This is a genomic window from Streptomyces sp. NPDC017890, assembly GCF_044328675.1.
In the GTDB taxonomy this organism is placed as follows: domain Bacteria; phylum Actinomycetota; class Actinomycetes; order Streptomycetales; family Streptomycetaceae; genus Streptomyces.
In genome coordinates this window covers 168,738-217,829 of the sequence record NZ_JBIRHU010000014.1, presented here as the reverse complement: position 1 = coordinate 217,829, position 49,092 = coordinate 168,738, and the positions used below count along the sequence as shown (strand labels likewise).

Below are 49,092 nucleotides of genomic sequence, written 5' to 3'. Positions count from 1 at the left end.
AGCACCGGCGTCAGCCCTTGCTGGGCCAGCGCGCCGCCGATGACCTCGGCGAACGCGGGGAAGATCGGGTTCTGCAGCTCGGGCAGCACCAGCCCCACCAGCCGTGCGCGCTCACCCCGCAGCTGCGTCGGCCGCTCGTAGCCCAGCACGTCCAACGCGCTCAGCACGGACTGCCGGGTCGCCTCGGAAACACCGGGCTTGCCATTGAGTACCCGGCTGACCGTGGCCTCGCTGACCCCAACCTTCTTCGCCACCTGAGCAAGTCGTCGCGTCACACACGAAAGGCTAACGCAAGCCCCGCAAGCGGCTTGCTGCCCGACCTTATTGAGGTGGTTGCGTCAGGCTGTGCAGCGTATGTCTCCTTCAGTCCATCCTGATCCGGGCGGCCACTGGAAGATGGTCGCTTCCGGTGGCGGGCAGGGTACGGATGTGGCCGACGCTCGCGTCGCGGGCCATGACCTGGTCGATCCGGGCCAGCGGGAAGGCGGCGGGGAAGCTGAGGGCGACGCCCCGCTCGGCCACGTTCAGCCGTTCGGTCAGCGGATCCAGCGCGCGGTCGTCGACCGTGCCGTTGAGATCGCCCAGCAGGATCACCCTGCTCACTTCCTCGGCCGCGACGGCGTCGCCCAGCAGGCCGGCGCTCTCGTCACGCCAGGACGACGCGAAGCCGCCCGCCCCCAGGCGGACGGAGGGCAGGTGTGCGACGTACACGGCGATCACACCGTGCCGCGTACGCACCGAGGTCCGTAGTCCGCGGTTCCACTCCTCCGTGATTCCCCGGGGTTTGATGTCGAGGGGCCGGGCATCGCTGAGCGGATGCTTCGACCAGAGTCCCACGGTGCCCCGGACCGCCCGGTACGGGTAGTCCGGCGCGAGTGCCTTCTCGTACACACCGAGCGCCGGGGGTACCAGCTCCTGGAGCGCGATGAGGTCGGGCCCGGCATCGGCCAGGGCACGTGCCGTGCCCGCGGGGTCGCTGTTCTCGTCGCTGACGTTGTGCTGCACCACGACCAGGTCGTCGGCTCCGGGCTCCGGCGCGGGCAGGAGCAGACCGCCGAAGAGGTACGCCCAGGCCGCCACCGGCAGGAGCAGGGCCACCAGCGCGAGGGCAGAACGGCGCAGCAGCGCCAGGACGAGCAGCACCACGACCACCACGCCGAGCCACGGCAGGAACGACTCCAGCAGACTGCCCAGCCCGCCCACCCCGCCCGGAACAGCCCCGTGGAACACCAGCAGGACCGCCGTCAGCACGGCGAGCACCGCGACCGCCCGCCCCCGGGACCAGGACGAGGACGGGGAGCCGTCCCGAGGAGAGCGGTACAGACGGGTGAACTTCACCGGCGACACCGTACTACCCCACCCATCGACGAGGCGCTGCCCGTGATCGTCGGCTTCCCGGCCTGTGCCTGGCACCCGGAGCGCGCGAGCTCCGTCGCGGACAAGGTGGCCGAGGGAGCCGACACCGTCCGCGCGTCGTCCTCAGTAGCTGCGGCCGGTGGGCCGACCGGCGGCCACACCGGTGTACTGGCGGACGCGGTGGCGCGAGTGACGCAGCAAAGGTCCGGGCGGACCGGTGGGGACCAGCGCCGTGGCCACGGGTCGGCCCCTAACCGGCCGGGTGCACCCGCATCACGCGGACGCCACGGCGCTGGAGCTTCGCGACGGTGTAGTGGCGTTGGCGCCACGTGCGGAGGGACCCGCCGGCCAGCTCCTCGGCTTCCTCGCGACGCAGGTGTCTGTGCCTGTTGGTGACGAGTTGCGGCTCGTAACCGGGCACCACGTCGAAACTGTGTACTTCGGTGAACGACTCGCCGAACGTGGTGGCGGGAAAGTAGGTGACCCAGCGAGCGTGGTCCTCCAGCCGGCTGGGGTGAACCCCGGGCCGGCCGAGCACCAGGTCCGCCACGATGGCCGTGACCTCCGGGCACTTGTTGCTGATCGAGGCGATGGGGTCGTTGGCCAGGTCGCCCATGATGACGATCGGCTTTCGTGCGCTCCCGGGTCGGAAGACCCGGACGTGGTAGTTCGCGTGGCCGTACCAGTCCGGTGACCGGTAGGGCAGCGCGTGCTGGTCGATCACCAGGACCGCCTCGTCGACCAGCGTGGACTCGGATGTACGACGGAACAAGCTCATGTCTGCTTCCTCAGCGCTGTCGTGATCTCAGCACCCACGTCCTCGGTGAGCGTCCCTTCGCAGGCGATGCCGAGGCTTTCCGCGAGCTGTCGGCCCTGCAGGTCGACGGCCGACTCGGAGAGTTCCGCGAACGCCACGCCCGCGATCCGCGCCCGGCGCCACGCGGTGGCGGCCGCGACGGCACCGGCAACCGCGGACGGCCACCACACGGCGCCCACCGCGAGATATCCGACGGCCCACGCCATCAGCCTGGCCGCGGCGGCGAGCCTCGCGCGGGACGCGACGATCTCGGCGCGGACGTCCTCGGCCAGAATGAGCCAGATACGAGGCCACGCAGAGCTGATGTCGAGCCGGTAGGCCCTCCAGACGCGTGTGTCGACGGCGGCGATACGGTCACCGAGCCAGAACGGGTGGTCCGGCGACGTGAGACCGATCCGGTTGCGCCGGGCGTTGAGTTCACGGGCCCGTGCCGCGGCCGCCGCCGCTCCGGAAGTGCCCTCGGCCCTGGCGGCCTCCAGCAAGGCGTGGTTGAACGCCGCGTGCGCGTCGTCCCAGCGCTGTCGGCGCCGGTCGGCGAGCCAACGGGGCCGGGTCGCGAGCCACAGCCGTTCCACGGTCACGCCCAGCCCGGTGGCGGCCAGTCCCAGACCCGCCGAAGCGGCCAGCAGGCCGGCCAGGAGGAGGACGAGCGTTCCGGTGTTGCCCAACGCGGGCTCGGCCGACAACTCGTTGAGCCGGGTGAGCAGCAGGCCGATGTCGTTCCAACGCCGGTGCCCGAGCGTCACGCCGACGGCGGCCGCACTCATCAACAGCACACTGGGCCCCAGCATCAGGGCGATCCAGCGCTCAGCCAGTTTCCCGCCCAGTGCCTCGAGGAACTTGGTCACGACCGCAGCCTCGTGACCCTCATCGACTGACGGAGCGCCACGCAGAGCACGGGCTCCGCGCCCGGCGCCTCGATCCGCGCGCAGACACCGGCGGGGCACGCGAGCACCTCGAGCACGCGGTGCCCGTCGCCCGCGCCGGGAAACCGTTCGTACGAACGGACCGGACTCAGCCCCGCCGCGTGCCCTGCCCTCAGCAGCAGTGTCTCCAACTCGTCGAAGTCGTCCGCGAGTTCCTCGAGCGCCGTGCCGTCGCGCACCCGGCCGAGGATGGACTCGGCGAGTGCCCCGACCTCTGGCGAGGTCCGTACCGCGTCGGTATCGTCGGCCAGACGTCGACACAACACGGCCAGTTGGTCAGCGGTCATCCCAGTGAGGATACTTGCGGAGTGACGAACCCGACATCCTTCGACAGTATGATCGAAAGGAACAGGCGCCAGGCGGCGCAGGGTTCGGTGAACGCGATGAACGACCTGGCCATGGGGTTGCGCGACCGCTACCGGCTTCTGGGTGATCCAGCCGACCTGCTGGACGGGATCGCGCAGTTGAGAACCGCCATCGGGTACGTGCCGGATCACCCGATCAGGCACCCCTTGCAGGTTGGTCTGAGCTCATTGCTGCACGACCACTTCCTGCACTTCGGCGACCTGTCCGCGTTGCACGAGTCCCTGGCCGGGTGCGAAGCGTCGATCCCGCTGCTGGACGGGGAGGACCGGCTGGTGGCGGCGATGGTGCGGGGAGAGACGCTGATCCTGCTGGCCGAGCACACCCGCGACCCCGCGTACGTGACGGAGGCGGTCGAGTCGGCGTCACGGCTCCCGCGTGTACCGGCCGCCCAGTACGTACTGGGCAAGGCCCTGTACATCCGCTACGAGCTGACCCACGACCCCTCCGTTCTCGTCGACGCGGCCCGCGTGCTGGAGGAGAGCGTCCTCGCGACGCCCGTGGACGACCCGCACTACGCGCTGCGGCTCAACCAGTTGGGCGACGTACTGCAGCGATCCGCGGAACACACCGGCGACGAGTCCGTGCGGGAGACCGCCGTCCGGCACTTGAGGGACGCGATGGCGCGCACGCCGACCGCCTCGCCCGCACTGCTGTACTACAAGGTCGACCTCGCCGCCGCGTTGCGGGACCGCGGCAGGAAGACCGGGGACGTCGCCGCGTTACGGGAGGGCGTGGCCCTGCTGCGCGAGGTGCTCGACGCCACCCCGCCGGACGAGCATGTGTGGGAGAACCGCTGCGAGAACTACCTGATCGCCGTGCAGGACCTCGTCGCACAGACCGGCGAGATCGACGTGCTCGACCAGGCCGTGGAGATGGGCCGGTCCACGCGTGGCGGGGGCGGCGGGCTGGGCATGATCCCTCTGCTGCTCGGGCTGCTGCACAACGAACGGTTCCTGCACACAGGACTGGAACGTGACCTGGGTCAGGCGATCGCCGCGTACACCGAGGTCGTCGAGACGGTGCCGTACGGCGAACGGACCCACGCGGTGGCGCTGGGCAATCTGGGCCGGGTCTGGTTCTCCGAGTACGAATTCAGGGGCAGCCCGGAGGCGTTGCGCCGGTCCGTCACGGCGCTGGGCAGCGCTGCCCGGGCGAGTGCTCCCGACACGACGGAACGCGGCGAGACCCAGCTCAACCACGGCGGCGTCCTGTACGCCCAGTACGAACTCGCCCGGGACCCCGGAATTCTGGCCTCCGCCGGCCGCGCCTTCCGCGAGGCGGCGGAGACCGAAGCGCTGCAGCCCATGGCGCGGGCCAAGGCCGCACGCGCATGGGCACACACCGAGGCCGAGGCGGGACGGTGGGGCCGGGCCCGGGACGCCTACGCGTTCGCGGTCGGCCTGCTGCCGCTCGTGACGCCACGGCGTCTTGCCCGCGTGGACCAGCAGCGGTTACTGGCGGAACTCGACGGCCTCGCCGCCGACGCGGCCGCGAGCGCTGTGCAGGCGAACGATCCGGAGACGGCGGTGCGTTTGCTCGAACTCGGCCGCGGCGTGCTCGGCGGACAGGTGCTGCAGAGCCGCAGCGATCTGTCCCGCCTGCACGCGGTGGCGCCCGAGCTGGCGGAACGACTGGGCGCCACGTTCGACCGGTTGCCCCCGGCCGGGCATCTCATGGGTGCCGCGGCGGACGAACGGCACGACCTGGACGTCCGGTTGCGGCATCTCCTCGAGGAAGCACGGGCGCTGCCGGGGTTCGCGGGCTTCCTCGCCCCACCGGACCTCGATGAGCTGCTGGAATCCGCCGCGGACGGGCCCGTGGTGCTGATCAACGTGAGCAGGTACCGCAGTGACGCGTTGATCATCCGCCCGTCCGGGGTCACCGTGGTCGAGTTGCCGGGAGTGACGCCGCACTCCGTAGCGGGCCAGGCAGCCGCCTTCGGCACCGCGTTGGCCGAGTCGGCCCGACCGGGTGCGGGCGAGACCGATGCCCAGGCCACCGCCGCGGGAGTACTCGGGTGGCTGTGGGACTTCGTCACCGAACCCGTGCTGAAGCGACTCGGGTACACCACCCCGCCGACGGATGCCTGGCCGCGGGTCTGGTGGTCGCCGGTGGGGCGGCTGGCGCTGCTCCCGATCCACGCGGCCGGCCGCTTCCCGGACGACACGTCTGTCCTCGACCGGGTGGTTTCGTCGTACACGCCGACGTTGCGGGCGTTGCGGCATGCCAGGGCACGGCACACGCGAGCGGACGACGACCTGGTGGTCGTGGCGGTGGAAGACGCGAAGGGAGCGCGGCCACTGCGCGGTGCGGGGCGGGAGGCGAGCAGGATCGCGGCACTGACCCGGGCCACGCGGCTGGACGGCGCTCAGGCGACGGCCGACTCGGTCCGCGCCGCACTGACGTCCCACACGTCGGCGCACTTCGCCTGTCACGCGGCGAGCGATCCGGATGACCCGTCGGCCGGTCATCTGCTGCTGCACGACGGACCGCTCTCGGTGCTGGACGTGTCCGCGCTCGACCTGTCCGGTGTCCGGCTCGCGGTGCTGTCGGCGTGCGAGACGTCGCTCGGCGCCCACCGGGTCCCGGACGAGAGCCTGCACCTGGTGTCGGCGTTCCAGCTCGCCGGCTACCCGCTGGTCGTCGGCACGCTGTGGCAGGTCAACGACCTCGTCGCCCGGATGGTCGCCGTGGACCTGCACGAGTGCGTCTCGGCGGGCGAGGACGTCGCGACGGCGCTGCACCACGCGGTACACCGCTGCCGCGAGCGTTTCGACAAGACCCCGACACTGTGGGCCGCGTACCTCCATTCCGGTCGGTGACCGGCGACGTACCCGCGGCCGGGACGCGACCGAGACAGGGAGAGACATGCCGTTCTGGAGGAAGAAGCCGAAGACCACCGACCATTACATCGGGGACTTCGGCAGCGCCGAGATCGACGTGACCGAGCGGCGAGGTGAGCTGCCCTCGATCGAGATCAGACTGTCGGTGACGGCGGAGTACGCCCACGGGCTCGACTTCGAGCGCAAACGCGAGGAACTCGGCCCGAACCACCCGGAGACACTGCACGCCCTGCACGTGTACGCGGTCACGCTGGGCAAGCAACCCGGTAGACAGGACGAGGCCATCGCACTGCTGGAGTGGCTGGCCGCCGCCCGCGCGGACGACCAGGAGAACAAGCTGCTGACGTTGAACGACATGACCAGACTTCTGCAGGACGGCGGCAATCCCGGACGCGCCGAGGAGTGGTTGCGCGAGGCCCTGTCGGGCTGGGAGCGACTGCGCGGCCAGGACGACGCGCAGACGTTGCAGATCGCGTCGAACCTGGCGAGAACCCTGATCGACCTCGGTCGCAGGGAGGAGGCGGAAGGGCTGGTGCGGGACACGGTCTTCCGCCGTACCCGCACGCTCGGCGCCGCCCACCCGGACACCTTGAGCAGCAGGAACACCCTGGCGGGAACGTTGCGCGGCTCCCCCGCCCGGCTCGCCGAGGCGGAAGGCATGTACCGGGAGATGCTGGCCGACATCGACGGCACGACCGACCTGAGCATGACGGTGCAGCACAACCTCGCCGCCGTACTCACCCACCAGGGCAAGCACGCCGAGGCATTGGAGATGTACGGTCACTTGGTCGACGCCCGTTCGAGGCGGCAGGGCCACGACCACGAGAGCACCTGGAGGGCCAGGCGCAACTACGCGACCGTGCTCAACGCGCTCGGCCGTGTCACCGAGGCCGAGGAACGGCTCACCGAAGCGCTCGAGGGATGCCGACGGGTCTTCGGGCCACGGCACTCCACGACCCTCGGCGTGCAGGTCGACCTGGCGGCGACGAAGGCCAACCAGGGCCGCACGCAGGAGGCGGTCCCCCTGCTGCGCGACGCGATCGACGGCTATCGGAGCACGCACGGACCGGATCACCCGCGCGTTCGCGAACTCACGGACATCTTGGCGCAGTTGGATGGCTGACCGCGCCCTCACCGCGCACGAGTGCCGACCCGTTCACCCGCCGCGCGAAGCCGTACGAGCCGTACGAGCCGTACGGCGGCCGTACCGCGCGCCGCACCGGGCCGGCAGCGAGCGCTGTCGGCCCCGTGGTCGGAGGCTTTCGCGGACTACTTCAGGTAGGGGCCGTCCGCTCCGACCCTGCCTGGGCCGTTCAGGACGTACACCCGCAGATTGCCCTTGCCGGGCGCGGCCACGGTGAGCCTGCCGTCGGTGACGGCCTGGGTGTCGCCGGTGACGGCGTCGGTGTAGGTGCCGTTGGGGATGCCGGTGTAGGTGGCTCCGCCCGAGACGGTGACGAGGGCGAAGCTGTCCGTGCCGCCCGCGGTGTAGCGCCGTTTGAAGGCCATGTCGCCGGTGATGCCGTCCGTGGAGTACTGGCCCATCTGCAGGGCGGGGATCGCCCGGCGGATCTGGTTCAGCCGCTGCACGTGCTTGACCAGTGGCTGTTCCAGCGTCGCCGCGACGGCGCCGGTGGCCGAGTCGACCTCGGAGAAGCCGGAGGTCCTCACGTCGCCGGCGACGTGGCCGCCGTAGTAGGCGCGACCCGTCGTTGCGAGGGGGCAGGTGGGACCGCAGTCGATCTTCCTGCCCTTCTGGAACTCGATCTCCGAGCCGTAGTAGAGGGTGGGGATACCGCGGAACGTCCACATCAGGGACATGTTCTCCGCCCAGGCGTCGGTGCCGCCCGAGTAACGCTCGCTGCTCTTGTTGGGGCCGTAGTCGTGGCTGTCGACGTAGACGACGTTGTACGTGGCGTCGTTGTAGCTGTCGTCGGAGTCCTTGCCGTTGTGGAAGGCGTTGCGCGCGTCACCGAAGTTCATGTGCATGCGCATGTCGATGACGTTCATGCCGGAGAACCGGCTGTGGTCGGGGGCGTGGTAGGTGTTGCCTTCGAGGAAGGCGTTGGTGGAGGTGGGCTGGTCCGACGTGCCCCGCTGCTGCTCGTGGCCGTACATCTCCAGGGCCGCCTTCTCGTCGTCGGCGCTGTACTCCTCGCGCTCCTTCCAGGTGAAGAACTGGGCGGAGTGGTTGACCGAGCCCCGGTTCCACTTGTCGTTGACGAAGGCGGCGACCTCGCCGAAGACGAAGAAGTTCTTCGCGGCCTCGGCGCCGTGCCGCTGGGTGACGCGCTCCTGGATGGCGGGCAGGAAACGGCGGTTCCACGTGGTGCGCGGGATGTGGACGGCGGTGTCGACGCGGAAGCCGTCGACACCCATGTCGATGTACTTGTTGTAGGCGCCGATCAGGTAGTTCTGCACCTGCGCGTTCTCGGAGTTGAAGTCGGCGAGGTCGTCGTGCAGCCAGCAGGAACGGGAGTCCTCGCCCTCCCAGTTGCCGATCCAGCAGTTGTGGTAGAGCGCCTTGGGGAACATGCCGGAGGTCGGGCTCGGCCACTGGCAGTTGTGGATGGTGTAGCCCTCGGGGCTCTTGGCGCCGGTGGGCTTGCCCCAGTTGACGCAGGTGTTGCCGGTCGGCTCGGCCGTGGACCAGAGGTCACCGTTGTAGTACGACTTGCCGCTCTTCGGTTCGACGGTGAGGCCGTCGTACTCGAAGCCGGGCTGCTTCTCGTCGTAGTACCAGCTCCACTGGGAGTCGCGCGCGCCGTAGACGGTCGGTGTGAACAGACCTTTGGCGCCCCAGCGGGAGGAGTGGTTGTAGACGACGTCCTGGTAGATCTTCATGCCCTTGGCGTGTGCCGCGTTGATGAGGTCCTGGTAGGAGGCGCCTGCGGACTCCAGGCGCGGGTCGACCTTGTAGAAGTCCCAGCCGTGGTAGCCGTGGTAGTCGTAGTCCGAGCGGTTGAGGACCACCGGAGTGATCCACACGGCCGAGAAGCCGAGCCCCTTGATGTAGTCGAGCTTGTTGACCAGGCCCTTGAAGTCGCCCCGGAACATGGGGTCGTCGTTCGCAGCGTTGCCGGACTTCTCGTGCTGGCTGCCTCCGCGGTTGTTGGAGGCGTCGCCGTCGTTGAAACGGGCGGTGAGGACGAAGTAGATCGGGTCCTTGCGAGGGTCGGTGCCCAGCGGCCTGCCGGCCGCGGGTGAGGGAGGCTTCGTCCCGGTGGTCGCCGTGGCGGCGGCCGAGGCCGCGGAGACGTTGCCGGCGGCGTCGACGGCCTTGACGGTGTAGCTGTAGGTGGTCTTCTCCTCCAGGCCGGTGTCGGAGAAGACGGTGGAACCGACGTCGGCCACGACGTCGCCCTTCGTACCGCCGGTGCGGGTGACCTGGTATCCGGCGACTCCTGTGTCGTCGGTGGACGACTCCCAGGCCAGGACGACGGACACGCCGTCGGCGCGAGCGGTGACCTTGGACGGCACCGTCGGGGCCGTCGTGTCGGGCACCTGCTCGGCGCACGGGTCGTCGGCGGCCTCGGTGACGGTGTTGTCCGTGACGGTGCTGACGCCGGCGGGCAGGGTGTAGTCGGCGCCCTTGTTGTTGTCCCACACACCGTTGCCGTTGTTGAACGCGGCCTTCATCGAGGTGGCCGTGCCGAGGCCGATGTCCTTCCTCCACCAGCCGGCACAGGCCGCCTGCATGCCGAGTCCCGGCACGGTGGTCCAGGAGCCTCCCGCGGGCCGGTAGTGGATGTTGGCGGTCGTCCAGCCGAGGGTCCGCGTGGAGTAGTAGACGGTGGCCTTGTTGCCGTCGCCCGGCGTCGGGTCCGGCTCTTCGCCTCCGGCGCAGGGGTCGGAGTGGGCGATCACACCGTCCTTGACCGTGATGCTGCCGGTGCCGAGGTCGTAGTTCTTGCCGGCGTTGTTGTCCCAGGTGCCCGAGCCGTTGTTGAAGGTGGCCCGCAGACCCTCCGCGGCGCCCAGGCTGACGGTCTTCTTCACCCAGTCGGTGCAGGCGGTCTCCATCGGCACGCCGGGAACCGAGGTCCAGGAGCCGCCGTCGGGCGCGTAGTGCAGGTTGTGGACGGCCCAGTTCTTCGTCTTCGTGTAGTAGAAGACGGTCGCGGTGTTGTCGGCGGCGGCGGTGGGGACGGTCCTCGGTGACGGGTCGGCCGGTGCGACGGACACCAGCCCAAGGAGGCCGCCGGCGGCCAGTGCGGCGGCCAACGGCCGTCTGAGCAGCCGTGTGGGGGTGCGTTCCATGCGTCTCTCCAGAGATGGCGGGCGGCGTGGCCGAGGCCGGCGCGAGCGCCCCGGCGCTGAAAGAGTGAACGGAAAATTGCAGAAAGCTCTTACGGAAGCGGGAAGTTACCCGTGCATGACAGTGGCGTAAAGGGGTCGCGCTTCAACTTCCCGCACCGCTGTCGCGCAACGTGCCTGGTCGTTCCGGTAGCTGACGAGCCGTTGGGCGACGGGACGGCTCGTCCGAGGTGTTGACCGATGCGGAGCCGTGCCCTTACGGTCACGACCGCAACACCTTGCAGTCATCTTTCAGTAATGACTTTCAAGGGTGTGCCGACTCCCCAGACAACCGTCGGCCGGTACCCGGGACACTCGCCCGCATCCTCACACGGGAGACTCCATGCACAGGAGCACCAGCAGAGCGCGCAGAACGACCGCCGCAGCACTCGTACTCACCGCCGGCGTGGCCGGCAGCCTCCTCGCCACCGCGGCACCGGCGCAGGCTTCCCCGCCCGGAGACAAGGACGTCACCGCGGTGATGTTCGAGTGGAAGTTCAGCTCGGTCGCCAAGGCCTGTACCGACACTCTCGGCCCGGCCGGCTACGGCTTCGTCCAGGTCTCCCCGCCGCAGGAGCACATCCAGGGCGGACAGTGGTGGACCTCCTACCAGCCGGTGAGCTATAGGATCGCGGGCCGCCTCGGCGACCGCGGGCAGTTCAAGAGCATGGTCGACACGTGTCACGCGGCGGGTGTGAAGGTCATCGCCGACTCGGTCATCAACCACATGTCGTCCGGGAACGGCACCGGAACCGGCGGCTCGTCGTACACCAAGTACAACTACCCGGGCATCTACTCGGCGCCCGATCTCGACAACTGCACGTCGGAGATCAACGACTACCGCAACCGCTTCAACGTCCAGGAGTGCGAACTGGTCGGGCTCGCGGACCTCGACACCGGCGAGGACTACGTACGGGGCAAGATCGCCGACTACCTCAACGACCTGCTGTCCCTCGGCGTCGACGGCTTCCGGATCGACGCGGCCAAGCACATGGCCGCCGGGGACCTGGCCGCCATCAAGTCCCGGCTCAGCAACCCGAACGTGTACTGGAAGCACGAGGCGATCCACGGCGCCGGCGAGGCGGTCTCCCCGGCCGAGTACCTGGGCAGCGGCGACGTCCAGGAGTTCCGCTACGGCCGCGACCTCAAGCGCGTCTTCAACGGCGAGAACCTCGCGTACCTGAAGAACTTCGGCGAAGCCTGGGGCTACATGTCCTCGGGCAAGTCCAACGTCTTCGTCGCCAACCACGACACCGAGCGCAACGGCGAGACCCTCAGCTACAAGGACGGCGCCAACTACACCCTGGCCAACGTCTTCATGCTGGCCTGGCCGTACGGCAACCCCGACGTCCATTCCGGCTACGAGTTCACCGACCGCGACGCGGGCCCGCCGAGCGGCGGCCAGGTGAACGCCTGCTACAGCGACGGCTGGAAGTGCCAGCACGCCTGGCGCGAGATCTCCTCCATGGTCGGCTTCCGCAACACCGCCCGCGGCCAGGCGGTGACCGACTGGTGGGACAACGGCGGCGACCAGATCGCCTTCGGACGCGGTTCCAAGGCGTACGTCGCCATCAACCACGAGGGCTCCTCGCTGACCCGTACCTTCCAGACGTCGCTGCCCGCCGGCGACTACTGCGACGTCCAGTCCGGCAAGGGCGTCACCGTCGACGGGTCCGGCCGCTTCACCGCCACCCTCGGTGCCCACACGGCCGTGGCCCTCCACGTCAACGCCCGTACCTGCGACGGCGGATCCGACCCCGACCCGGTGACCTCCGGCGTGTCCTTCGCCGTCAACGCCACCACCAGCCTGGGCCAGAACATCTACGTGACCGGCAACAGGCCGGAACTCGGCAACTGGAACCCGGGCAGCGCCCTCAAGCTAGACCCGGCCACCTACCCGGTGTGGAAACTGGACGTCGACGTCCCCGCGGGTACGTCCTTCGAGTACAAGTACATCCGCAAGGACCAGGCAGGGAACGTGACCTGGGAGAGCGGCGCCAACCGCACCGCCACCACCACGTCCACCAAGATCAGCCTCAACGACACCTGGCGCGGCTGACCCCGCCGTCACGCCGGTGGCCGTCCCCGCGCCCTTCCGCGGTGACGGCCACGACGGCCGGCCCGGTCACCCGCACCGCCCGGCGCCGGCCGCACCGAGCCGGACATCCCCTGGTGCCCAGCCGCCGAACAGCACGATCCGAGGGTATGAGAACCGACGGCCCCGACGCCGGTACGCCGGGACCTGTCGGCTGCCTCGTCACCGAGCGGACCAGCGGCTCAAGCGGTGTGGATCTCCAAGGCGGTACGCACGGCGGACTCCAGCGCTCCCTCGATCCACGCCGGCTTGACGGACGTGTGGTCACCGGCGAAGTGCAGGGGCCCCTCGGCCACCGGGATGGACGGCAGCAGCTCCGTGTGCTGTCCGGGCAGAAGCACGGACGCCTCCCCGTAGGCGTAGGGGTCGCGCAGCCAGCTCTGCGTACGGCCCGCGCCGGTGTAGAAGACCTCGATGCGCTGGCCGTAGACCTGCTGGAGGCCGCACAGGGCGTGCGGGTACCGTGCCTCGTCGTCCAGGGAGTCCCAGCGCAGCGCGTCGTCCGCCCAGCTGTAGGAGGCCAGGACCACACCCCCCGCGCTGCCCGCGACCGGATGGGAGGGGTTGAACATGAACCGGTTGGCGTTGTCCGACACCGAGCCGCCCCCCACGACGTCGGCGGCCTCCGGCTGATCCCGCGCGACCGCGCGGTTGGCGGCGTAGTGGGTGCGCTGACCCGCTGTGATGTGCCCGTCGGGTACGGAGGGATGCGCCCCGAGCAGGCTGCCGTCCGCGGCGGCGCGGCCGGTGCGGTAGGCGTCGTACAGACCCGGGTCGATGGCGCGCAACTCCCGCTTCCAGTCGGCCTCGTCGAACTCCCACCAGCGGCGGCTGAACTCCAGCAGCACCTTGGTCGCGCAGTCGTAGTGCAGTTCGCAGACCGCCCGGCGCTTGCCGTACGACATGGGCGGGTCGACCTGTACGTGGCGCAGTCCGGAGAACGGCACCGTGACCACGGCGACGTCCGCGGTGAACTGCTCGCGTACGACGGGGCCGTCGCGTCCCTCCGACACGGTGTCCACCCACACGTGCGGACCCTTGCTCCGGACGTGCTCGGCGTCCGGGGCGGGGCGGTCGGGATGGTGGTACTGGATACGCGTGACCCGGCGGTCGAACCGCACCTCCTTGCGTACGCGTTCCAGCAGGGCGTCCGGCAGTACGGCCGTACCGCCCTCCAGCTCGTAGAAGGGCGTGTCGGGGCTGATGAGGGAGGAACCGATGAAGCTGTGGATGAAGGACAGCGGGAGGCGTGAGGTGAGGTTCTCCAGAGTGCCGATCAGGTCGATGGTCCGTTCGTCGAGGTCGGCGTGCTCGGTGAGGAAGCGGAACATCGACCAGTCACCGAACCGCTCCACCACGCGCGCCCAGCCCTTCAGCCGCTCCGGGAGCGGCTTGTCGACCCGCTTGCCGTCGCGGTCGACGTAACTGAACTCGTCGCGCACCGGGTCCAGCGCGGAGCGCAGGATGGCGGCGGCAGGAGTGTCCCAGTGGGCCTTGGGAACGCCGAACGACCGGTTCACGCGCCGGGGCGCGCGGGCGTAATCGGCGCGCCGCACACGGATGCCGTTGACGTGGATCCAGGTGCGGTTGGCGGGACGTCCCTCAGCGTCGACGTCGACGTAGTGGAAGCGCCGCTTCTTCAGGCCGAACTGGTCGATCAGCTCCATCACCAGGGGGTGGCTGCCCGGGATGCGCATCGCACCCGCTTCGGCGTACTGGCGGGGGTCGGCGAAGGGCTGCTCGGCCCGCTCGTGGCCACCGCTGCGGAAGGTCTTGATGCGTCCGCCCGCCCGGTTGCCGTTGGCCTCCAGCACGGTCACCCGGTGACCTGCCCTCTTCAGCAGCCAGGCGGCCACAAGACCGGCCGGGCCGGCACCGATGACCAGGACGTTCTTGGGCAGAGTCCGTCGCTGAACCGGCAGCCCCTTCTCGAGGACGCTCCGGTAACGCGGGACGAGGGGGCGGTCGTCGGAGTCCAGTACAAGGAGTGCGCGAGCGACGGCGAGGCTCCGGCCGGAGCCGGTCTCACGGCTGTCGTTCGGGGCGGCCGGCGCGGGCGCAGCCGTGGCGACACCGCCGGTCAGGGCTGTGGCCGCCGTGGCCACCGCGGCCGTGCCGACCGCTGCCGCCGCCGCGAAGCTCCTCCGGGAGAAACCGTCATCTGCACGCACCACCGCGTGATCTTCATTCATGGCGGCCTTTGTACCGGCGGCAGTGCCCGGGCGCCCGCCCTTCGCTCCGCCGTTGACTCGAAGGAGCTAAGCGGCGGCGAACCCTGACGTCACAGCAGGTCCGCCGACGCGAACGGTTGCGGGACCCCGAAGGGATGAACGCGGCGCGAACTCCGTCCGCCGCGGTGATCGATCGCCCACACTGCGACATGCGTATCCACTCCCTGCTCGGCGGTGGGCCCGCGCGGCGCATCGCCGTACGCGGCGCCGGCACGGCCGTGCGGGAGTGCGAGGCGATGGAGGGGGGAAGGATGGCGCAGCGGCGCACTCCGTTCGGTGACAGGATCCGTTACTGGTTCGACAGCACACTGGCCCGCGGTGCCGCCGTCCTCGTCGGCTGGATGGCGCTGCTGTGCCTGGCCGTCGTCGTCCCGGCCAGTGCGGTAATGGTGTGGACCGACCCCGACGCGCCGTCGTCCCCGGCGGACCGGCTGGCGCAGGTGTGGCACCTCACCGGGGAGACACTGAGGCTGGGCGGTGCGACGGGTACGCCGCTGCGGGTGCTGCTGTCGGTGCTGCTCGCACTGGTCACTCTGCTGTACGTCTCGGCCCTCGTCGGCCTGATCACGACGGCACTCACGGAGCGGCTCACCGCATTGCGGCGGGGCCGCTCCACCGTGCTCGAACAGGGGCACGCCGTAGTGCTGGGATGGTCCGAGCAGGTCTTCACGGTGGTGAGCGAGCTGGTGGCCGCCAACGCCAACCAGCGGCGCGCCGCGGTGGCGGTGCTGGCCGACCGGGACAAGACCCTCATGGAGGAGGCCCTGAGCACAAAGGTGGGCCCTGCCGGCCGTACGCGGCTGATCTGCCGCAGCGGCCCCATCACCGACCCGGCCGTGCTCCCTCTGGCCAGCCCTGCCACGGCCGGTGTCGTGCTGATCCTGCCCCACGACGAGCCCGACGCCGACGCCGAGGTGGTCAAGACCCTGCTGGCGCTCAGGGCGGCCCTGGCCGGGGAGAAGAACCGTCCGCCCGTCGTCGCCGCCGTCCGGGACGACCGGTACCGCCTGGCCGCCTGCCTCGCCGCCGGACCGGGCGGCGTCGTCCTGGAGAGCGACACCATCACCGCCCGGCTGATCGTCCAGGCCGCCCGCCGCCCCGGGCTCTCCCTCGTCCACCAGGAACTCCTCGACTTCGCGGGCGACGAGTTCTACCTGATCACCGAGCCCGCTCTGACCGGCCGCCCGTTCGGCGAGGCGCTGCTGTCCTACCGGACGTCGAGCGTCGTCGGGATCATGCGAGGAGACACCCCCCTGCTCAACCCGCCGCCCCAGACGCCCATCGCCCCGGACGACCTGCTCGTCGTCATCTCCCGTGACGACGACACGACCTGGCTGGACGACTGCGCGCAACTGGTCGAGGAACCGGCGATGGCATCCGGCCCCACGACGCCCGCGCGGGCGGAGCGGGTCCTCCTGCTGGGCTGGAACCGCCGAGCGCCGCTCATAGTCGACCAGCTGCGCCGCCGCGCCAGGCCCGGATCAGTCGTCGACGTGGTGACGGACCATGGCGAAACGACAGTCCGGCAGGTGAACGAGGCCGACACGGACAGCGGCACCGACCTGAGCGTGACACTGCACCACGGGGACGTCACCCGCCCCGAGACCCTGCGCCGCCTGGACGTGCACTCCTACGACAGCGTGATCGTGCTCGGCCGGGACCCCGCTCCCGGCCGGCCACCGGACGACCCCGACAACCGCACGCTCGTCACCCTCCTGCTTCTGCGTCAACTGGAGGAGGCCACCGGGCGCGAACTGCCGGTTGTCACCGAACTGATCGACGACCGAAACCGTGCGCTGGCTCCCATCAGCCCCGGAGCCGACGTGATCATCAGTGGCAAGCTCATCGGCCTGCTCCTGGCACAGATCTCCCAGAACCGGCACCTGGCAGCGGTGTTCGAGGAACTGTTCTCCGCCGACGGCACCGGAGTCCGCCTGCGGCCGGCCACCGACTACGTCCTGCCGGGGACTGAGACGCCCTTCGCCACAGTCGTCGCCGCGGCACGCCGTCGAGGCGAATGCGCCATCGGCTACCGAAGCCACGACGACTCGACCACGAGCCCCGGCTACGGCATGCGGATCAACCCGCCCAAGGACGAGCGGCGCCGCTGGACGGCCGAGGACGACGTGGTCGTCATCGGCGGGGACTGAGGGGATGGCTTCGCATGGCGGGGAGCACCAGCGACAGATCAATGCCAGGTCAGTGACAGACCGGTGTGAGGCATGAGACACGAGACACGAGACACGTGACGACAGCTGACGGACGTGTGAATGACCGGCCGCTGCGGTCAGCAAAGGGTCAGTGAAACGCGGCGGTGCCTGGTCACCGCGTTCCTCGCGGTGAACGCGGAACGCCGCTCCCCTCTCCCGGGAACCAAGGAACGCGACCCCGCCGACGGCAGCCTGACCGTCAACGGCTACGTCTTCACTCATCGGGACCGGCGCCGAGCGGTGAGCACTCCGCCGAGATATACGCCACCCACCGAGGGCAAGCGGACCGAGACCGACAGGCTGGTGCCCGACTCCCAGGAGAGGCTGGTAAGCCCCGCGGAACGACCCTGGACCTCGGCACCCCGGACGATCGGCCCGACGGCCGGTGCGTCATCGCGCGGGCGTCGGACTCCCGTCGCACGGCCGCCCTTCGAGTCCGGCTCCCGCTGTTCCACCCGCGCCGGTCGGCCATCGCCCACGACGTGAGCGTCACCGATTGCGCCGCCCAGAACACGGCCGACCGGGGGTGAGGGCGATGCCCGTGTGCGCCCAGGGACCGGCCCGTCCAGCAGCCACCAGAGCTGGTGCCCGAGGGAACCCCGTGGGGCACGGGGCGGGGACAGGGCCGTGCGGCGGCGTCGGGACTCGGATCAGGCGCCGAGCCGGACGGTGCGACGGGCCCGGACCAACGCGGGTGAACGTCTGCCCGTGCCGCCCCAGGAGGCCGAGGCCTGCGCCGACGGCGAGTCCGGGCGCGGCCTGCTTCTCGCCGCCTCACTCGCCGACGCCTGGGGTGTGAGTCGTACCCGCCGCGCGGCAGGACGGTGTGGGCGGAGTGCGCCCGGCGGGCACCGCTCAGGACGAGTCCCGGCTCTCCCAGCGGTCCCGGAACCACGTCAGCGTCTCGAAGAGCAGCTCCCGGTTGCGCTCCTTCTCCAGCAGGGACAGCCGGATGTTGGGGCGCAGCTCCAGCTTGCCCTCCGGGATGTCGACGCCGTCCAGGGCGTTGAGGCGGGTCAGGAGTCCGGCGCGCAGCGCGCGGTCGGTGAACGGCTCCCGTGCGGCCATGTACTGGAACACCACCTCCGCCGTACCCCCGCGCCCGGCACCGGGGTAGACCGTCATCGGCCAGATGCCGCGCCCGGGGCCGCCCGCCTCGCCGAGCATGAGGTACGCGCTCGTGGTGACGTGCCCGGCGCCGTGGCCGATCCAGCCGCCCAGTGACTCCCAGCGGGCGAAGAGCGCGTGGACCGCTTCGACCGTCTCGGGGGAGTCGTCGGCGGCGAGCTGGCGGAAGAACCGTTCGGCGCGGGTCTCCTCACCCGGCGCTCCCGCGGTTCCGTCCTGAGCGGTGTCCTCGCCGTCCACCCGGTCGTCGTCGTCCGTGCCGGCGAGCAGAGCGGAGAGGTCGTCGGCGGTGAGCCGCTGGGCCGGGTCGGCGGCACCGGTGGCCGTGAAGCGGACGCCGTCGGCGGTCAGCCGAGCGCGTACGTCGTCGCTTCCCGCCTCCTGGGGCGTCGCCCACCGGAAGCCGTCGGAGACCTTGCCCTCGGAAGTGAGGACACGGTACGCGTTGATCACTCCGGGGGTGTTGGCCAGGTGGTTGCCCACGGCCTGGGCGCCGGAGCCGAGGAACGCGGCGAGGTCGCCGTACGAGGTCCAGGTGCCGTGGGGGAGTGCGGCGAGGACCTGGTGGGCGAGCTGCCAGTCGCGGTTGCGCTCCGCGCGGCCGACTCCGCGCAGCGGGGCCGGCCACAACGCGATGGCACGATCGGCGAGTTCGTCGGCGCGAGCCAGGATCTCGCGCACGCCCCAGCGCTCGGTGGCGGCGACGCGGCGGTTCATCTCCAAGTGGCTGCCCCGCAGCAGGTCCTGCTTGCGCTCGAAGGGATGGTTGGACAACTCCGCGTTGACCGCGGTGAGCGTCAGGTTGCCGAGGGTGTGCTGGAACCGGGCGTGCAGTTCCTCCGCGGTCTCTCCCTCGTCGGCCTCCTCGCCCAGGGCGCGCAGCCACTCGTCGCCGGGCGACTGCGGCATGACGTGCTCGACGGTGAGCTGCGCCGCGGCGAAGTCGACCGGTTCGGGATGCCCGTAGCTCTCCTCCAGCCGTTGCAGCACCTGCTTGCGCTGCTGCCACCGGCCGTACTGGTAGAACGGCGCGGTCCGGATCTTCTCGCGCAGTTCGCCGTCGTCGGGCCAGAAACGGTTCTCGGAGGAGAGGAGCCGGTGCAGCCCCTCGGTGACGGGCACGTCGAGCGGGAGTTGTCCGGGCACGGCCTGGAAGATCCGGTTGAGGTTGTTGGTCGGGACCCGGCAGATCATCCGGCGGACGAGGAAGCTCTCGATGTACGCCAGAGCACGGGCGGTCCCGGCGGAGTCCAGCTCTCCGCGCTCGCGCCGGTCGAACAGCAGCATCAGGGCGGGGTAGGTGACGGCAGCCTGCCACGCGTCCAGGCGGCGGAGCGCGTCCCCGACCGCGGGGTCGGGCTCCTCCTCGGGGTGCAGCAGCCGGCGGAAGTGGGCGCTGCGACGGTGCAGTTCCTTGATGTACGCCTCGATCTCCGCGTCGCCGGCTTTCGTGTTCTCGAAACGCCTCTGCTGGGCGGCATAGAGGTCTTGGCGGCGGACCCGGTCATCTCCGTCGAGTACGAGTTGCAGCCACATGAGCTGTTCCAGCTCGTCGTTGCTCAGGCTCTTCTGCAGGGGGAGCCAGTAGGTCTCGTAGACGTGCTCGCCGCGCGTTCGGAGCTTCATGAAGAGGTAGTTGCGCAGCAGGTCGGCCTGGCTCAGCTTGAGGCCGGTGTTGTTGAGGGACTCGAAGATGCGGTGGACGTTGTCACCGCGCTCGGCGGTCACCGCCACCAGCGCGAGCCGGGAGGTGATCGCCTGCTCGATGCGGAACACGTCCTGCGGGGCCGCCGGATCGTCCGCCTCGACCAGCTTCTTGCGGAAGAAGGCGTAGGCGGTGGCGACGCCGCTGCTGGTGTCCTGATCGGTGAGGGGGCCGCGGATGTGGGCGGTGAACTGCGTCCGGTCCGCCTGCGTCGGCAGCAGACGGAGGTGGTCGTCGCCGCTCTTCCACTTGTTGATCAGGTACTGCTCGTCGATGCGCTGGGCCTCGACCGGCGCGGTGTCCGCGACGTGATCGCGGATTGCAGCCAGGGCCAGGGACAGTGTGGTCAGCCGTTGCTGACCGTCGACGACGAGCCAGCGGGGGAACGTCGCGTCGTTCTGCGGTGACGGTGCGAGCACCACCGAACCGAGGAAGTGCGTGCTCCCCTTCTCTTCGGACGAATCGATCAGCCCGGCCTGTTCCAGGACGTCGCTCCAGAGCTGCTTGAGGTGCTTTTCGGTCCAGGAGTACGTCCGCTGGTAGAGCGGAACTTGGAACTGCTGGGCCCGGCCCTGCACGAGATCGGCGAACAGCGTTTCCTTGGCCTGCATATGACGGCCCCCCTTGCTCCTCTGATCCTCGGTCGTTCGCCGCCGATTACACCAGGCCCGCCTGGCCTTCGTACCGGGGAAGCCCAGAACTGCGAAACTGTGACGGATGCGGTCACACCGCAGTCCGCGAACCAGGTAGGGGCGGGCCAGCTCGCACTCACCAGCGACCTCAGCGCCGCCGTCCACGAGTACGCGCCGGGAGCCGAGATCGTGGCGGGCGGCCGCCTGTGGGCGTCCGCCGGGGTCTGCCGCCTGCCTGACCGCGACCTGGTCAGCCGCCACTACACCGTGTGCGGCGTCTGCGGCCCCTACCGCGAGGCCACCGAGCAGGTCGACCCCGTCTGCACCGCCTGCGGGTCGACCTCCACCGCAGCACCGCGCCGCTACATCGAGTCGGTCTACGGCTTCGTCACCGCACGCGGACCACAGCGCCGACCGGGGCAGCCCCCACCGCGCCGCTCCCGGTACGGCGACGTCCACATGTCCACCGGCACCGCGGACGTTCACGAGGGGACCACCGTTCTCACCTCCGGACACACCACGGCCTGGTCGGCGGGCGCCCGGGGAGAGATGGTCGTCGTCTCGGAGGGAGCGGGCGGGGCTGGGTACGAGATCTGCGACTGGTGCGGCTGGGGCCGCCCGCACGCCCGCGCGGCGCCCCGGATACCCCCGTCTGCTGAAGGACGCGCAGTGCACCGGTGCACTGCGGATCGTCGCCCACCGGTACCAGACGGACTTCCTCCGGATCCACCTCGACCCGCTCACCGCACTCAGCGCGACGCAGGAAACCTTGCGTTCCGGTCTCTACGCACTGCTGGAAGGCGCGGCCACCCACCTGGAGATCAGCCGGGACGACATCGACGGCACAGTCCACACAGGAGCCGACGGTATGCCCTCGCTGCTGGCCTTCCGGATCGGTGAGTACCTCGAACCGGTCGTCGAGGACGCACTTGCACGCGTGGGCGGATGCGAGTGCGGCCCGGCTCGATGCCCTGGCGGGCAGAAGCACGAGCTGAATGGCAGGCAGGCGCTTGCCTTGCGCCCTCCTCTTGTGGTCGGAACCGAGTGAGTGGAGCAACCCGGTCCTGACCTGATCATTCATCGGGGAAGTCGGCAACGGGTCGGTGTCAGTCCTGGAACCTGGCGACAGCTGACCGGACATGCGATTGGTTGTACTCTGCGGAGACCGCCCTTGACCTGCAAGGAGCAGGCAGGGAGCAGACAGATCGGGAGTTTCTCCATGCTGCGCACCATGTTCAAGTCCAAGATCTAGCGTTTGGGTGTTTCCGCAGGTCAGAGTCCTGATCGCCGCCTACAGGTCAGCAAACGGTCAGCATCAGGCCGGACGGTTTCCGGCTTGCTGACCTGCACCGCGGCAGGGGGCCTGCTGCCCTGCCCTGCGACTATTCCCGGAGCGGGGACGGATCCGGCGGGAAGGCCAGGCCGGTGACGGTGCCGGCCTGGACGATCGGGCCATGCTGGGTGCCGCCGGAGACGGTGTTGTGCACCGTTGCCGGGCGGCCCGCTGCGGCATCCGCCAGTCGGCGCAGCGACGCTCCTAGAGCACTCAGGTCCTCGCCGGTGAGCACCCCGGTTTCCACCAGCCCGCAGAGACGGGTCTGCCACTCGGCCACGATGCCGGACGTGGCGCGCTCGTCCGCCGCAGTGCCGGTGAGGAGCAGCCGCGCACGCGCGTCGTCCAGGCCGGTGATCGTGGTGGTGTCCGTGCCCGCACGTGCCAGGAACCGGCCCATCAGTGCGCGGGCGTGAGTCCAGGAATCAGTGACCATGAGGGAGACCAGGGTGGTGGCTCCCGATGCCGCCATCGCGGCCAGTTCGGCGTCCATCGCGTCCTCCTGGATGCGCAGGGATGAAATGTCCCGGTCGGCGGTCAGGCTGTCTCGGCCGGTGAGCCGGGGTCGTGGTCGAGGGCCGGTTCCGCTCCGGTCCCGGGGACGGGAGGCCTCGGCGGATCGAATCGGCGTAGGAGGTCCTCCGCTGTCTCGTGGCGGTTGTGCTGCTCGACGAGCTGCGAGAACTGTCGGGCCAGCATCGCCCGCCGGTCGTCGTCCTCCGTGAAGCCCATGGCCTCGAAGAACCCCGACAGGTGGTCCGCAGCCGAGGGCTCACGGGCCGGGAAATCGGCAGACCCCGTGTCGATGTCCGGCGTCCCGGGTCCTCCCGGCCGGTTCGGCAGCATCTCGAGCAGGCGCTCGGGGATGTCGGTGTCGTTGGCAGCGGAGGTCAGCTGTGCCAGCAAGGGGAGGTCGGCCACGGTCTTCGCCACGTGCTCGTCGTTCTTGGTGAGCCACCACACGACGGCGCTGCCGGTGTCCTTGAGGACGTCCTCGCCCAGATACCGGCGCTTGCTCTGCTCGTACTTGCGCTGGTGCTCCCAGACCGCCTCGTCCTTGCGCACGTCGGCGAGCCGGTCGAGACGTTCCTGGTCCTCGTCGGGCAACGTGAGGCTGATGTCCTCCGCCATCGCCCGGAGGTGGCCCGTGGAATCCGGGCACATGCGGCTGAGAGCGCCGCCGAGTTCGTGCTGAAGGAGCGAGGCATGGCCGGGCTCCCGCTTCTCGGCGATCGCGCGGGCCCGGCTGAGGACCGCGTCGACGGCGAGGCCGGCCGGGTTGACGACCGTCCCACGTCCCGGACCGTCGGCGGAGCACCACCGCACGGTCGCCGAGAAGACGAAGTGGTAGTCGTCCCAGAGGCTCGGGAGCGCGACTCGGTTGACGCGGTACTCGGTCCGCTCCACCGGGGCGGCCGTGAGCTGCTCCTCGAAGCTGACCGGCACCGGACCGCGGCGCTGCGAGGCCACCCGGAAGGTCACCGCAGGCAGCACGAGAAGAAGCGCGGCCAGCACCGGCCAGGTCCAGCCGGGCCATCGCTGCACCAGGCCGGCGATGGTCAGCAGCAGGCCGCACAGAACAGTGAGGAACACGGTCGTCGTCTTGCGTGTGGTCGTCATGATCGACTCCCTCTGGCCGATGCCGACGGGGCGGCAGGACCGAGGTTCTGTGCCACGCCGATCTTGTGGAGCAACAGGTCGGTCGTCTCGGCGGAGTGGGCGCCGGCGCCCGGAGAAGCGCACTCCGCCTGGCGCGCGGACGCGTACAACGCGGCGAACGCCGCGCCCCGGTGCTCCCCGCATCGGTCGGCGGCAGCGACCAGCAGGTCGAGGAGGATCTCCCTCCGGTCACCGGCGCCCTCTGCCGCCCAGTGCAGCCAGCTCTGTATCTCTGCCCGTGGTGCCACGCGTCGGCCTTCCGGCCGCGACACCGCGTGGGTCAGCACGGCACGCCAGCACGTGATCAGCGAGCGTCGTACCCCGTCCTCGTCGACTAGGGCGCGAGTGGTGACGGAGCGGTCCGTGAGCGGCTCCGGATCGCTGACGCGCAGAAAGATGGCCAGGTCGGTCGGTGCGAGGTCGCCGCGTGCCAGCCGGTCGAGCAGCCTTCGGCGTAGCCGTCGGCTGCCGGCCACCAGGTGGCACAGGGCCTGCAGCGCATGGGCCGTGCCGCGCTCACGCCGGGCGAGATGGTGCAGCCGGATCAGGGCGTGATCCGGATGGTCCAGCGCGAGGACGTCGGCGCAGACCTGGACCAGCACCTGGGCGAACTCACCGGTCAGCCGGCGGTACGCGCACCACTGGTAGATCCGCTCGCGGAAGTCCCTGCCATGGGCGGGGTCCGCGAGACCGCAGGTGAGGGCCTGAACCGCGGCCTCCGACCGGGCTCTGCCCGCTCCCTGTGCGCTCCACCGATCGGCGAGCGCGGCGAGCGCGTCGGGCCGCCCGGTTCGCAGATACTCACCCGCCAGCCGGGCCACCAGGCCGTCGCGGACGTCCGGCACGAGATGCGGGTCGCTCGACTCGACGACCCGCGCGGCCCACGCGCCGAGGTGCGGCCGCAGGTCGGGCATGTGGTCCCAGAAGTGGGCGCGGACGGCGGAGTCGTAGTCCAACTCGGTGAACCGCACGCGACCGTCCGGCCCGGGGCGGGCCGAGATCTCCGACAGCCGCTGGGCGAGGTCCTTGCGCTGGAGGAGCGGAGTCTCCTCCTCGGGGGCCCCGACCGTGCTCAGCAGAAGTGCGGCCGCCCGGTGGACGACGTCGGCGTGCGCGCCGTGGAGCATGGACACGGCGACCATCAGGGCGCGTTGGGAGGCATCGGGCAAACCGGCGACGCGGTCGGCGACTTCGGCGCGGCGCCCGGCGCGCGCACGTTTCGCGGCCGCGCACCACTCGGTGAATCCCTCGCCGGGCCCGGCCGATTCGCGGGCCCGGCGTATGCGGTCGGCGAAGTCGGCGATCTCCCGCATGTGTCTGCGTTCGCTCAGGAACTCGTCGACGGTGACGTCGTTTCGGAGGAACTGCTCGTATGGCACGCCGTGGGCGCGCAGGTGGCGTCTGAGAACCTCCATGGGGAAGGCCGGCGGTCCGATCTCGACACGGTAGTGCTGGAGGTCGGGATCGAGGGCGCCGCCGTGCGGCATGACGACGACGAGATGGGCCTGCCGCTCGTGCACCGTCTGGCGCAGGGCGGGCAGATCGCCCCGCGCCGCATCCCACAGACCGGCCTCCGCGGTGGAGAGGTCGAGCAGCAGCCGGTCGCCCGGGTCGACGACAGCCGGGTTGCGCAGCGACAACTCTTCTCGCTCGTCGCGCAGGAGTTCGCGGAAGGCCCCGCCGGGGCGGTGGTGTTCGCGCAACAGTACGCGGGCCGTGGCCGTGCGTCCGCTGCCGGGAGCACCGTCGAGGATGACGGTGCCCGTCTCCTCGAGCGTAATGCGAGCCCCGCCCATGTTGACCGGAGTGACCAACACCCTCCGCGTCCAGCGCAATTGGTCATCCGGAAGCTGTCGGAAGACCGGCTTTCGGGGCTCGTGCGCAGCGACGCCGAGGTTGACGTAGATGTGGCCGTCGCCCGTGTGCGTGACACCCTGCGTGCTCTCGATCCGGGTGGTGTGCTCCGTGCTCACCGGCGGTCGTCCTGGGGGCGCTCCGGCTCGAACCGCTGGTGGACGTCCCCGTGGTGGTCCCCCTCGGTGTACGTCGTCCCGGTGCCCGAAATGTAGCGGTCGCCCGACACATGGCGCGAGTTGTTGTAGACGCTGCCGCTGCCCGTGTGGACCGTGCCGTGGGAGTTCTTCACGATCGTGCCGCCGACGTCACCGCTGAAGTCGCCCGCCTGGACGGACGTTCCGCTCACGTCTCCGATCGAGTTGTGCACGGTGGCCGACGCCGGGGACGGCTCGCCGGGCTCGCTCAGGTCCCGCAGCTCGGGAAGCAGCTCGCTGACCAGATCACCGATACGCCGGACGCCGCCCTCGGTGTCGTGGGTGCTGTCGAACGGTACGGACTGCAGATCGGCGAGCCGCGCCAGCTCCGGGGGCAGGGCCGCTTTGCTCAGCCGGTCGGTCTTGCGGCCGTCCAGCACGGGAACGACGATGAGCCCGCACTCGAACGCGGCCTCGATCTCCTTGCGCACCCAGTCGTCGGGATCCTGCAGCCGACTGCGGAAGTTCGTCCAGTCCGGTCCTACGACGGCCAGCAGCACGGAGCTGTGGCGTAACGCGGTCAGGAGAACCTCGGGGTAGGCGTCCCCTGGGGTGATGGACCTGGACGCTCGGAAGACGCGGTCCTGGCCGAAGCGACGTGACAGCTCCTGGTCGAGGAGGGCCGCGGTCCGCTCGCCGTCGCCGGTCCGGTAGTTGATGAACACGTGGGGCATGCCAGTGACTCCTTCAGATGGTGGAAGGGCGCGACAACGTGCCGAGTCGCGGTCCCAGCCGGCGTACGGAGGAATGGTTCGCGTGGCGCGCCAGGACGCGGGCGAGCCGCCTCAGGTCGGTCGTGACCGTGGCGGAACCCACGGCCTCCACCCCGTCGAGCAGGGGCGCCGCCAGGTCGCAGGCGTGGTCGATCTCGCCGGCCGACGCGTAGGCGAGTGCACGGCGGACGCCGTACCTGACCTGGGTGCGGACCGCGTCCCCGCCGACCAGGGCGAGTTGTCGGTCCAGTTCCTCGCTCGCCTCGCGCGGCCGCCCGAGATCGACCAGGCACCAGCCGGTGACCATGCCGACCGGATCGGGAAGGTGCATGGTGCCGATCACCGGCTCGTCGGTCCCTTCGTCCTGGAGAGAAAGAAGCGCACGCGCGCGGTCCAGCGCGTCCAGACAAGTCAGGTGGTCACCCGCCAGGGCGTGGCCCTGGGCTTCGCGCTGTGCGGCGAGTCCGCGGATCCGCGGTGGCAGGGCGCTGCTCTGTGCGCGACGAGCCAGAGCGACCGTCTGCTCGGCGTCGTCCCGGTACAGCGTGATCAGGGCCCGGCGGACCAGCGCGTAACCCGCCAGTGCCCGGTCGCCACCGGCGGCCGCCAGATCGACCGCGCGCTGCGTCCACCACAGGGCCGCCCGCTCGTCCCCGGTCTCCTGCACCAGCCAGCCGACGTATTCGGCGTACCGGGAGCCGAGGGCCAGCAGGTGGCGACGGGTGCCGCTGTCACAGTGGGCGGACAGTTCCCGCAGGGTGTGCGTCTGTGCGATCAGAACAGGCAGGAGCAGACCGGGCGCCACCGTCTGGCCGAGTCTGCGGTAGTGGGTGAACAGCGAGCGGGAGGCTTCCAGCATTCCCGCGCCCGCGGCCGGCGAGGCCGGGCCCGCGCGGTCGGACCGCCACGCCATCAGCGAAGCGGCACCGGCGCCTATGGCATCCCGTCGGCTTAAGGGCTGGAAGGTGTTCGGGCCGTCCGGCGACAACTGCATGATCCAGTCCTCCTCGTGGACATGGCCCGGCCCCGGATCGACGGGCGGGTCGGTGGTCTCCGGTGCGAGCAGGGCCAGCAGGGCCCCGCCGGCCCCGAGGGCGGCGTCGCACAGGCGGGCGAGGTCACGGCTGGGGACCTTCAGGTCCCGCTCTACCTTGCTCAACTGCGCCTTGCTGTAATGCACGGAGCCGGACAGGGCGGTCAGGCTGAGCCCTGCCTCCAGACGCCGCCTCCTCAACTCCTCGCCAAACCCGGTGGACGGCAGTGGCACGGAAACCTCCAACCCCTCCCGCCATCGGCCGAGTCGGCGCTGCACGTAGCGTGCGGCAGTCTGGCCGGGGCGGACAAGACGATCGATGCTGTTTCCCGTTTCCTTCTCCGACATGGGAACGCGACATGCGCGGCAGGGAGGACCGGAGAAACGGACTATCTGGAAGTCGTGCCGAAAAGGGAGGCGATCGTGCGCTCGACCACCCACCGGATGACGTCCAGGCCACTGCCGTGGTCCTCGCCACGCTCGGCGATCACCGGTGTGATGCCGAGAGCCCGCACAAGACGGCGGTACTTGTCATGGCCGCAGCCGCGGCCCGCGAGCAGGGCATCAGGCCGTCGGCGCGGGCGGCCGACCGGTCCCGCTACCCGCGGGATGCCCTGACCGTCGCCCGCCGGGTGCCCTCTCGTCCACTGCGCCGGCGCCATGGGCCTCCTCGGGACCGTCGTCATTCCCGACACCGAGACGGAAGCCGCAGCCGACTCCATCGCGGTGGTCCTCCGCGTGACCTGCTGTGCCACGATCACCCGCGCCCGCGAGCGGGGCTGGTCCTAGGTCGGCAGGGCAGCTGGTTGCTACGCCACCTGGGGTTGTACGGGTAGGCCATGATGAGCGTCCGAGAAAGGGGCGGGCGGCGCCCGACCCGTACATACGGCAGGGGAGCTCCGTTTCCGCCATGCCGCCGCCTCCCAGCAGCGATACTGGATGCATGGACTCGACGATCACCGCCCCCCGCGCCGAGGTACTGCGGGACCGCTACCGCAGCCGACTGCCCGAGCGCTTGCAGGAGCTGGCCGGCCCCGTCGAGGGCAACGTGGACCTGCCGCTCCACATCGTCTGGTCCGGGCGGACCAGCTACAGCCTGGACCGTCCGAAGTCCCGCATGACGCTCTACCGGACCGTCCTCGCCGAAGGACTCCGTGAGGACCTGGTGGCACTCCTGCACCACCGGCTGCTCACCGAGCAGTGGCCCGTGCTGCGGCGCTTGATCAGCCCTTACATCCGCGAGGTCTGGGAGGACGCCTTCCCCGAGCTGCTCCGCACCGCTCCGGCCGACACGGACGCAGCGTGAGGCTCACTCCGCTCCACGAGCGTCTCCTCGCCGACATCCTCGACATCGGCTCCCCCTACCCTCTGGTCCTCACCGGCGGATACGCCGTGCAGGCCCATGGCCTGGTCGAACGCTTCAGCCGCGACCTCGACGTCGCCACCGAGAACCCCGCTCCGATGCAGGAGATCGTCGCCTCACTCACAGCGGGTCTCAGCGCGCGCGGATGGCGGACCACGCACGTCCAGACCGATCCGCTCAGCGGCCGTTTCCTCGTCACCGATCCGGACACCGGCGAGGAGTGCGAGGTCGACGTCCTCAAGGAGGCGTTCTGGGCTCCACCCGCTCAGACCCCCTACGGCCCCGTTCTTTCCCTCGATGACGTGATCGGCACCAAGGTCCGTGCCCTCGCCGACCGCGGCACCGTCCGTGACCTCATCGACGTCCAGGCCGCCTCCCGCCACCGCTCCACCGCCGACCTCGAATCCCTGGGCCGCCGTCGCGCCCACGACGAGTTCAGCCTCGAAGACCTCCGGGACCGGCTCATCGGCGCGGACTGGTACGAGGACGAGGACTACACCGCGTACGGGCTCACCTCCCGGCAGATCGAAGAACTCAAGGCGTGGGCGCTGGGGTGGGCGGAGGATCTGGGTGCGCGGATCCATGACGAGAACGCCTGAGAGGCGGTCATCACGGCGAAACCGGGGTGCGGTAACGGTCAAACACTGCATCCCGCTCCCACTCCCAGGCCCAGTCCGGGTCCCGACGGTGGAACTCGGTAACAGCCAGCTCGAAGAATTGGTCGGAAGGCTTCCGGCTGGATCCATTGACTACCAGCGCTGACAGCATCGGCTCGGGACCGGTGCTGTCCCGGCGGCAGACGTCTGCCAGTAGAAGCGACATCATCCGGCCGTGGTAGTGCACCCGGTGCTCCGGTGCCACGGCCTCGCTCAGCGCCTTGTAAGTGTTGGTCCGGCCCTCTCGGGCCCACCCCTTCAGAATCGTCACCATGGCGTCCCGGGCAGCCATGTAGTCCGCATCTCCGTACTTCATCTGAGCCCCCTCCAGCCGACTGGAGCGACACGGTATCGAGTCGGGGCGGTGCCGAGGTTGGATCTGAAAAGTTGCCCGCTGCCGCCTCGGAGACGGAGGAGCGGGGACGTCCACCGGTTGCGTCCTGGAAAGTGGTGTACGGGTTCGACCTGATCCGGACACTCACTCCGACGCCGGGCCAAACGCCCGGATCAGGTGGGAGCCCGTACACCACTTCCCAGGACGCAACCCGTCTAGAGTGCGGCACATGTCTGCTTCGTCAACTGAGCTCAAGGCTGAGGACCCCCTGGCGCCGGTGTACCCCTTCAATGCGCCAGGGGAGCCGATCACCCTCTACGACGGACCCATTGGACCGGCCGGGGCTGAGGTGCCCGGGGTTGTCCAGTACGACTGCTCCCCGAAGCCCGGGATCTCATGGCGGTTGCGTACCGAAGACTATGACCCCACCTCTATGGACAGGACTGAGCTGAGTCTGCTCAACCCTGGCATCGAACTGCCGGTGTCCGCCAGAGACGCTGTGAGCGGCTGGTCCAACGGCACTTCCTACGGAGACTCCACCGCCCCGCTCGACCGTGTTGTTGCCCACTGGTTCAATCTGCCCCGGTGGCGTGGATCAGCCCACCTCGGGGCTCATGCTGCTGATGGGACGCCGCGACTGGTGTCGGCCGGACGCAGTGTGTATGAGGCGGACGGGTGGAGGATCACGCTCGACGTCCGCCCCGATCACAAGGCCGTCTTCTCTGATGTGCGCCAGGCCGACGTCTACGTCATGACTCACGTGATGGAGATCCGTCGGCTGGACGGAGCCACGTTCACGGCCGCCGAGGTCACCCCGGTTCTCAGTGCGCTGCACGTCGGACTGTCCTTCGCGCTCGGCCGGTGGGTCGCCCCCGCCCTGCCCGTCGGCCTGAACGACCAGGAGCATACGGTGTGGGGCCAGTGGGGCCCGATGCTCTGCGACCCGGCGCGCCGCATCAGCTCCGGCTGGTGGTACCCCGAAGACCAGAAGTCCTTGGCAGATCTGCTGGCCTGCCTCCTGCCCACCTTCCGCGATCCCGGCAAGGGGCAGGCACTTCGCCTGCAGATGCAGTACGCGATCACTGCCATAGTCGATCGAGGGTTCGTCGAGCAGCGGATCATGAGCGGAGCTGCGGGACTGGAGCATGTGATGTGGCAGGAACTCGTGCTCAGCGGGCGGCTCACGGAAGCCGAGTACACATCCCGCGCACGGTCGGCTCATGACAAACTGCGTATGGTCCTGACAGAGTCCGGGGTCGATCTGAGGGTGCGCGCAGACCGTCTGCCGGCAGCCGCTGCCTATGCGGCCAGACAGCGGGTAGACGGCACTCGGCCGGCGGACGGCGCCGACGTCGTCACCCGAGTCCGTAACCGTCTCGTGCATCCCAAGGAGACACAAGAGCCCGTCTACGGGGTCAAAGGACTGGTCACCGACACCTGGCTCCTGACCCGCCACTACCTCGCGCTGCTGGTGCTCCGCTCGATCGGCTACCGAGGCTCCTACCAGGACCTCTCCAGGACCAACAGGTGGGTCGGTGAGACCGAGCCTGTCCCATGGGCGTGAGGTCGAGCAAGCCTTCAGGAGCCGACAGCGCTCTTTCCGGGCTTGGAGGCCCCTGCGGTCGTACGAGGTGCTGGGCGACATCGTTGCGGCTGATGTCCTGCGAAGTCGCAGCCTTGCGGATCGTGCGCTACCGCACCCTCTATTGATGACGGCGGCGTCCGAGTCCCGATTCGGTGACCGGAGGCCGACTGTGGCCTCCAGCCATGCCAACCTTTGACACCGGGAGGAAGCCGCGAACTTGAAGGTGCCCGTGTGGGAGATAGAGGCGGATCAGCACCTCTGATGGGAATTCTTGAAGACGGCCAGGGCTGCTCGTCGCCCCGCTCGGTTAGGGGTTCAACAGCGGAGATCAGGTCATCCCTGCTGGGTGCTGACAAACGGTGGACGAGGTCGGTCAGTGGCTACGGGTCGCGTGCATGATCACGGCCATCCCCGCGAGGCACACCAGGGCGCCGATCACGTCCCAGCGGTCGGGCCGGTAGCCATCGGCGACCATGCCCCCAGGCGATCGACCCGGCCACGAAGATCCCGCCGTACACGGCGAGGATACGCCCAGAGTTGTCGTCGGACTGGAAAGTGGCCGCCACCCCATACAAGCCCAGCGCGATGACGCCAGCGCCGATCCAGATCCAGCCCTGGTGCTCGCGGAGCAACAGTCAAGAGCTGTGGATGGGACCTTTCGACGGGGTGATCTCAGCAGCCGCGAGCCGGGCGTTTTCGCGCACCTTCGAGGCGGTATTGGCGGACAACAGCGCGGCGGTAACCCCCAGCGTGACAACATCAACGCATGGGCATCTTCAACTCCATCGCGCGTGGCCTCGGTAGCCTCCGCCCGCTGTCCGACGCGGAACTCGCAGACGAACGCGAGGCGCTGCGAGAGCGTTACGTATCCGCTGGGGATGTCAACGAAGCGGATAAACTGTACGACGAGCTGCACCGCTACGACGCAGAGATGATTCGCCGTGCAAACGAGGCCTACGCCCGCGAGAACCCGAACCCACCAGAGCCCAGGCATCGCGAGCACGGGTGGTACCTGCCGAACGACGACTAGTAGGGCTTGGTCAGGTTCGTATGGGTGTGGGTATGTCGCGGTGGCAGGTGGGGCAGGCGCCGGTCCAGGTGGTGAGGAGTGTCTGCAGTTCCCGGACGACTTGGTAGAGGCTCAGACCGGCGCCGGATCTTTTGGGTCCCGCGTCAGTCGTTGCAGGGTGCAAAAGGCATGACCGGCGGAGACGAGGGTGACGTGGTGGTGCCAGCCGGCCCAGGTGCGGCCCTCGAAGTGGGCAAGGCCCAGGGCCTGTTTCATCTCACGGTAGTCGTGTTCGATGCGCCAGCGGAGCTTGGCCAGCCGCACCAGGGTGGCCAACGGCATGCCGGAGGGCAGGTTCGACAGCCAGAACTGCACCGGTTCCGGATCGGTGGCCGGCCACTCGGCCAGCAGCCACCGCTCGGGCAGCTCCGGATCATCGGCGGCCCTGCGGATGCCGCGTCCGGCCGGGCGGATGCGCAGAGCGACGAATCGCGAGTACATGCGCTTGACGCTACTGCGGCCGGTGCCCGGCCGGGAGCCCTCCCGCCAGGACACCGGCCGGGCCGCCGCCTTCCCGGCCGCGATGACCAGGTCCTTCACGGTCTGCGCAGGCTCGGGGTACTGGGCTTTCGGCGGACGCCCGGTGCCCACGTAGGCGGGCTGAACGGGCCGGGCCTCGGCCGGATGAGCGGTGTGACGGGAGGAGATGCCCACCGCATAGGTGAGGCCGCGTTCCTCCAGCCCGTGACGGAAGACGGCGGCATCGCCGTAGCCGGCGTCCGCGACCACCAGCGGGATGTCGATGCCTCACGAGAGGGTCTCGTCGATCATGTCCAGAGCCAGCTGCCACTTCTCCACATGCCCCACATGGTCGGGAATCCCACAGCGGGTGCGGCGGGCGACCTTGTCCGCATCGGCCTGCGGCGAGGCCGGATCCCAGGAGGCGGGCAGAAACAACCGCCAGTTGACGGCCGTGGAGGCACGGTCGGTTGCCAGGTGCGCGGAGACGCCCACCTGGCAGTTGGTGACCTTGCCCGCGGTGCCGGTGTACTGCCGGGCCACACACGCCGAGGCGTCCCCGTCCTTCAGGAAGCCGGTGTCGTCGATGATCAACGCCTCCGGGCCGATCGCCTCGTGCATCCTCCAGGCCAGCCGGGCCCGCACATGGGCCGCATCCCACGGGCTGGAGGTGATGAAGTGGGCCAGCGCCTGCCGGTTGCCATCCTCATCCAGGCGGGCCGCCATCGGCTCCACCGACTTGCGCCGCCCGTCCAGCAGCAGCCCGCGCACATACGCCTGCCCCCACCGCCGCTGATCGGCACGGAAGAACCCGTCGAACAACTCCGCCGTGAACGCCTCCAGGTCCTCCCGGACCCCGGCCATCTCCTCAGGTGTCACACCAGCCCAACGACACCGACGAACAAGCAGACACGCCACTCACGAGTGAAGATGACCAAGCCCTACTAGGCGGGCGTCTACAGGTGACGAGTAGGTTCTTTTGCATGCAGTTCCGGCGAACCCGCCTACCGCGCAGGGTCGTTGGGCGACAATCTCTGCATGCTGGCACCGATCCCCCTCCTCTACCGTCGCAGCGGAGCGTCATCATCAAGAAGCCCCGCAGCCTGGCCCGACGGCTCATGCAGGAGGCCGGCAGCGGGCCGCTGCCCGTTCTTGCCCTGCGCATCCAGGACCGCGCCCGCGCCACCGCCAATGACTTCCTTCGCGAGCACGGGTCCCGTGAACACCGGCTCTACGTCCTGGAGATCGCAGGACACACACCCCGCATCAAGATCGGGTACAGCAGCGCTCCATGGGAACGCCTCACCCGGCACATCGGGGAAGCCAATCGCTGGCAACACACGCTGATCCAGGCCCATTTCTCCGACGCTCTGCCCGACAAGGCCACGGCCAAGAGCGCTGAGCAGCAGGCGCACGCGTTCATGAGCAAGTTCTATGACTGCGTGCCGGGCTCTCCGGAGATGTTCGTTGGCAGTGACTTCCGCGCCGGGAAGACCTGCGTGGAGATTGCCGTGGCCTGTGCGCTGTGTGGACGGTCGGGGCAATAGTCAAGATCTGTGGACCGCTGAAGTCATGGCGCCACACACGCGAAGGCGGCCAGGCCCCCGAGCGCCTTCGGGGCGCGGTGGGGGCGGTGGGCAGCAGCAAAGTCTGGCATGGCAGTTCTCCTCGGCGAACTCGGTGAAGGGGATGGGAGAGCAGGCGCTGAACGCGCACACGGTCAGGTCGTCGCAGCCCGCCTCGACAACCGGCGACCAGGGCGGTGCGGATGGTGGCCAGGTCGGCGATCTTCGCGTCGACCTCGGCGAGCTTGGCCGCAGCACGTTCCTGGAGCCCCGCCACGGGGCAGCCGCGGCGGTAGCGGCCAGCCTCCAGCAGCTCGGCGACCTCCTCCAGCGTGAGCCGCTGGGCCGCCTTGATCACCCCCAGCGCGGTCACCGCCTCCTCGCCACACAGGCGGTGACCGCCATGCTTCGTTCCGGCTCGGCCAGCAGGCCGCGCCGCTCGTAGTAGCGCAGCGTCTGCACGTTCATCCCGGCCGCCTCGGCGACCTGCCCGCTGCGCAGGCCCGAGCTCAGGGAGACTCCTGCGAGGCAGCGGTCCGCGCCGCCAGGGCGTCCAGGACCGCCTCGCGCGCCGGGTCTACTGAAATGTCCAGAGAGATCAAGTCCTCGCCCGGGGTGGCGGTGAAGGTGAAGAACGAGCAGCGGCCGCTCTCACGCTCCACCAGGGCACGGACCCGCTCCTCAACGCCCCAGGTCTAGGCGCAGCCGGAGCGGCTGCGGCCGGGACAGCGACGTCAGCCGCTGGGACAACAGCGCATCCCACTCCGCGACCCGCAAAGACCGCTCCTCGGTGGGCAGCGTGCAGGACTGGGGCACCCACGCCACATCACTCATCGCACTCACTCCCGTCATCACGCCCCCGAGGGCGGGGGGCACCTTCAACGGTAAACCTGCACCTAGGTACAGGTTTCAAGTCTTGGGTGCGGCTACAGGTGGGGAGATCCACTGAGCATGTGTGGGGTGGGCCGAGTATGGGGTGGCCGATTTCAAAGAGCCCCATCACCTCGCCGGAACGTGCTCCCTGGCGCCGGAGCCGGTCCTGGGCGAACACAAGGCCGGCTGCCCCCGCACCCCGGGGGCCCCGCGGCGGGGTCATTCCTCCATACGCTGTAGGTCGGCCGCCCGGTGGTCACCCGCGGACGCCAACCCGTCGACGAGGCGTCGCCACCGTGCGATCTGGTCCGGTGTCATGGCATCACGTGAGTGAAGCGTCCGGAGCCAGTCGGGGAGGTACCAGCACCTGTTCGCGGCGATGCGATGGTTGCCGTCCATCAGTCGCTCCGCCAGGCGGAGTCCCGTGTCCCTCTGCCATGTGAGCGGGGCGCACTTGCCGAGTTGTGCGAGTGCATCGAGGGCCTTCGGTTCCTGACGGGCGAGTACTGTCCAGCGGTCCAGGAGGCTGGTGAGGATGTCGGGATGGAGCCAGTCCTGCCGGGCGCGAGCCAGGGTCGCGTCGATGTCGGTGTCACTTATGTCGATTTCGGGCGCGGGCAGGAGCGACCCCAGCGCGAGGCCGTCCCAGTGATGGCTGGTGCGTAGCCCGGTGCCGTCGCCGATGGCGTCGAGGGCGGCCTCCATGACGACGGGCCAGACGGCAGGGAGGGACGGGCGCAGGCCGTCGTCGTAGGTGAAGAGTACGGCGAGGTCGCGGAGGAACTGGTGCAGGGCGCGGCTGTTAGCGGCGAAGTGCTGTGCGTGTGCTTTGAGCGGCTCGGTGTTGCCACTGACCGCTAGGTCGACAATGACGCGCGCGCTTCGCTTGCTGTGCCGGTTCTCGTACCCCTCCTTGGCCCAGTGGTCGGTGGCGCGGGCGTGGGCGGCGAGCAGGGTTTCGGTGAGTCTGTTCGCTCGATCCGCCACACAACTGTCGCTGAGGGATGCCGCGCCGGCGGCCACGAGCGGGGGGATCAGCGAGATCAGGTACAGCTGTTCCGTATCGACCTCGGGCAGCGTTCGCTCGTAGGGGCCGTCGAGCCGGGGACGCTCCCGAGTGCCGGTCTTCGGGTCCCAGTCGCCCAGTCGACAGTCCCGCAGTCCCGCCTCCACGGCGTCTAGCGCCACCTGGTGGCGGCACGGGCCCGGCTGTCGGTCGGTGTCGCATGGCGCGGCCCAGACGTATTCGAGAGCCCGGGCGAACGCCATGCGCACCTCGTCGAAGTGGTTCGTGCTGCAGCGGGTCAAGACGTCGATGATCGCCTGCCGGTCGAGGACGGCGTCGGCGGAGGTCACCGCTAGGAGCGCCGCCAGGCCGGTCGCCGCGGACCGGTCGGCCCCCATCGAGTAGTAGGAGGAGGCGGCGTACCCGGTACGGCTCGGTTCGGTGATCGCCTCGATCAGGACGGTCGTCGCCCATCGCAGGTCGTCGACCGGAACCCGGAGCCGTCCGCGAGCCTGTGCGACGGCAGCGGTGGCGGCGACGGCGGCGATCGGGTCAAGCCGGTCGACAGGAAGACCGGGTGTGTCGTCGCCCAAGGACCGCGCCTCGGCTATGTCGGCCAGAAGCGTGTCGGGAGGGGCGGTGCGACCGTCGGATCCGGCGTAAGTGTTCTGCAGGCGCAGGGCCCGGCCGGCCCGGTCGAGCATCTCGGTGTCGGGCCGCATGCGAGTCGCCAGCGGCTCGGGATGCTGGTACTGCACGGTCAAGTTGCCGGATCCGGCGGTTTCCAGGCGGAAGTTCTCCGGCCTGAACGTCGCTGCCCACACCTGCACCGAGGCGAGGAAGTGGTCGGCCTCCGAGTCGTCCTGGGAGTCGGCGACCATTTCCTCCGCGCGGCGGACGAGTTCCTCTCCGGTGGCCGCGAGCTCGTCCACCCGGCCCTGGTCCCCCGAGAGGACCGCGCGCATAGTGAGTTCGGCGGCGACATCGCGCGGGCTGCTTCGGCGACGGGACCGCCCCACGAGATCGGTCTCGTCCGGGCCTTGTACGTGCAGTACTCCTTCACCGGCGACTCGCACGAACTCCAGCTGCCACACGTTCGGATCCCGCATCCAGGGGATCAGTAGATCGCCGGCCTGCTCCAGATGGCGCACCAGGAACCCGACGGCCAGACCGGGCATGGCCAAGTTGTTGCAGTCGCGCAACAAAAGCTCCACGACCTGGGCGGGAGAGATGCCGACGACGGCCACGAGTTGGTCCGCGAGGCGCTCGACCGCGAGCAGCGCGCTCACGCACGGGTACGGGCCGATCGACCCTCCCCGGTACCAGGCCCAGACGTGTTCATCCCCGACGCAGTGCCTAACTCCCACCCCCGGCAGATCCAGTTCTGCTCCGGTCGGCTCGTCAGCGGGTGCTCGGACATCGTCGCCGTGCACCCCGACCCGGACGGCCGCAGCGTGGTCGAGCATCCGGTTGATCAGAGCCAGTGCAGGGAGGGTGTGCGCCTTCAGGAGCGGCCAGAAGGGCCCCCGATACCACCCCGCCATCTGTTCGGTGATGCTTCCGCGGGCGCGGTGATGTCGGATGCCGTCGTCGAACGGGTACGAGTGGGACCAGCCGTATCTGTCCTCCTCAGGGTCGTGCTGTTCGATGTAGTAGGACTCGGCCAGGGCCAGCAGCAGATCCGGCTGATGCCTAGCCATCTCCGTCGCGGCCCAGAAGCTCTCCACGGCGGGCTCGAGACGCGCACCGTCGTCGTCGGCGATTCCCCTGAGGAACGCCTCGGCGCGCCTGTCGAGGTCGGTGCCGAGCATCGCCAGGGCTTCCACTGCGAATTCGTCCGAGTGCTCCGGATCGGATGCGAGCATGCGGTCCCGCAGCGCCTGCCGGATCGGGACTGGCTCGCTTGTCTCGGCCTGCACTAGTCCATACAGCCACGCCAGCACCAGTTCGCGGACTCTGCGGCCCACGTCGTGGGCGGTCCGTGAGTCGCTGTCGGAGCCGGTGTCGTGTGGGTGGCAGAAGGCCAGTTCGACCAGGGGCGCGAGTATCAGCGGGTCGCCGACGCCATGGGGCGCGTAACGCTGCATGGCCAGCCGGATTACCGTGCGCAAGCCGGCTTGCTGGTCCATCTGCAGCGCGGGCCATACACGGCCGAGTACCTTTCCGGCGGCACCGAGGGTGAGCACTGCCTCCCACGGCACGTCCGACCACCGCTCGCCGTGGTCGGACGCGATCCCGTCGAAGACGGTGCGCAGGTGGGCGAGCGACCGTTCGACGTCATCGGCGCCGAGTAGATGGGCCTGGCACGCGATGCGTGCGGCACGCAGCGCCCAGCGCGGCGCGTCGGCGGTTGAGAGGAGAGCGAAGCCGTCCGTGACGAGCAGCCGCACCACCGCCATGTCTCGCACGAGATCGCTGGCGAACCGATCAGACGGGCTCCAGGCGCTGGTCACGCCGAGCGGCGCCAGCAGACCGTCGGAGCGCAGGGAGGGCAAGGCGGCCGGGTCCGGTGGCACGGCGGTTTCGCGGGGAAGTAGTTGGCGTCTGGCCAGTGCCTGGAGAGACTGGTCGCGAGCGTCGGGGGAGGGGCCTCCCGCCGTCATCATCTCTCCGCGGCGTACAAGGTTGCGCCAGACGGCGGCGAACAGGTCGGCCTCCGACGCCGCTCCCTGAGGGGCCGCCACGCCCGGGCCCGCGCGCAACAGCATGTCCACCAGACCAGGTCTGCCCAGCAACCACCGCGTCCGCTCGTCACCGGCCCACTGCCGCAGCTGTGGAAAGACCTCGACGAGCCGCGTGGTCTCGGCTGGAGTCAGCCGGGGGACCTCGTGCTCGCGGACGAGATCCTCGACGATTCCACCGTCCTGCGCCACGCTCTCGGCAGCCTGAACGAGCACGTCACGTGCGGCTCCCGAACCGTCGGCACGGGTGACCGCCACCACGCCGAGTCCGGCGGCCATGGCTGCCCGCGCGAGGTCCGAGAGCAGCTGGGCACGTCCTTCCAGCACCGACTCCGCGCCGTCGACGACCAGCAGACGCCCCTTACCCACCGCAGAGGCACCCAGCACCGCGGCGAGGCGGGCGCCGAGCAGCGCCTCGAATTCCGCAAGCGTTGTGGGGATCTCCCGCAGGTTCAGCACGGTGACCGCGACTCCATCGACTCGCAGCCGCCCAGCGGTACGCAGGGCCAAAGCCGACTTGCCGGCGTCGGGCTCCCCGTGGACGACCAGCGCGGTCGCCCGCGAGGCTACCGCCCTCGCTTCGGCGGCCAGAGCATTTCCGGCTTCGGCGCGCTCCAACTCGAGGTTCTCGCCGGCACCGGTCAACCGGAACCGGACGAGGTTCTCGGCCGTCTCCGACAGGGCGTCGAGGGCACGCCACGCCGGGGCGTAGGACGGGGAGCGGTCAACGACCGCAGCCCCAGAGAGCTGCCTCCGGAGCATGCTCTCGGTGACGGTGGCCCCTGTCGGGGCGTAACTCCGGGACAGTCTCCCCAGAGCTTCGAACAGGGTGGCGGAACCCTCCACAGAGGCATCGGGGACGACGCTCCGCAGGCGGGCCACAGCCGCTGTACGGTCGGACTCGTCGGCCCCCTCCAGCCTCAGTTGCCACAACCAGAGCACGTGCAGGAATCGCCAGGTCAGCTCGGCGGCAGGTCTTTCAGTACTCACCTTCGGACTGCTGGCTGCCTGAGCGATCAACGCGTCCAGATGGCTCAGCCGCCTGCGAATCGCTTCAGTCGTGCGTCCCGGCTGCTTCACTACCGCGCGGAACGACTCCTCGTCGGGCTGCCCCCGTGCGATCACGGCCAGCTCATGCACCTGCCGTACGGCAGGACTGGTGCTGGCCACAGCGAGCGCCAGCCGCCAATGCCCCGCGCCGGCCTCGGCCCAGTGATCCGTGACGATCCGCAGGTAGGACACGAGCAGGTCCGCCGTGGAGTCGTCGCTGGTCGTGAATGCCGGGGCCCGGCGCACACCGATCGACAACCGCCGCTGTGCTCCGTCGGCCGTGTCCCCAACGACGATCAGGTCGTCCACGGGGCTGAAACTGCTGTCCTGGAAGCGTACGGACACCGGCGTCACGTCATCACCCAGTGCCGGTACGGGATCGCCGAGGAGGAGGTGCGCCAGCAGGACGGCACCGAAGTCGTGTTCCAAGACCGTGCCACCGCCGCCGGTCGCGTACGGGCTGGCCACCTGCTCTGCTGCGTCGCGCCCCACCATCTCCGCATCATAGGACGCGCCACCGACAGTACAGGCGGGCACGACGTCGCGCGGTTCGGTGCCACGACCCGTCTCAGGTGAGGAGGTTGAAGGCAGTCTTCTCCAGGAGGGCGTTGGTGTTCGTATCGTGGCCGAGGCCGAGGGCGAGGGTCTGGTACGGGAGGGCGGCGGGCCGCTCCGTGAGGCGGGCGGAGCCGCCGGTCATGGGTAGCAGCCCGAACGCATCCGGGTAGCGGTCCTCTGTACCGGCGGTGCAGGAGTCCGTCTCGTCCGGGCGGCGCGGCTCGTCGAGGAACGAAGGGCGCGGCCCCTTGAGCAGTGACCCGATGGCACCCCCAAATCTCCTGATATGCCGTCAGGTAAGTCAGCGTTTCGTCAGCATCGATCCTGGCAAGTTCCGCGAAGAGCGTTCGAGTAGGTGCACCTTCGACGAGCCACAACAGCCGTGTTCGCGCTGAAGCCCAGGCAGGAGCCTGCTTACCGGAGTGAAGCGATGTTCCTCACAATCTTTGAGTCAGGCGCGTGCCAGTTGTAGAGTGATACCGCCCTTGACCTGCAGAAAGCTGGCAGGGAGCCGTCCTCCAGGAGTCCAAAGTGCTGCGTACTCTGTTCAAGTCCAAGATCCATCGCGCCACAGTCACCCAGGCCGACCTGCACTACGTCGGCTCCGTGACCATCGACGCCGATCTGCTGGACGCCGCCGACCTGCTGCCCGGTGAGCTCGTGCACATCGTGGACATCACCAACGGTGCCCGGCTGGAGACGTACGTCATCGAGGGGGAGCGGGGTTCCGGCGTCGTCGGGATCAACGGGGCCGCCGCTCACCTCGTCCACCCCGGCGACCTGGTGATCATCATCAGTTACGCCCAGGTCACCGACGCCGAGGCGCGGTCGCTGAAGCCGCGGGTCGTGCATGTGGACGGCGACAACCGTATCGTCGCCCTGGGAGCCGACGCGTCCGAGCCGGTGCCGGGATCGGACCAGGAACGCAGCCCGCAGGCCGTGTCGGCCTGACGTAGCGACCCTGCGAGGACGAGGAGCGTGGCCGTGAGCGACATCGAGATCCGTGACGAGCGGGCGGCGGGCCGTCTGGAGGCGGTCGCGGGCGATGAGGTCGTCGGGCGTATCGAGTACTTCGCGCTGGACGCCCCCGAGCGCGCCCTCGTCCCCGTGCACACCGTCGTCGAGCCCGCCCACGAGGGCCGGGGCATCGCGGGCTCGCTGGCGCGTGAGCTGTACGCAGCCGCGCGACGTGAGGGGGTCGCCGTCGCCCCGCTGTGTTCGTACGTCGTGAAGTGGGCCGAGCGCCACCCGGACGAGGCGCCCGCCGCCGATCCCGAGCTGCTGCGCGCCGCGAAGGAGTGGCTCGTGGCACATCCCGGGCGGTTCTGAACCGGGGTCTCCCGGGGATCACGAGCCACTACGACGAAGGGTCGCGCGTGCTGGCGCTGCTGCACACCTCGCCCGTACACGTCCCGGTCTTCGACGCCCTGCGTGACGAGGCGCACCCGGGTCTGGAACTGCGGCACCACGTCGACGCCGACCTGCTGGAGCGGGCGCGGCGCGAGGGGCCGGAGGCGGTGACGGGCGCCGTACGGGTCGTGCTGCGACAGGCCGTCGCCGAGGGCGCGCGGGCCGTTCTGTGCACGTGCTCGACCATCGGCGGGGTCGCCGAGGCGGCCGCCGACGTGGCCGGGGTGCCGGTGCTGCGGGTCGACCGGCCGATGGCCGCCGCCGCGGTGGCCGCCGGTCCGCGCGTCGTCGTCCTCGCCGCCCTGGAGAGCACGCTCGCGCCGACGGTGGCCCTGATCGGGGAGGAGGCCGGGCGAGCAGGCCGTCCCGTTGAGGTACGGACCCTTCTGGTCGAGGGCGCCTGGCCGCGTTTCGAGGCTGGTGACACCGAGGGCTACCTGCGGCTGGTGGCCGAGGCGGCCGACGCCGTGACCGGCGCGGACGTGATCGTCCTGGCCCAGGCCTCCATGGCGCCGGCCCGCGAGTCGGCCGGGACCGCGGTCCCGGTACTGGCCAGCCCCGCGCCCGGACTGGCCGCCGGGGCGGTGGCAGCACGCCTCGGGTAGTGCCTTCCGCCGCCCGTGTCATTCGGCGTGGTGGGCCACCTGGGCGCCCGGCCGTTCATGCGGAGGGGTGAGTGGGGAGGCGGCCATCGGGTAGGCGGGGGACAAGTCCAGAGCCGATGTCGACCGACTGGCCGGAGGACAGCGCCATGACGAACCCGTATCCGGATCCCGTTCCACCCGGGCCGACTCCGGGACCCGCCCCCGGTCCGGACCCGGAGCCTCAGCCGCACCCGGTGCCGCCGGGCCCCGCCCCGACACCTCCTCCTCCGCCGGGGCCCGGCCCGGAACCGACACCCCCGCCCCCGGGGCCAGGCCCGCAGCCAACCCCGCCGCCCCCGCACCCGGGTCCCCCCGAGCCCTCACCGTCGCCGATCCCGCCGGGGCCGGAGCCGGTGCCCAACCCGGAACCGGGGCCACCACTCACCTGAGCCACAGGCAACGAAACGGCCGCACAAACGGCTGCACAAACGGCCGCACAAACGGCCGCACAAACGGCCGCACGAACGGAACGGAGGGCATGGGCGGTGGGCGCGACCGCACGGCCGTCCACCGCCCCACCCGTCACCCATCTCGTACGACTACGCGGTGACCTCCGACCGGTCCCCGCCCCACAGCGTGTGGAACGCACCGTCCCGGTCGGTCCGCCGGTACGTGTGCGCGCCGAAGAAGTCCCGCTGCCCCTGCGTCAGCGCCGCCGGCAGCCGCTCGGCACGCAGGGCGTCGTAGTAGGCGAGGGCCGCGGCGAAGCCGGGTGTCGGCACGCCCTGCCGGGTCGCGGCGACGAGGACCTCGCGCCAGTCGTCCTGCGCATCGGCGATCTCCCGCGCGAACGTCTCGTCCGACAGCAGGCTCGGCAGGTCCGGCCGGGCACCGTACGCGGAACGGATGCGGTCCAGGAAGGCCGCGCGGATGATGCAGCCGCCGCGCCAGAGCGCGGAAACCGCGCCCAGGTCGATGTTCCAGCCGTACTCCTCGCTGCCCGCCGCGATCTCGTGGAAGCCCTGCGTGTACGACACGATCTTCGACGCGTACAGCGCCTGCTCCACCCGGTCGGCGAAGGCGGCTGCCTCCGACTCGCCGAGCGGTGACGCCTCGGGCCCCGCCAGGCCGCGCGAGGCCTCTCGCAGCGCCGCGTGCCCGGAAAGGGAGCGGGCGAAGACCGCCTCCGCGATCCCGGACACCGGGACGCCCAGGTCCAGCGCGATCTGCACCGTCCAGCGGCCCGTGCCCTTCTGCTCCGCCTGGTCGACCACCACGTCCACGAACGGGCTGCCCGTCGCCGCGTCCACGTGCGACAGCACCTCCGCCGTGATCTCGATCAGGTACGAGTCCAGGCGCCCGGTGTTCCAGGTACGGAAGATATCGGCGATCTGCGCGGGGGAGTAGCCGGCGACATCGCGCAGCAGTTGGTACGCCTCGCCGATCAGCTGCATGTCGGCGTACTCGATGCCGTTGTGGACCATCTTCACGAAGTGCCCGGCGCCGTCGGGACCGACGTGCGTGACACAGGGCGCCCCGTCCGCCGCCTTCGCGGAGATCCTCTCCAGCATCGGGCCGAGCGATTCATAGGACTCCTTCGAGCCGCCCGGCATGATGCTCGGGCCGTTGAGCGCGCCCTCCTCGCCGCCCGAGACGCCGGTCCCGACGAAGTGGATGCCCTGCTCGCGCAGTTCGCGTTCCCGGCGCCGGGTGTCCGCGAAGTGGGCGTTGCCCCCGTCGATGATCATGTCGCCGGGCTCCAGCAGCGGGGCGAACTCCTGGATCACCGCATCGGTCGGGTCACCGGCCTTCACCATGATCACCAGGCGTCGCGGCCGCTCCAGCGCCGCCACGAACTCCTTGGCGGTCTCGGTCGCGACGAAGTCGCCCTCGCTCCCGAACTCCTCCACCAGCGCGTGCGTGCGCGACGCGGTCCGGTTGTGCACCGCGACCGTGTAGCCGTTGCGGGCGAAGTTGCGGGCGAGGTTGCGGCCCATGACCGCGAGACCCGTGACGCCGATCTGCGCTGTAGTGCTCATTGGGTTGGCTCCTAGTGACCTTGGTGTCTGTGGTGCCTTGTGTCTGTAGTCTCTGTGTCTCTGTAGTCTTGGTGTGCCTGTGTGCCTGTGTGCCTGTGTGCCTGTGCGCCTGCGTACCTGTGCGCCTGCGTGTCCGTGGTGCCGGTCGTGCCCGCCAGTATCGCCGGTTTCGCCGTACGGCCATCCTGACGTGCCGGTACGCCGGTCGCACTTTCTGATCCGGCGGACTCCAGTACGCGCGGGAGGGGCCCGGTGCCTCAGCCGGAGGACGGAGCATTGAGCCAACGGGCACTTGTTCCTGGCCACTTGGCGTGACCAACCGGCCGATTGCCGTCTTGTCCTGGCCTGTTCGCAGCGCTTACTTTTGCCCCTCCTGACGCAATGTCGAGGGGGATATCCATGGCCGTACGCGGCCGGCACCGCCGGTATCAGCCGAACAGGATCAACCGCGCCTCACTGACCGTCACCGCCGGCGGTGCGGGACTGGCGCTCCCGCTCATCGGTACCGGCACGGCGCACGCGGCCGACGTGGAGACCTGGGACAAGGTCGCCGCCTGCGAGTCCACCAATGACTGGGACATCAACACCGGCAACGGCTACTACGGCGGGCTGCAGTTCACCCAGTCCACCTGGGAGGCGTTCGGCGGGACCCGGTACGCCCCGCGCGCGGACCTGGCCACCAAGGACCAGCAGATCGCCGTCGCCGAGAAGGTACTCGACGGTCAGGGGCCTGGCGCCTGGCCGGTGTGCTCGCAGCGAGCCGGACTGGCCCGGGGCGGCGACACGCCGGACATCCGGCCGGCCGGGGACGGGGGAGCCGGGAAGAGCCGGGAGAGGGCGGCCGGGAAGCCCACCGGGAAGCCCACCGGGAAGTCCACCGGGAAGTCCGCAGGGAAGCCCGACTCGGTGAAGGACGTCCAGCCCCAGACGACCCCCCAGTCCCGGGCCGGCAAGGCCAAGATGTACACGGTGGTCACCGGCGACACCCTGTCCGGCATCGCCGACGCGCAGCAGGTCCGGGGTGGCTGGCAGCGGCTGTACGACGCGAACCGCGGCGCGATCGGAGCGGATCCAGACCTGATCCTGCCGGGCCAGCACCTGCAAATGCGCGGTGAGGGGACCGCTACGGCCTCTCGCGGCGAGTCGAGGACGGCCGAGAAGCCCAAGGCGAAGGCGAAGGGGGCCGAGCAGGCGCCCGCCGGGCCGCAGCAGCAGAAGCAGAAGCAGCAGAAGCAGCAGCAGAAGAAGAAGTCGCCTCCGGACAGCGGCAAGGACGAGAGGAACGGGACAGGTAAGGCAGACAAGGCGCAGAAGGCGTCCAAGGCCGACCAGGCCACCACGCGCCACAGCGTTGTCGCCCCTGTCGACGCCCCCACCGGCACGCCGTACCACCAGGCGGGCTCCTCCTGGTCGAAGGGCTACCACACCGGCGTCGACTTCCCCGTCGCCACCGGCACCTCGGTCAAGTCGGTCGCGGCGGGTGAGGTCGTCAGCGCGGGCTGGGGCGGCTCCTACGGGTATCAGGTGGTCGTCAGGCACGGTGACGGCCGGTACTCGCAGTACGCGCACCTCTCGGCGATCTCCGTGAAGGACGGTCAGTCGGTGGGCGCCGGCCAGCGCATCGGCCGTTCGGGCTCCACCGGGAACAGCTCGGGCCCGCATCTGCACTTCGAGGTGCGGACGGGGCCCGGCTTCGGTTCGGACGTCGACCCAGTGGCGTATCTGCGGGCCGGCGGGGTCAGGATCTGATCCGCACCCGGTGGTGGCCGAGAACGTGCGGTGGGACCAACGGACCACCGTAGAAGGGACCGTAGGCGAGCGGCGAGTCGTCGCTCTCCGTCGGTTCCCGGGCCTCGAACGTCTCCTCCGCGGGGACGGTCTCCGGGGCCGGCGGTGACATCGGGGAGGGCAGGAAGACCTTGTCGGACAGCGGGGTGACCTGTTGCCCGCCGCCCTCCCGCACGAACCCGTCCTCGACCGGCGTCGCCTCCGGCCTGTCCGGCCCCGATCCGGCCGCTGCCGATTCAGTCGCCTCCGTTCCGGCCGCCTCCGTTCCGGCCGCCGCCGGAAGGGCATCGCCGCCGGCGGGCCTCCCGGCCTCCTCGGCGGCCTCCCGTGCGATCCGTTCCGTCGTCAGCAGGATGAGCCCGCCCGCGGCCACCACGCCGCAGCTCAGGGCGAGCGCCGTGCCGGTCGTGCCGTAGCGGAAGGTTTCGCCGAACATCGTGATGCCGACCACGGCGGCCACCACCGGGTTCACCACCGTGAGCATGGCCAGCGGAGCTGCGAGACCGGCGCCCCGGTAGGAGGCCTGCGACAGCAGCATGCCGGCCGTGGCGAGCACGCCGATCACGGCCAGGGACGGCAGGTCGGCGGCTGACACGCCACCGGTCCAGTCGACCGCGACCGTCTTGGTGAAGACGGAGGACATGCCGAAGGCTATGCCGGACGCGGTCGCCAGCAGGATGCTGCGCACCGCCGGGTGCCGGTGCACGGCCCGGCCGGCGATCATCAGCGCCACGACCACACCACCGGTGACGACGGACGCCCCGACCCGCTCTCCCGTGTCGAGTGACTGCGCGTCGGACGCGCCGACCAGGGACAGCAGTCCCGCGAGACCGACCGTCGCCATGAGCGCGCCCCGCCAGGCCGTCGCGCCGGCCTTGCGGCCCACGAACAGCGCTGCCATGGGCAGGGCGAACACGATGGTGAGCGCGCCCAGTGGCTGCACCAGGCTCAGCGGACCGAGGGCGAGGGCAACGACGTGCAGGAGGCCGCCGAGGCCGTTGAGACCGACCGCCGCCCACCAGCCGGGCCGGCGCAGCGGAGCGTACTGAGCACCCGGGGAGGACGCCGCGACCTGTTCCTGCACGATCGCTCCGCCCGCGTACGCCACGGCGGAGACGAGCGACAGCAGCACGGACAACGCGAGGGCGCTCATCGGCTGCTCCTCTGCGTGAGGCGGGGGCCCTTGGCCCGGCGCGGCGAACGGTCGTCTTCCATGGACAACACGATGCCGTCTCAGGGTCTTCCCGTCGTCGTCCCTGAGCACGCATTGGGTCATACTGCCGATGGAGTACGACGGCGGTGCCGTCCTCCCCAGGGTGGGCGACTTCGAGCCCGGACCCCCGGCCAAGGCCCCTAGGGGCCTTGATATTACTGCTCTACGTGGACCTCGACCCCGACCTCGTCGCCCTCCGCCCGCTGGGCGGCTTCTCCGTCCTGCACGCGTTGCCGAACGCGTTCCCCCACGCGTCGACTCCGTCGCCGCCCCGGCCGTTCCTCACCCTCGCACATGCCTACGCGCCGGGACACGCGCCGGGACACGCGCCCGGACACGCGGCCGCATCCGCACCGGGGCGCCGAGACGCGACGTCGGACCCGCAGACGCAGACGCAGACGCAGACAAAGACGCAGACGCAGACGCGGGCGCAGGCGCGGCCGTGGGAGGACCCACTCGCCTTCCGCGTCCAGAAGGTCGCCGCCGCGCTCCGCACCCCCGAGACCCGCGTCGCCGCCTCCGTGGCCCACCAGGGGCTCGCGGCCCGTCTGTGGTCGGTGACGTTGGGGTGCGCCGCCCTCTACGGACCGGTCCCCGACCTTGCCCCGTCGCTGCTGCGCTGGGACCCCGACGCCACCGCCCCCGATGACCTGTGGCTCGCCGAGGTGCGGCCCCTGCCGGGCGACGTCGCCGCGATCGCGGAGCTCGTGCTCCACGGCCACCTGGTACCGCTGACGGCGGCCGTGCACACCCGCTACCGTGTCGCGACCGGGCTGCTGTGGGGCAACGCGGCCTCAGCGCTGGCCGGTGCAGGCCGGGAACTGGACCGTTGGGCCCGCCGCCACGGACGTGGGGACACCGCCGCCCGCGCCCGCTCCCTGACCACCGGTCTGCTCGCCCACCCCCTGCTCGCCACGGCCGGCGCCCTCACCGGCACCGAGTTCCGGCGCCGCAGCTGCTGCCTGTACTACCGGGTGCCCGGCGCGGGGGTCTGCGGCGACTGCTGCTTCTCCCGGCCGCCGGGGTCGCACCGATCTCCACAGCCCTGATCTTCACAGCCCTGATCTTCACAGCCCCCGCGCCCTTCCCCGGGCGCCCCGTCTGGGTGACCATGAAGGGACCAGCCGCCGAGACGGGAGGTTCCGGGTGCGTGTGGGACTGCTGACCCGGGAGTACCCGCCGGACGTGTACGGCGGAGCGGGGGTCCACGTCGAGTTCCTCGCCCGGGAGCTCGCCCGCCTCGTCGACCTGGACGTGCACTGCTGGGGCGAGGGCCGCACCGACGGCGTGCTGCGCCACCGCCCCTGGTCCGCGCTGGACGGCGCCAACGACGCGCTGCGCACGTTCTCCGTGGACCTCGCCATGGCCGCCGCCCTCGAAGGCCGCGACCTGGTCCACTCCCATACCTGGTACGCGGCCCTCGGCGGCCACCTCGCCAAGCTCCTGCACGGCCTCCCGCACGTGA

Annotated in this window: 39 protein-coding genes and 3 pseudogenes (1 of these 42 cut by a window edge); 17 read left to right on the top strand and 25 right to left on the bottom strand. The window is 70.1% G+C overall.

Annotated elements, in window-relative coordinates; genetic code table 11:
- From ACH4F2_RS20355 to ACH4F2_RS20335, 5 genes are all read right to left on the bottom strand, one after another.
- The coding region (locus ACH4F2_RS20355; RefSeq protein WP_356626410.1) for a LacI family DNA-binding transcriptional regulator at positions 1-275 on the bottom strand (275 nt) is incomplete at its 3' end.
- Between the two features lie 88 nt (positions 276-363).
- Positions 364-1,323, bottom strand: coding sequence for an endonuclease/exonuclease/phosphatase family protein (locus ACH4F2_RS20350; protein WP_398134107.1), 960 nt, complete (start codon positions 1,321-1,323; stop codon positions 364-366).
- A gap of 283 nt (positions 1,324-1,606) precedes the next feature.
- A complete protein-coding gene (locus tag ACH4F2_RS20345) occupies positions 1,607-2,134 on the bottom strand; it encodes a hypothetical protein (protein WP_398134095.1) in 528 nt (175 codons plus the stop codon).
- A complete protein-coding gene (locus ACH4F2_RS20340) occupies positions 2,131-3,021 on the bottom strand; it encodes a hypothetical protein (RefSeq protein ID WP_398134094.1) in 891 nt (296 codons plus the stop codon). The genes ACH4F2_RS20345 and ACH4F2_RS20340 overlap by 4 nt, the downstream gene beginning before the upstream one ends.
- Entirely contained in the window at positions 3,018-3,386 is a 369-nt protein-coding gene (locus ACH4F2_RS20335; RefSeq protein WP_398134093.1) for a hypothetical protein, read from the bottom strand. Before ACH4F2_RS20335 ends, ACH4F2_RS20340 begins: the two co-directional genes overlap by 4 nt.
- Before the next feature lie 48 nt (positions 3,387-3,434).
- On the opposite strand from ACH4F2_RS20335, the gene ACH4F2_RS20330 reads away from it, so the two are divergent.
- Together ACH4F2_RS20330 and ACH4F2_RS20325 are read left to right on the top strand one after the other, a co-directional pair.
- Positions 3,435-6,287 carry a CHAT domain-containing protein gene (locus ACH4F2_RS20330; protein WP_398134092.1) on the top strand — a complete coding sequence of 951 codons (2,853 nt, stop codon included), beginning with the start codon at positions 3,435-3,437 and terminating at the stop codon, positions 6,285-6,287.
- Between the two features lie 46 nt (positions 6,288-6,333).
- Positions 6,334-7,431, top strand: coding sequence for a tetratricopeptide repeat protein (locus tag ACH4F2_RS20325; protein WP_398134091.1), 1,098 nt, complete (start codon positions 6,334-6,336; stop codon positions 7,429-7,431).
- Positions 7,432-7,577: 146 nt separating this feature from the next.
- On the opposite strand, the gene ACH4F2_RS20320 is transcribed toward ACH4F2_RS20325, so the two are convergent.
- On the bottom strand, positions 7,578-10,568 hold the full coding sequence (locus tag ACH4F2_RS20320) for a carbohydrate binding domain-containing protein (protein ID WP_398134090.1): 2,991 nt from the start codon (positions 10,566-10,568) through the stop codon (positions 7,578-7,580).
- A gap of 379 nt (positions 10,569-10,947) precedes the next feature.
- Here ACH4F2_RS20320 and ACH4F2_RS20315 point away from each other — a divergent pair, with 379 nt between their 5' ends.
- Positions 10,948-12,663 (top strand): carbohydrate-binding module family 20 domain-containing protein, encoded by a 1,716-nt coding sequence (locus ACH4F2_RS20315; protein ID WP_398134089.1) that lies wholly within the window; start codon positions 10,948-10,950, stop codon positions 12,661-12,663.
- Between the two features lie 218 nt (positions 12,664-12,881).
- Here the strand turns inward: ACH4F2_RS20315 and ACH4F2_RS20310 are convergent, their stop codons facing one another.
- Positions 12,882-14,891, bottom strand: a complete 2,010-nt coding sequence (locus ACH4F2_RS20310) for a flavin monoamine oxidase family protein (protein ID WP_398134088.1) — start codon at positions 14,889-14,891, stop codon at positions 12,882-12,884.
- A gap of 290 nt (positions 14,892-15,181) precedes the next feature.
- On the opposite strand from ACH4F2_RS20310, the gene ACH4F2_RS20305 reads away from it, so the two are divergent.
- Positions 15,182-17,080, top strand: a complete 1,899-nt coding sequence (locus ACH4F2_RS20305) for an NAD-binding lipoprotein (RefSeq protein ID WP_398134106.1) — start codon at positions 15,182-15,184, stop codon at positions 17,078-17,080.
- Between the two features lie 915 nt (positions 17,081-17,995).
- Here ACH4F2_RS20305 and ACH4F2_RS20300 read toward each other — a convergent pair.
- A complete protein-coding gene (locus ACH4F2_RS20300) occupies positions 17,996-20,584 on the bottom strand; it encodes a DUF262 domain-containing protein (protein ID WP_398134087.1) in 2,589 nt (862 codons plus the stop codon).
- A 790-nt stretch (positions 20,585-21,374) separates the two neighbouring features.
- On the opposite strand from ACH4F2_RS20300, the gene ACH4F2_RS20295 reads away from it, so the two are divergent.
- Positions 21,375-21,653, top strand: a complete 279-nt coding sequence (locus ACH4F2_RS20295; protein ID WP_398134086.1) for a DUF1998 domain-containing protein — start codon at positions 21,375-21,377, stop codon at positions 21,651-21,653.
- Positions 21,654-21,987: 334 nt separating this feature from the next.
- On the opposite strand, the gene ACH4F2_RS20290 is transcribed toward ACH4F2_RS20295, so the two are convergent.
- From ACH4F2_RS20290 to ACH4F2_RS20265, 6 genes are all read right to left on the bottom strand, one after another.
- Positions 21,988-22,431, bottom strand: a complete 444-nt coding sequence (locus ACH4F2_RS20290) for a hypothetical protein (protein ID WP_398134085.1) — start codon at positions 22,429-22,431, stop codon at positions 21,988-21,990.
- A gap of 44 nt (positions 22,432-22,475) precedes the next feature.
- Positions 22,476-23,558: a hypothetical protein gene (locus tag ACH4F2_RS20285; protein WP_398134084.1), complete on the bottom strand. Its 1,083-nt coding sequence runs from the start codon at positions 23,556-23,558 to the stop codon at positions 22,476-22,478.
- A complete protein-coding gene (locus ACH4F2_RS20280; RefSeq protein ID WP_398134083.1) occupies positions 23,555-25,570 on the bottom strand; it encodes a hypothetical protein in 2,016 nt (671 codons plus the stop codon). The genes ACH4F2_RS20285 and ACH4F2_RS20280 overlap by 4 nt, the downstream gene beginning before the upstream one ends.
- Positions 25,567-26,322, bottom strand: a complete 756-nt coding sequence (locus tag ACH4F2_RS20275; RefSeq protein WP_398134082.1) for a toll/interleukin-1 receptor domain-containing protein — start codon at positions 26,320-26,322, stop codon at positions 25,567-25,569. The genes ACH4F2_RS20280 and ACH4F2_RS20275 overlap by 4 nt, the downstream gene beginning before the upstream one ends.
- Before the next feature lie 13 nt (positions 26,323-26,335).
- A complete protein-coding gene (locus tag ACH4F2_RS20270; RefSeq protein WP_398134081.1) occupies positions 26,336-27,628 on the bottom strand; it encodes a helix-turn-helix domain-containing protein in 1,293 nt (430 codons plus the stop codon).
- A 155-nt stretch (positions 27,629-27,783) separates the two neighbouring features.
- Positions 27,784-28,056, bottom strand: coding sequence for a hypothetical protein (locus tag ACH4F2_RS20265; RefSeq protein WP_398134080.1), 273 nt, complete (start codon positions 28,054-28,056; stop codon positions 27,784-27,786).
- On the opposite strand from ACH4F2_RS20265, the gene ACH4F2_RS20260 reads away from it, so the two are divergent.
- From ACH4F2_RS20260 to ACH4F2_RS20250, 3 genes are all read left to right on the top strand, one after another.
- Complete coding sequence (locus tag ACH4F2_RS20260) at positions 28,055-28,183, top strand: hypothetical protein (RefSeq protein WP_398134079.1); 129 nt, start codon at positions 28,055-28,057, stop codon at positions 28,181-28,183. The two genes, ACH4F2_RS20265 and ACH4F2_RS20260, sit on opposite strands and share 2 nt — an antisense overlap.
- A gap of 154 nt (positions 28,184-28,337) precedes the next feature.
- On the top strand, positions 28,338-28,700 hold the full coding sequence (locus ACH4F2_RS20255) for a hypothetical protein (RefSeq protein ID WP_398134078.1): 363 nt from the start codon (positions 28,338-28,340) through the stop codon (positions 28,698-28,700).
- Positions 28,697-29,356, top strand: coding sequence for a nucleotidyl transferase AbiEii/AbiGii toxin family protein (locus tag ACH4F2_RS20250; protein ID WP_398134077.1), 660 nt, complete (start codon positions 28,697-28,699; stop codon positions 29,354-29,356). The genes ACH4F2_RS20255 and ACH4F2_RS20250 overlap by 4 nt, the downstream gene beginning before the upstream one ends.
- 10 nt (positions 29,357-29,366) lie before the next feature.
- Here ACH4F2_RS20250 and ACH4F2_RS20245 read toward each other — a convergent pair whose 3' ends face one another.
- Positions 29,367-29,729, bottom strand: a complete 363-nt coding sequence (locus tag ACH4F2_RS20245) for a hypothetical protein (RefSeq protein ID WP_398134076.1) — start codon at positions 29,727-29,729, stop codon at positions 29,367-29,369.
- Positions 29,730-29,976: 247 nt separating this feature from the next.
- Between ACH4F2_RS20245 and ACH4F2_RS20240 the strand changes: the two genes are divergently transcribed.
- Entirely contained in the window at positions 29,977-31,311 is a 1,335-nt protein-coding gene (locus ACH4F2_RS20240; protein WP_398134075.1) for a hypothetical protein, read from the top strand.
- A gap of 394 nt (positions 31,312-31,705) precedes the next feature.
- Here ACH4F2_RS20240 and ACH4F2_RS20235 read toward each other — a convergent pair.
- Positions 31,706-31,961: pseudogene (locus ACH4F2_RS20235) on the bottom strand (YnfA family protein); the annotation flags it as partial.
- A 137-nt stretch (positions 31,962-32,098) separates the two neighbouring features.
- On the opposite strand from ACH4F2_RS20235, the gene ACH4F2_RS20230 reads away from it, so the two are divergent.
- Complete coding sequence (locus ACH4F2_RS20230) at positions 32,099-32,362, top strand: hypothetical protein (protein WP_307080270.1); 264 nt, start codon at positions 32,099-32,101, stop codon at positions 32,360-32,362.
- Between the two features lie 111 nt (positions 32,363-32,473).
- On the opposite strand, the pseudogene ACH4F2_RS20225 reads toward ACH4F2_RS20230, so the two are convergent.
- Positions 32,474-33,724: pseudogene (locus tag ACH4F2_RS20225) on the bottom strand (IS701 family transposase).
- 254 nt (positions 33,725-33,978) lie between these two features.
- Between ACH4F2_RS20225 and ACH4F2_RS20220 the strand changes: the two are divergent.
- A complete protein-coding gene (locus tag ACH4F2_RS20220) occupies positions 33,979-34,407 on the top strand; it encodes a hypothetical protein (RefSeq protein ID WP_398134108.1) in 429 nt (142 codons plus the stop codon).
- A gap of 265 nt (positions 34,408-34,672) precedes the next feature.
- On the opposite strand, the pseudogene ACH4F2_RS20215 reads toward ACH4F2_RS20220, so the two are convergent.
- From ACH4F2_RS20215 to ACH4F2_RS20190, 6 genes and pseudogenes are all read right to left on the bottom strand, one after another.
- Positions 34,673-34,783: pseudogene (locus tag ACH4F2_RS20215) on the bottom strand (MerR family transcriptional regulator); the annotation flags it as partial.
- 11 nt (positions 34,784-34,794) lie between these two features.
- Positions 34,795-34,893, bottom strand: a complete 99-nt coding sequence (locus ACH4F2_RS20210; protein WP_398134074.1) for a MerR family DNA-binding transcriptional regulator — start codon at positions 34,891-34,893, stop codon at positions 34,795-34,797.
- A 41-nt stretch (positions 34,894-34,934) separates the two neighbouring features.
- Positions 34,935-35,087 (bottom strand): hypothetical protein, encoded by a 153-nt coding sequence (locus tag ACH4F2_RS20205; RefSeq protein WP_359760316.1) that lies wholly within the window; start codon positions 35,085-35,087, stop codon positions 34,935-34,937.
- Between the two features lie 19 nt (positions 35,088-35,106).
- Positions 35,107-35,259 (bottom strand): hypothetical protein, encoded by a 153-nt coding sequence (locus ACH4F2_RS20200; RefSeq protein WP_398134073.1) that lies wholly within the window; start codon positions 35,257-35,259, stop codon positions 35,107-35,109.
- Between the two features lie 258 nt (positions 35,260-35,517).
- Entirely contained in the window at positions 35,518-40,530 is a 5,013-nt protein-coding gene (locus ACH4F2_RS20195; RefSeq protein ID WP_398134072.1) for a hypothetical protein, read from the bottom strand.
- Between the two features lie 73 nt (positions 40,531-40,603).
- A complete protein-coding gene (locus ACH4F2_RS20190) occupies positions 40,604-40,735 on the bottom strand; it encodes a hypothetical protein (RefSeq protein WP_398134071.1) in 132 nt (43 codons plus the stop codon).
- A gap of 389 nt (positions 40,736-41,124) precedes the next feature.
- Here ACH4F2_RS20190 and panD point away from each other — a divergent pair, with 389 nt between their 5' ends.
- Genes panD through ACH4F2_RS20175 form a run of 3 tightly spaced genes read left to right on the top strand, consistent with a single transcriptional unit; the run spans position 41,125 to position 42,608 of the window.
- The gene (panD, locus tag ACH4F2_RS20185; protein WP_398134070.1) at positions 41,125-41,544 is read left to right on the top strand and encodes an aspartate 1-decarboxylase; all 420 of its coding nucleotides are present in this window, start codon (positions 41,125-41,127) and stop codon (positions 41,542-41,544) included.
- A gap of 33 nt (positions 41,545-41,577) precedes the next feature.
- Entirely contained in the window at positions 41,578-41,922 is a 345-nt protein-coding gene (locus ACH4F2_RS20180) for a GNAT family N-acetyltransferase (protein WP_398134069.1), read from the top strand.
- Positions 41,923-41,969: 47 nt separating this feature from the next.
- The gene (locus tag ACH4F2_RS20175; RefSeq protein ID WP_398134068.1) at positions 41,970-42,608 is read left to right on the top strand and encodes an aspartate/glutamate racemase family protein; all 639 of its coding nucleotides are present in this window, start codon (positions 41,970-41,972) and stop codon (positions 42,606-42,608) included.
- Positions 42,609-43,186: 578 nt separating this feature from the next.
- Here ACH4F2_RS20175 and gndA read toward each other — a convergent pair.
- The gene (gene gndA / locus ACH4F2_RS20170) at positions 43,187-44,626 is read right to left on the bottom strand and encodes an NADP-dependent phosphogluconate dehydrogenase (protein WP_398134067.1); all 1,440 of its coding nucleotides are present in this window, start codon (positions 44,624-44,626) and stop codon (positions 43,187-43,189) included.
- A gap of 399 nt (positions 44,627-45,025) precedes the next feature.
- Between gndA and ACH4F2_RS20165 the strand changes: the two genes are divergently transcribed.
- A complete protein-coding gene (locus ACH4F2_RS20165) occupies positions 45,026-46,375 on the top strand; it encodes a transglycosylase family protein (protein WP_398134066.1) in 1,350 nt (449 codons plus the stop codon).
- Here ACH4F2_RS20165 and ACH4F2_RS20160 read toward each other — a convergent pair.
- Complete coding sequence (locus ACH4F2_RS20160; RefSeq protein WP_398134065.1) at positions 46,365-47,567, bottom strand: DMT family transporter; 1,203 nt, start codon at positions 47,565-47,567, stop codon at positions 46,365-46,367. The two genes, ACH4F2_RS20165 and ACH4F2_RS20160, sit on opposite strands and share 11 nt — an antisense overlap.
- Before the next feature lie 227 nt (positions 47,568-47,794).
- Between ACH4F2_RS20160 and ACH4F2_RS20155 the strand changes: the two genes are divergently transcribed.
- Entirely contained in the window at positions 47,795-48,676 is an 882-nt protein-coding gene (locus ACH4F2_RS20155; protein ID WP_398134105.1) for a (2Fe-2S)-binding protein, read from the top strand.
- Between the two features lie 97 nt (positions 48,677-48,773).
- Positions 48,774-49,092, top strand: the beginning of a protein-coding gene (glgA, locus tag ACH4F2_RS20150; protein ID WP_398134064.1) for a glycogen synthase. The gene runs 863 nt beyond the window's last position; the window shows 319 of its 1,182 coding nt (coding positions 1-319); its start codon is at positions 48,774-48,776; its stop codon lies beyond the right edge, outside the window.

Excerpts from the sequence above, each read along its gene's own strand:
- ACH4F2_RS20345 (WP_398134095.1), bottom strand. The coding sequence starts at position 2,134 with ATGAGCTTGTTCCGTCGTACATCCGAGTCCACGCTGGTCGACGAGGCG.
- ACH4F2_RS20335 (WP_398134093.1), bottom strand. The coding sequence starts at position 3,386 with ATGACCGCTGACCAACTGGCCGTGTTGTGTCGACGTCTGGCCGACGAT.
- ACH4F2_RS20330 (WP_398134092.1), top strand. The coding sequence starts at position 3,435 with ATGATCGAAAGGAACAGGCGCCAGGCGGCGCAGGGTTCGGTGAACGCG.
- ACH4F2_RS20325 (WP_398134091.1), top strand. The coding sequence starts at position 6,334 with ATGCCGTTCTGGAGGAAGAAGCCGAAGACCACCGACCATTACATCGGG.
- ACH4F2_RS20320 (WP_398134090.1), bottom strand. The coding sequence starts at position 10,568 with ATGGAACGCACCCCCACACGGCTGCTCAGACGGCCGTTGGCCGCCGCA.
- ACH4F2_RS20315 (WP_398134089.1), top strand. The coding sequence starts at position 10,948 with ATGCACAGGAGCACCAGCAGAGCGCGCAGAACGACCGCCGCAGCACTC.
- ACH4F2_RS20310 (WP_398134088.1), bottom strand. The coding sequence starts at position 14,891 with ATGAATGAAGATCACGCGGTGGTGCGTGCAGATGACGGTTTCTCCCGG.
- ACH4F2_RS20305 (WP_398134106.1), top strand. The coding sequence starts at position 15,182 with ATGGCGCAGCGGCGCACTCCGTTCGGTGACAGGATCCGTTACTGGTTC.
- ACH4F2_RS20300 (WP_398134087.1), bottom strand. The coding sequence starts at position 20,584 with ATGCAGGCCAAGGAAACGCTGTTCGCCGATCTCGTGCAGGGCCGGGCC.
- ACH4F2_RS20290 (WP_398134085.1), bottom strand. The coding sequence starts at position 22,431 with ATGGACGCCGAACTGGCCGCGATGGCGGCATCGGGAGCCACCACCCTG.
- ACH4F2_RS20285 (WP_398134084.1), bottom strand. The coding sequence starts at position 23,558 with ATGACGACCACACGCAAGACGACGACCGTGTTCCTCACTGTTCTGTGC.
- ACH4F2_RS20275 (WP_398134082.1), bottom strand. The coding sequence starts at position 26,322 with ATGCCCCACGTGTTCATCAACTACCGGACCGGCGACGGCGAGCGGACC.
- ACH4F2_RS20260 (WP_398134079.1), top strand. The coding sequence starts at position 28,055 with ATGGGCCTCCTCGGGACCGTCGTCATTCCCGACACCGAGACGGAAGCC.
- ACH4F2_RS20265 (WP_398134080.1), bottom strand. The coding sequence starts at position 28,056 with ATGGCGCCGGCGCAGTGGACGAGAGGGCACCCGGCGGGCGACGGTCAG.
- ACH4F2_RS20255 (WP_398134078.1), top strand. The coding sequence starts at position 28,338 with ATGGACTCGACGATCACCGCCCCCCGCGCCGAGGTACTGCGGGACCGC.
- ACH4F2_RS20245 (WP_398134076.1), bottom strand. The coding sequence starts at position 29,729 with ATGAAGTACGGAGATGCGGACTACATGGCTGCCCGGGACGCCATGGTG.
- ACH4F2_RS20240 (WP_398134075.1), top strand. The coding sequence starts at position 29,977 with ATGTCTGCTTCGTCAACTGAGCTCAAGGCTGAGGACCCCCTGGCGCCG.
- ACH4F2_RS20230 (WP_307080270.1), top strand. The coding sequence starts at position 32,099 with ATGGGCATCTTCAACTCCATCGCGCGTGGCCTCGGTAGCCTCCGCCCG.
- ACH4F2_RS20220 (WP_398134108.1), top strand. The coding sequence starts at position 33,979 with ATGCAGGAGGCCGGCAGCGGGCCGCTGCCCGTTCTTGCCCTGCGCATC.
- ACH4F2_RS20210 (WP_398134074.1), bottom strand. The coding sequence starts at position 34,893 with ATGAACGTGCAGACGCTGCGCTACTACGAGCGGCGCGGCCTGCTGGCC.
- ACH4F2_RS20200 (WP_398134073.1), bottom strand. The coding sequence starts at position 35,259 with ATGAGTGATGTGGCGTGGGTGCCCCAGTCCTGCACGCTGCCCACCGAG.
- ACH4F2_RS20195 (WP_398134072.1), bottom strand. The coding sequence starts at position 40,530 with ATGGTGGGGCGCGACGCAGCAGAGCAGGTGGCCAGCCCGTACGCGACC.
- ACH4F2_RS20190 (WP_398134071.1), bottom strand. The coding sequence starts at position 40,735 with ATGACCGGCGGCTCCGCCCGCCTCACGGAGCGGCCCGCCGCCCTCCCG.
- gndA (WP_398134067.1), bottom strand. The coding sequence starts at position 44,626 with ATGAGCACTACAGCGCAGATCGGCGTCACGGGTCTCGCGGTCATGGGC.
- ACH4F2_RS20165 (WP_398134066.1), top strand. The coding sequence starts at position 45,026 with ATGGCCGTACGCGGCCGGCACCGCCGGTATCAGCCGAACAGGATCAAC.
- ACH4F2_RS20160 (WP_398134065.1), bottom strand. The coding sequence starts at position 47,567 with ATGAGCGCCCTCGCGTTGTCCGTGCTGCTGTCGCTCGTCTCCGCCGTG.